Genomic DNA, 46149 nt, shown 5'->3' with positions numbered 1-46149 from the left:
TCCCCAAGAGTCCATATCGACGGGATGGTTTGGCACCTCGATGTCGGCTCGTCGCATCCTGGGGCTGTAGCAGGTCCCAAGGGTTGGGCTGTTCGCCCATTAAAGCGGTACGCGAGCTGGGTTTAGAACGTCGTGAGACAGTTCGGTCCCTATCCGCCGTGCGCGTTGGATACTTGAGAAGGGCTGTCCCTAGTACGAGAGGACCGGGACGGACGAACCTCTGGTGTGCCAGTTGTCCCGCCAGGGGCACGGCTGGTTAGCTACGTTCGGAAGGGATAACCGCTGAAAGCATCTAAGCGGGAAGCTCGCTTCGAGATGAGGTATCCCACCCCCTTGAGGGGGTAAGGCTCCCAGCCAGACGACTGGGTTGATAGGCCGGAAATGTAAGCCAGGTAACTGGTTCAGTTGACCGGTACTAATAAGCCGAGGGCTTAACCACACCTAAACTTTATGCTCAACGCGTCCACTGTGTGATTCACAGCAAACGAACAACCATTCACGGTTGACTCGTGCATGCTGGCAGCTGTTTCGGTGGTCATAGCGGAGGGGAAACGCCCGGTCTCATTCCGAACCCGGAAGCTAAGCCCTCCAGCGCCGATGGTACTGCACTCGGGAGGGTGTGGGAGAGTAGGACGCCGCCGGACTCAACGTGAAGAAAAGGCCCGCCCCGATGATCGGGGCGGGCCTTTTTGCGTCGGCTACGGTGCGTCAGAACTTGGCGACCAAGGCGCCGACGGCGCTGGTGATCTGGCTGCCGAACAAGGAGACGCCGGCGACGAACGCTACGGCGAGCAGCGAGACGAGCAGGCCGTACTCGACCGCCGTGACGCCGTCGTCGTTCCGGACCCGGGCACGCAAGTAGGCGGCGATCGCGTAGATGGTCGGCATGCGTGACTCCCCGGATGTCCCTCCCCGGCAGCCGCTTGTCGGCCACAGGACGTGCGCCCTAGGTATCGGGCGCGGAACCGGCGAGCCGATGTTTTCCCGGTTGCGATCGCCGGGCGTCCGGGTGCGGTCGCGTTGCGGTGCCGCGGCGGCAGCGAGCGCAGCGTCCCGGCAAGGACGTCGGTCGAGAACCGCCGGGAGGGCCGAGCAAGGCGCTACGGGCGGACGGGCGCCATCAACGTCAATTGTCCTCGGCCCGGCCGAGCCGCCAGTAACCCATGAACGCCACCGAGCGGCGGTCGACGCCGCACTCGGCGACCAGGTGGCGGCGCAGGGTCTTGATGACCGCGGCCTCGCCGGCCAGCCAGGCGTAGAACCGGCTGACGTCGGTCACCGGCTCCGGCACCTCCCAGAGGATGTCGTTGTCCACGTCCACGTCCTCGAGATCGGCCGCGGGGCCCGCCGCGACACGGCCGAGCAGCCGCCGGGTCGCGGAGCGCATCGCCGGGACGAGCAGCTCGCCGTGCGCCTTCGCGTCGCGGGGCAGCCAGGTGATCCGTACGCCGGGAGGCGCGACGAGATCAAGCCGGTCACCGGAGCAGGGCACCTCGAGCAGCGCCTCGCCGGACGCGTCCACGGGCAGGCAGGCGAGGATCGACGAGATCGCCGGCACCGCCGTCTCGTCGCCGCCCAGCAGCAGGCACTCGGTGCGGGCCGGCGGCCGGAAGTCGAGGCCGCCGTGCACGCCGTCGTGCTGCGCGTTCGGGCCCATGATGCAGGCGGTCGAACCCGGAACGGCCTGCGACGCCCACCGCGACGCCGGGCCGTGCACGCCGTGCAGAACCATGTCGACGTCGACCTCGCGCAGCTCGGCACGCACGGCGCGGACGGTGTAGGTACGGATGGGGTTGCGCCGCTCGTCGGGCAGGTTCCGCCACTCGGTGTACCAGTCGGCGCCGGTCGGCAGATGCTCGTGACCGCAGCCGGGCAGCGGCGGGATGAGCTTGATGCGCTGGTCGAACCCGTTGTCGGCGAAGTGGTGGAGATCGTCGCCGGTGAGCGTGACGCGCACGAAGCTAGGGCTGAGCCGCCGCACCTCCCGCACGGTGGTGGTGAAGAACCGCCAGGGCGGGGCAACTACGGTCTGGGTCACGAGCCCGGCTCCTTCCGTCTTATGTGAGGCTAACCTAACCTATGGCGATCTACTACGGCGGGGACTACAACCCCGAGCAGTGGCCCGAGGACGTCTGGCGCGAGGACGTCGAGCTGATGCGCCGGGCCGGGGTCAACCTGGCCACGGTCGGGGTCTTCTCCTGGGCCCGGATCCAGCGCGGCGAGGGCGAGTTCGACTACGCGTGGCTCGACCGGGTCCTCGACCTGCTGCACGAGGGCGGGATCGCGGTCGACCTGGCCACCGGCACCGCGTCGCCGCCGCCGTGGGCGACGGCGCGATATCCGGGGATCCTCCCCCGGACCCGGGAGGGCGCGACGCTGTGGCCGGGGAGCCGGCAGCACTATGCGCCCAGCTCGCCCGACTATCGGCGGCTCGCCTCCGAGCTGGTCCACGCCACCGTGCGGCGGTACCAGGACCACCCGGCCGTGGTGATGTGGCACATCAACAACGAGCTCGGCTGCCATGTCACGTACGACTACTCGGATGGTGCCGCCGTTGCCTTCCGTTCCTGGCTGCGGGACCGCTACCGGACGATCGACGCGCTGAACGACGCGTGGGGCACGATGTTCTGGTCGCAGCGCTACACCGAGTTCGACGAGATCGTGCCGCCGCGCCTCACCCCGACCAGCGTGAACCCGGCTGGGCTGCTCGACTTCCGGCGGTTCAGCTCCGACATGCTGCTCGAGCTGCTGCGGATGGAGAAACAGATCATCCGCTCGTACGGCGCCACGCAGCCGATCACCACGAACATGATGGGCGCGTTCCCGCCCGTCGACTACTGGTCGTTCGCGCCCGAGCTCGACGTGATCTCCGACGACAGCTATCCCGACCCGCGTGACCCGGGGTCGTTCCGGCCGGCGGCCTTCGCGCGGGACCTGATGCGGTCGCTGAAGCCGGGCACGCCCTGGATCCTCATGGAGCAGGCGGCGAACCAGGTCAACTGGCGGCCCAACAACGCGCGCAAGGCGCCGGGCCAGATGGCGGCGCTGAGCATGCAGGCGGTCGGGCGCGGGGCCGACGGGATCATGTTCTTCCAGTGGCGGCAGTCGTCACGGGGGTCGGAGAAGTTCCACTCGGCGATGCTGCCGCACGCGGGCCCGGAGACGCGTACGTTCCGGGAGGTGTCGGAGCTGGGGGCCGCGCTGAAGTCGCTGGGCACGCTGCCGCCGGCCGGGAGATCGAAGGTCGCGATCGTGCTCTCCTGGGACTGCCAGTGGGCGCTCGACCAGGCGAATCACCCGGCGCGCTTCGACTATCTGTCTCAGGTGAGGGGGTGGCACGCCGCCTTCCACGCGCTCAACATCCCGGCCGACCTCATAAATGCCGAAATTTCGGGCGCGGACGCGCCCGGAGGGGACGGCTACGACCTGATTGTCGCGCCAAGTCTCTACCTGATGCGGGACGCCACCCCGCTTGTCCGGTTCGTCGAGGAGGGCGGCTGCCTGTTCACCACCGCCTTCACGGACGTCGTCGACGAGTGCGACCGCTTCCTGCCCGGCGGCTTCACCCGGCGCCTCGGGCCGGTGCTCGGCCTGGCGGTGACCGACTTCGAGGGCGTGCAGGGCACCGAGGCCGCCGTCTCCTGGGGCTTCCCGGGCGAGCACCTGCGCGAGGTGCTGACCCTGGACGGCGCGCAGGTGGAGGCGACCTTCTCCGACGGCGAGCCGGCGCTCACCCGGCACGCGTACGGCGCCGGGGAGGCCTGGCATCTGGCCACCCTGGCCGGCGAGGCGGGCCGGACGGCGCTGGCCGCCCACCTCGCCGCCCGGCTCGGGCTCGAGCCGGTCGTGGCGGGCCTGCCGCCGGGCGTCGAGGCGTGCCGGCGCGGCGACATGATCACGATCATCAACCACAACCCGTCGCCGGTCGAGGCCGGTGGCGAGGTGCTGGGGCCCTACGAATATCGGGTGAGGAACTGAAGCAGCGGGCGCAGCGACGGCGGGATGTCCGGGTCGCCGACGGTGCCGTGCCAGCGGTGGCCGCCGCGCTCGACGGTCAGCTCGTAGCTCATCAGGTCGGCCCCCGCCGTGCTGACCGGCCTCTCCCGCAGAACGGACAGATCGGTCGACGCGACCAGCTGAACCAGGCGGGCGGCGTCGGCCGGGGGCAGGTCGGCCGAGTCCACCCGTACGTGCACCGGCCGCCCCGTGAAGCCGCCGGATCGCCGCAGCTCCGCTCGCACATGTTCGATCATGCCGGCCACCAGGGTAAGAGGGGGAGATGACGATTTCCGAGACGACGCCGGATCAGCGGGTCGTCGAGACCGACTGCTGGTCGTGCGGCGCGCGCCTGTCCAAGACGGTACCCCGCCGCCGCCGCGGCCCCGGGCATGTGCTCTGGGCCTGCGACGACTGCGAGGTGACCTGGACCGCCCCCGCCGGAGGATGACCCGGCCGGTCAGACGACGCCGACCTCGTGGAAGGCGGCCCGCACGGTCTGGGCGGCGTTGCGGCCGACCTTGCCGTCGCGGGCGAGGATGCGCGCCTGCTCGGCGCAGATGTAGGCGCAATCGGCGAACTGCGCGTTCGGCCACAGGTTGAGCAGCGTGTTGAACCAGACGCGGGCGGCCGGGAACGTGCCGAGCTCGATCGCGGTCAGGTAGAACGCCCGGTTGATGATGCCGGAGTTGACGTGCGGGTCGCCGCCCGGCACGTACCCGGACATGTCCGCGGCCTGCGGGTCGCGGCCCAGCACCGGGTTGTCGTACGCGGTGCCCGGGTGCGCCATCGAGCGGATCGCCTCGCCGTAGAGCTGGTCGGCCATGACCTCCTCGCCGATGAGCCAGTTGTGCTCGCCGGCGTCGACCTTGTGCACCATCTGGTCCACGCACGAACCGAAGATGTCGGAGAACGCCTCGTTCATCGCGCCCGGCTGGTCGGTGTAGTACAGCCCCGCCGTGTACTGGGTGACGCCGTGCGTGAGCTCGTGCGCGCACACGTCCACGTCCTTGGTGAAGTCGGTGAAGATGACCCCGTCACCGTTGCCGAACACCATCTCGGTGCCGTCCCAGAACGCGTTGTCGTACTGCACGCCGTAGTTGACATTGCCGAGCAGAGTGAGGCCGGCATTGTCGATCGAGTCGCGGCCGAGAATGTCGCGATAGAAGTCGCGGGTGGCGCCGAGTCCGTCATAGGCGGCGTTCGCATTGGCGCCGGCGACCGCGGCGTCCCCTTCGCCGCGGACGAGGGTGACGCCCACGTTCCACTGGTTCTCGTCGTCGAAGATCTGCCGGTCGCCCTTTCCCGGCCGCGGCGGCGTGAGGGCGGCGAAACCGGCGGCCGCGGCGCTGTCGTTCCTGCTCTGCCGCTGTGCCCGGTCGGCGACGGCGGTGCGCTGGGCCGGCTCCGGGTCGAGCCCGAGCTGCCGGGCGTTCTTCGCGATGTGATCGATGATGTGGGCCGGAACGTAGAAGCAAACGTGAGACATTTTTGAAGCCCCCTGCCGAATTGACCTGCGACAACATTGGTCCTCGGCGCGGTTTTCGGCAGTCAGTTCTTGAACAGTCGGCCGGCCCGGTCGGAGATCGAATCCGCATCGGACGAGAAGGAATTGTTACCGTCGATGGATGGCGGACAATGAGCTGGGGCTGTTCCTGCGCAGCCGCCGCGAGACGATCTCGCCGGCCGGGCGGCGTCGCACGCCCGGGCTGCCGCGCGCCGAGGTGGCGGCGCTGGCCGGGCTGACCGTCGACCGGCTGACCCGCCTCGAGCAGGGCGCCGACCGCTGCCCGCCGGCGCCGGTCCTGGCCGCGCTGGCCGGCGCCCTGCGGCTGAGCGCGAGCGAGCGGGTGCACCTGTACCGCCTGAGCCTCGGCTCCCGGCCGCCGCCCGGTCCCGCCCGCGAGGTCCGCGACCGGGTGCGTGCCATCCTCGTCCGTCTCGAGCCGTCGGCCGCCGTACTGGTCAGCCCGCTCGGCGACCTGCTCGCCTGGACCAGCGGCTTCGCCTGGCTGGCCGCCTCCTCGGGGCTGCTCGACGGCGACCCGCCCAACCTCAACCGGTACGTCTTCACCGACCGGCGCGCCCGCACGACGTTCCCCGACTGGGACCGGGAGGCCGACACCCGGGTGGCCGATCTCCGGCAGGGCCGGTTCGACGTCGACCGGCATCGGGCCGCGCTGGCCGACGAGCTCACGATCACCGCGGGGGAGCCCTTCGAGCGACGCCTCCGCTCGCTGCCGGAGCGGCCCCGGGGCGGCGGCGTCCAGCGCTGGAACCATCCGCGGGCCGGCGAGCTGCTCATGGCGTACGAAATCCTGATCCTGCCGGAGGACGACGGCCAGCGCCTGATGATCCACCTCCCGGCCGACGCCGCGACCGAGGCCGTGCTGGCCGCGCAGCGCCCCAAGACCTTGCGGCTGGTGGCAGGCTGAGCGTCGTGCGTGCCAACGACTGGACCTCTCCGCAGTGGCGCTCGTCCGCCCACGACTGGATCACCGCGCGGCTGACCGCCCTCGGCACCCCGCCGGCCGGACCCATCGAGGAGGTGCGCGTACGCCCCTGGTCGGTCACCCATCGCGTGTCCACCTCGGAGGGGGTGCGGTGGTTCAAGGCCAACACGCCCGCCTGCGCCTACGAAGCCGGCCTCGCGTCGGCGCTGGCGAGCTGGCTGCCCGGCCGGGTCCTCGCGCCCCTCGCGGCCGACACCACGCGCGGCTGGCTGCTCACCGCGGACGCCGGACCCACGATCCGCGATCGGATCAAGCCGGGCGATCAACTCACGGTCTGGACCGCCATGCTGCAGACGTACGCGTCGATGCAGCGCGCGCTCGAGCCGAGGTGCGACGCGATGCTGGCCCTCGGCACGCCCGATCTGCGCAAGCCGGCCGACGTCCTGGCTTCATTGCGGTATGAACCTGGGATCCGGGACCGGAACCGTTCGCCCGCGCCCGGCTTCGCCGACTGGTGCGCGGAGCTCGCCGCCGACACCGTGCCCGTGACCCTGCAGCACGACGACCTCACCGACGCCAACGTCTTCCCGGCCCCCGGCGGCGGCTTCGTCTTCTTCGACTGGGGCGATGCCAGTGTCGGCCACCCGTTCGGCTCCTTGCTGGTGGCCCTCGGCTTCGCGGCGGCCATGCTCGACCTGAAGCCGATGGCCCCCGAGCTGCTGCGCCTGCGGGACGCCTACCTCGAGCCCTGGACCGACGTGGCGCCACCCGCCACCCTGCGCCGCTCAGCGTCCCTGGCGTTCCGCGTGGCCCGCGTCTCGCGCGCCGCGGCCTGGCGGCGGGCGGTCGAGAACGCGGCGTTGCCGGTCGACGAGGACTTCCGCACGGCGTCCGCCTATTGGCTGTCGGAGATCCCGAAGCCGGCGTTGATCTGAGCGCCGGGCGGCGGCTTTGGGCGGCGGCTTCGGCCGGCGGCTTTAAGCGGCGGCTTCGGCCGGCGGCTTTGGGCGGCGGCTTTGGGCGGCACCAGTGTCACGGCTGCAGATATCCGGCGACCGGCCCCAGGGTCACCAGGCCGCTGCCGGCTCCGGCCCACTCGCCGGCGGCCGGCCGCAACGCTTCCCGGGCTCGCTCGACGATCATGCCGGGCGCAACCCCGCCGTCGTCGCCGGGTGCCATCGCGCTGCTCTTGGTCGGCACATCGTCACCGCTCTCGCCCAACGCCCGGGCAGCGTGTGCGACCAGCGCCCACATCGCCTCGCTGAGCAGGTCGTGCGGGGGCTCCGGCGCTTCCCGCAGCGCCCGCCGGGCCTCCTCGTCCCGGCCCGCACCGAGCAGCATCACCGGTCGCGCCCACGGCTCGTACGGCCCGAAGTCGCCGCCGTCCTCGGCGCCGGTCGGAAGCTCCCACCGCAGCCGGTGCGTGAGCAGCGCCAGATCGCGCAAGCCGCTCTCCAGCCCGGGCATCCCGGCCCCCTCGAGTGGCACCGTGCGATAGGCGCGCTCGCCGGCCTCCGGATCGGCCAGCGAGGCCCGCAGCGCCCGATGCCACCCGGTGAACACCGCCACCAGCGGCAACTCGTGGGCCGCGGCCAGCTCATCGGCGGCGTCCGCATGCCGCTCCGCCTCGCCCATGTCACCGAGCCCGCTGAGCGCCTGCATCCGGATCAAATGCCCCAGCACCTCGTACGTCACCAGGCCGTGCCGCCCCGCTAGCGCGACCAGCTCGGCGCCGATGCGGTCGCGTTCCGGGGCCAGTCCGGTCCGGTGGACGGTCTGCATGAACAGGCCGTTCAGCGCGAACGCCAGCAACCCCGGTTCGCCCCGCTCCCGCGCGATGCCGACCGCTTCCCGCGCGCAGCCGAGCGCGTGCGGCCCGCCGTCCGCCCCGCGGGACTCGATCGCGATCGTGGCCAGCAGCCGGGCCCGGGCCTCGCCCCGGGTGGCCGGCAGAGCCCGGCCGGCGGCCGCGACGATGGCCGCCGCCTGGGCCGGGTCGTCCGACCGGGTCCAGACCGCCGGCACGTCGTAGGCCCCGGCCACACGGGCGACGAGGCCGGGGTCGCCGAGCTCCTCGGCCGCGGCCACCGCCGCGGCCCGGTGCCGGCGCGCGGCGACGAGCCCGCTGCCGCCGGTGACCGCCAGTTCGCGCATCAGGTGGACCGTCGAGTCGAGCCGGGTCCGGGCCACCGTGATCCGCTCGAGGTCGGCGCCGGCCTCGGCCCAGACCCGGGCGACCGGATCCGGGGCTGGATCGTCGCGGAGGACGGCCGCCTCCAGACGCGCCAGCTCCGCACCGGGGTCGAGGCCGAGCTCACCGGCCAGGCGCGCCCGGGCGCGGCGCAGCACGGCCAGCGCGTCGGGACGGCGGCCGGCGCGGTGCAGGGCCAGGGCGAGCAGGCGCCAGGCGGGCTCACGCCACGGGTGGTCGGCCACGTGGGCGTCGAGGTCGGGGATCGCCTCGGCGGGGCGGCCGGCGGCGATGCGGGCCTCGGCGAGGAGCTCGGCGGCCTGCAGGCGGAGCTCGGCCAGGCGGGAGCGCTCGCCCGCGGTCCACGGCTCGCCGGCCAGCTCGGCGTAGGCGGGACCGCGCCACCAGGACAGCGCCTCGGTGAGGGCGGAGGCGGCGGAGGTGGCGCTCGCGGCAGAGGTGGCACCGGCGGTGAACGCTGCGCTGGCGGTGGAGGCGGCGCTGGCGGTGGAGGTGGTGCCCGCGGCGGAGGGCGGATGCCCGACGGCGGCGCGGGCGGTGCGGACGGCTGCCTCGAAGCGCCAGGCGTCGACGTTGTCGGGGGCGGTGCGCAGGGCGTACCCGGCGCCCTCGGTCGTCAGCGTGGCGGCCGGCGCCCGGCGGGGCCGATCCGGCTCGATTGCCTTGCGCAGGGCCGCGATGAACGTCCGTACGGCGGCAATCGACCCTGGGGGAGGGACCACCCACAGGTCCGCCACCAGGTCGCCGAGCGGGACCACCCGGCCGTTGGCGGCTATCAGCCGCGCGAGGACCGCGCGATGACGCGGACCTCGCAGCGCCAGCGGGGCGCCGGTCTCGTCCCAGGCCGCCACCGGGCCCAGCACACCGAACGTCACCCGCACCCGATCACGGTACTCAGTCGCCGCCCCTCGGCGGGGCGCGGGCGAAAGCTCACGACGCGCCGCTTTTCATTGCCCACAAATGCGGGTAAACCGGTCGAAAGCCGCTAGCTTAGCGGTGGCGGTCCGGCCGTATGGGGGTGGCGGATGTTCTGGCGAGGCGTGGGTGTTTCGATCATGGCCGGCGCGACGGTGGCGAGCCTGGCCGGGGCGGCGTCGCCGCGGGACGGTCTCGTGCAGCTCGGCCTGCAGCTGGCCAACCTGAACAGCCGCCAGTGCCTGACGGTCACCGGAGGCGGCCTCGACGACAACGCGATCGTGATCCAGCAGCCGTGCCGGCGGGACGCATCGTTCCGGTGGCGGTTCGTGGCGGTCGGGCGCGCGGGGACGTTCCTGATCGAGAACGTGCGCAGCGGCCGGTGCCTGACGGTCGCCGGCGACAGCGTCGAGGACAACGGGTTCGCCGTGCAGTTCCGGTGCGCGAACGCCGACCCGTCGCAGCAGTGGCGGGTGCGGAGGCCGGCGGGGGCGCTGCTGACCGTGCCGGCCGGTCAGGCGCTGCTGGAGAACGGCCGCAGTCACCGCTGTCTGACGATCGCGGGCGGGAGCGTGGCGGCCGGTGGGGTGGCCGTGCAGTACGCCTGCGATCAGCAGCGGTCGCGGCAGTGGTCGGTGCGGATCGTCGCGGGGCCGGCGCTGGAGTAATGGCTTTCGGTCGGCCGGTCGCTGTTCCCGAAGCGGTCGCTGTTCCCGAAGCGGTCACTGTTCCCGAGGCGGTCACTGTTCCCCACCCGGTCACTGGGTGGGGCGGACTCTAGGCGGCCGGTACGACAAATTCCGCCCGTCATCCACAGGGCCGGTATCGTCGCCGGGCATGAGTCAGCGGATGGTGATCACCGGGGCGAGCGGGCATTTCGGGCGGGTGACCGCGGTGCGGGCGGCGAAGGCCGGCTGGGACGTCGTCGGCACCTATCTCACGAACGCGACCGACGCGGCGGAGCGGCTCGACATCCGCGACCGGGACGCCGTCGACGAGCTGATCGCGCGGGTCCGGCCGGGCGTGGTCGTGCACACGGCGGCCGGCCGGGACGATTGGCAGGTCATCGCCGACGGCGCCGCGCACGTCGCGGTCGCCGCCGTCCGCCACGGCGCGCGGCTCGTGCACCTCTCCAGCGAGGCGGTCTTCTCCGGCAAGGAGATCACGTACGACGAGGACGCCCGGCCCGACCCGATCTATCGGTACGGCGCGGCGAAGGCGGCCGGCGAGACGGCGGTCCGGGCCGTCGACCCGCGGGCGGCCGTGGTGCGCACCTCGCTGATCGTCGGTCACGGCCTCGGCGGCCACGAGCGGCTCACCCACGATTTGGTCGCCGGGCGTGCCGGCGGCCTGCTGTTCACCGACCAGATCCGCAAGCCGATCCACGTCGACGACCTCGCCGACGCCGTCCTGGAGCTGGCGGTCAACGGCTACGCCGGGGTGCTCAACGTGGCCGGCGCCGACGTGATCAGCCGGTACGAGCTGGGCGTGCTGGTGGCGCGCCGGGACGGCCTCGACCCGGAGCGGATCCCGCACGGCCCGATCCCGGCCGGCCTGGCCGTCCCGGCCGACCTGCGCCTGACCATCGACCGGGCGGCCGCGCTGCTCGAGACCAGGCTGCGCGGCTGCCACGAGTTCATGCGGCTCTGAGAGCGGGCCATGCGGCCCGGAAACCGGTTCATGAACCTCTGAGGACCGAGGCCAGCCGGCGCATGCCCTCGGTGATCTCGGCCGGCGTGTGCGTGGTGAACGAGAGGCGCAGGGTCGCGGTGTCCGGGTGGCCGGCGAAGAAGGGCGCGCCCGGCACGAACGCCACGTCGCGGGCCAGCCCCGCCGGCAGCAACGCCGCGGTGTCGGTGTCGCCGGGCAGTCGCAGCCAGGTGAACATGCCGCCGTCGGGGTCGGTCCAGGTGCTGCCGGGCGGCGCGGTCTCCGGCATGGCCGCCATCATCGCGTCACGTCTCTGCGCGTACGCCCGCCGCAGCTGGAGGACATGGGCGTCGAGGTCGGTGTCCGCCAGATAGCCGGCCGCCGCGGCCTGGTCGATGGTGGAGGTATGCAGGTCGGCGGCCTGCTTGGCGACGGTAAGCGCGGGCCGGATCGCGGCCGGCGAGCGCACCCATCCCAGCCGCAGCCCGGGCGCGGCCACCTTGGAGAAGCTCCCGAGGTGCAGCACGTTCTCCCGGGCCGCCGGCTGAGCGGCGAGCGGCGGCACCGGGGCGCCGCGGTAGCGCAGCTCGCCGTACGGGTCGTCCTCCACCACCCACACCCCGTGCGCCGCGGCCAGCTCCGCCACCTCGGCCCGGCGGGAGAGGGAAAGCGTGCGCCCGGTCGGGTTGGCGAAGGTCGGCACCAGGTAGAGCAGCGCGGGCCGCTCCGTCGCGAAGACCGAGGCCAGCGCGGCCGGGTCGACGCCGTCGGGGTCGGAGGCGACCGGCACGATCCGGCACCCGGCCAGCTGGAAGCACTGCAGGGCGGCCAGGTAGGTCGGCTCCTCGACCGCCACCACCGCGCCCGGGTCGAGCAGCGCGGCCGCGATCAGCGTGAGCCCCTGCTGGGATCCGGTCGTGATCAGCAGGTCGCCGGCGCCGGTCGGCAGCCCCCGGGCGGTCATCCGGGCGGCGACCAGCGCTCGCAGATCCGCGTTGCCCTCGGTCGGCGCGTACTGCAGATGCCGCCGGCCGTCGGGCGTGGACAGCACCCGGTCGAACGCGGCCCGCAGGCCGTCGAGGTCGAACAGCTCGGGCGCGGGCAGGCCGCCGGCGAACGAGATGACGCCGGGGCGGTCGATCAGGGCGAGCAGGTCGCGTACGGGCGAGCTGGCGACGCCGGCCAACCGCCGGGCGGGCAGGGGCGTACGCAGGGTTGATGCGGTCACGGCGAGACTCCAGGGAAAGGACAGGCAAGGCGAGGCGCGAGGCGCGGGCACGGGTGGAGGCCGGCGCGGAAGGCGCGGGAAGGGCTGCCTGATCGAGGAGCCAGGAGAAACCTTAGCGCCTGTTAAGGACTTAATGAAGGTTAAGGCGGGCCGGTCCCGATGCGCGGGACGACCGGGCCGCGGAAACGCCCTAAGCTCATGACCATGCATGAAGCCCGGTCGATCCTCTCGTACAAGTCCGAGAACTCGGTGCTCAGCCTCTGGTCCAAGAACTCCGTGCTGTCGATCGCCTCCAACGGGTCGGGGCTGTCGATCGGGTCGATCGGCTCGTGGGCCTCGGTCGGGTCGATCGGCTCGTTCTGCAGCGTCGGCTCGATCCTCTCCGCCGTCTCGATCGGCGGCGTCATGGCCTGGCGCTACCGGCGTGCGCGGCGCTGACCCGATGGCCGGCATGGTCGACGACGCCGAACGGTGGCGGGACACCTGGGTGCCCGTCGAACGCCGATGGCTCGGCCTCGACAAGCGCACGCTGCTTCCGGCGGGCGTGGTGGTCGCGCTCTTCGCGATCGCGGTCTGGCTTCTGCCGTACGCGAACGAGTCGGTCAAGGTGGACGATCCGATCCGCCCCGGCGACGTCGTGCAGGTCGGCCCGGCGGTGCAGTTCGTGCCGGCGGTCGGCGCCAACCTCGTGCGCGGCCTGCGACAGGGCCAGGCGGGCGCCGCGGGGTACCCGGACACGGCCGTCGTGACGTACGAGGGAATCGGTCTGCAGGTCGTCGCGGACACCTATCAGGGCTCGCCCGAGCAGCTGCTCGAGCAGATCCGCCGCAACGACGAGGGCCTGCGCGACAACGGCGGCCTGCGGGTCACCAGCGAGCCGGCCACGATCACCAACGACGCCGGCGAGCAGGGCGTCATCGCCCGCTACGAGGGCAACGGGTCGATCGGCGCGATCGCGGCCTACGTCTTCGGCACCACCGGGGTCGAGATCGTCGTGCTGGGACCGCCCACGGTCGACGACGCGGTGCCGCCGGCAGTGCTCGCGATGATCCGATCCGTACGGGAGGTGCAGCCGTGACCGCCACCCGCGCGGAAGCCATCGCCGCCACCGGCTGGGGCAACCGTTTCCACCTCTGGCAGCCGCGCAACGCCTGCTTCTGGGTCTACCTGGGCATCGTCGGCTACGGGCTGTGGAACGCGTTCGGCATCGTCAACGGCGAGGTCCGGGTCTACGGCCCGGCGCTGGCCGCGGCCACCGTCATCTTCGTCGTCTACGGCGCGCTGTTCTGGTGGTTCACCACCCGCATCGACCGCTACTCGCGGCAGCCGCTCCCGCTGGTCGTCGCCGCCTTCGTCTGGGGCGCGTTCGGCGCGACCTGGACCATCGCGCTCTCCGGCAACACCGCGCTGATCGGCCTCTACACCAAGCTCGGCGGACAGGCCTTCGGCCTCGACTGGGGCGCCGCCCTGTCCGCGCCGATCTTCGAGGAGCTCGGCAAGGGCGCCGGCGTGCTGCTGCTGATGTACCTCGCCCCGCGGGTGATCCGCACCGCGTACGACGGCTTTATCGTCGGCGCCTTCGCCGGGCTCGGCTTCGAGATCCTCGAGGACATCTTCTACGCGCTCAACTCGGCGCCCGAGCAGTTCGGCTCGCACCAGCTGCAGACCAGCCTCAACACCGTGCTGCTGCGGCTGGCGACCGGCTTCACGGCGCACATCCTCTACTCGGCGATCTTCGGGGCGGGGCTGGTCTATCTGATCGGGACGGTCGCCCAGCGCCGCCGGCCCGTGCTCGGCATCGCGCTGATGCTGACCGCGATGCTGCTGCACGGGCTGTGGGACAGCGACGTCGCGATCGCGGGCGGGAACGGGCTGCTCACCATCCTGCTGATCGCCGGCATCACGCTGGCCGCGTTCGTGGCCGTCGTCGCCGTCTTCCACCTGACCGTCCGCCCCGAGCGCGCGGCCATGCGGGCGGTGATGGCGCCCGAGGTGGACGCCGGGGTGCTCACCGAGGCCGAGCTGGACGCCCTGGCCGGCGGTTGGAAGCAGCGCCGCCGCTACCGGCGGGCCGGCGGGCTGCGCGAGCGGCGGCTGCGCCGGCACCGGCTGGAGGCCGCGCACGACCTGGCCGACCAGATCGCGTACGCCGGGGGCGAGGAGACGCCGCGGGTCGCCTTCGCCCGCGCCGAGCTGGCCCGGCTCGGCCGGCCGGGCATGCTATGACTTCCTGATGCTGGTTGACTTCGCCGCGGGCGTCGCGGCCTCGCCGATGGACGTCGAGCGGGCCGCGGCCCGGGCCGAGCGGGACGGGTACGACGGCTTCGGCGCCGCCGAGAGCAGGCACGACGTGTTCTCGTCGCTGACCCTGGCGGCCCGGGCGACCGAGACGATCACGTTGCAGTCGGGCATCGCGGTCGCCTTCGCCCGCAACCCGATGAGCCTCGCGATCGCCGCCAACGACCTCCAGCTGGTCTCCGGCGGCCGGTTCCAGCTCGGCCTCGGCTCGCAGGTGCAGGCGCACATCGAGCGGCGGTTCGCGATGCCGTGGGGCCGGCCCGCGGCGCGGATGGCCGAGTTCGTGGCGGCCGTGCGGGCGATCTGGGAGGCCTGGCGCACGGGCGAGCGGCTGGCCTTCCGCGGCGAGTTCTACCGGCACACGCTGATGACCGACTTCTTCAACCCCGGACCCAACCCGTACGGCTATCCGCCGATCCTGCTCGCCGCCGTGGGGGAGCGGATGACCGCGGTGGCCGGCCGCGCCGCGGACGGGCTGCTCGTGCACCCGCTGACCAGCCCCGCCTACCTGCGCGAGCGCACCCTGCCGATCCTGCGCGAGGCGCGCGGCGACCGGGGCCTCGACGGGTTCACGCTCGGGCTGTCCGCCTTCGTGGTGCTCGGCGCCGACGAGAAGGCGCGGGCGCAGGCCGAGGCCGCGGTGCGCGGGCAGATCGCGTTCTACGCCTCGACGCCCGCCTACCGGCCCGTGCTCGAGCTGCACGGCTGGGGCGAGCTGGCCGACCGGCTCAACGGGCTCTCCCGCCGCCAGGCCTGGGCCGAGATGGCCGGCCTGATCACCGACGACGTGCTCGACACCTTCGCCGTCGGCGGCGACGTCGCGAAGGGCCTGCGGGAGCGCTTCGGCGACCTGATCGACCGGCTCTCCTTCTACACGCCGTACGGGGTGGACGCCGCCGAGCTGAATGCGCTGCGCGCCGCCGTTGCCGGATCGTGATTTCACGTTTGCCCGAATAGGGCGGTAAGCACCAGGTGCGGTGATTCGATGGCGTCGTGCCCACGGATCGACCGATCTTCGTGGTGGGCTGCCCGCGGTCGGGCACCACCATGCTCCAGCTCATGCTGCACGCCCACCCGCGCATCGCCATCCCGCCGGAGAACCGCTTCGTGCTGCCGGCCTACCGGCGCCGGCACGAGCTCGGCGACCTCCGCGTGGCCGGGAACCGGCGCGAGCTGGCCCGCTGGATGATCGGCACCCGGCAGTTCGCCGACCTCGGCCTCGACGCGCAGCGGGTGATCGACGCGGTGATCGGCGCGCCGCCCACGCTCGGCTCGGCGATCGGCACGGTCTTCCGGCTCTACGCCGAGCGGTTCGGCAAGCCGCGCTGGGGCGACAAACGGCCGGCGTACCTGCGGCACCTGCCCGAGCTGCTCCGGCTCTTCCCGGACGCGCAGATCGTGAACATCATGCGCGACGGGCGCGACTGCGTGGCCTCGCTCAAGGAGGCGGCGTGGTGCTCGGCCGGCCTCGACGACCTGATCGACCGGTGGGCACGGGCCGCCGACGCGTCGCTGCGGGCGGCCCGCCGCTACCGGCCGGACGTCTACCACATGGTGCGTTACGAGGATCTGGTGGCGGATCCGGCGACCCACCTGCGCGCGCTGTGCGACTTCCTCGGCGAGGAGTACGACGCGGCGATGGTGCGGCCCCAGGAGGTCGCGGCGGTCGCCGTTCCCGATTACAAGACCTGGCACACGCGTACGCGCGAGAGCGTGACGACCTCGCGGGTGCGCAGCTGGGAGCACCGCCTCACGCCGGCCGAGGTCGCGCGGTGCGAGGCGCTGTTCGGCGACCGGCTGGCCCGCTTCGGCTATCCGCCCGCCACCACCGGGGTGCCGACGCCCGCCGACCGGGTGGCGCGGGCCCGCCTGGCCGTCCGCGACCGGCTCGGCCCGATGCGCGGGGTCGTGCACGACGCCCGGGCCGTGGTGCGCTCCCGCCGTCTCGGCCCGGCCGTGGCCGCCCGCCTCACGAGCGGCCAGCGCCTTTAGCCGGTGCCCTTACTGGTGCGTGATCTCGATCGAGTCGACCCGGTTCGGGTAGAACGCGACGTGGTCCTTGATCTGCGCGACCGCCTCCCGCGGTTCCCGGTACTCCCAGATCGCGTCGACGGCCTTGGTCCCGCCGGCCGGGATCGAGTAGTAGTTCGCGTCCCCCTTGTACGGGCAGTAGGACTGCGTCCCGGTCGGCTCGAGCAGCGACTCGTCGACGTCGGCCAGCGGCACGTACTGCACGGCCGGGTAGGTCGACTCCTGCAGGGTCAGCGCGGCTCGGGTGTCGGCCACCACCTTGCCGGCCACCGTGACGACCACGCGTCCCTCGGTCGGGGTGATGGTGATCGGGTGGTCCGGACCGGGGTAGAGAACGGGCCTGTCGGCCATGACGCCTCCTCGATGATGTGCGGTCGCTTCCCAGGCTAATGTCGATCTCATGCCGGGACCCGCCGAGACAGCAGCCATCGACCTTGGCGTCGATCAAACGATCCTCCGCCACGGGCCGGTGAGCAGCGTGGCCGAGGCCGCCGCCGCCCAGGGCGTCGAGGTGCGCGACCTGGTGAAGACCATCGTCGTGCGCCGCGCCGCCGACGACTACGTCTTCGTGCTCGTGCCCGGCGACCGGCAGATCTCCTGGCCCAAGCTGCGGTCCCTGCTCGGCGTCAACCGGCTGTCGCTGCCGGACGCGGCCACGGCCAAGGAGGCAACCGGCTACGAGCGCGGCACGATCACCCCGTTCGGCTCCGCCCGCCCGTGGCCGGTGATCGCCGACGAGTCGGCCCGCGGCCGCACGATCAACCTCGGCGCCGGCGAGCGGGGCGTGGGCCTGCAGGTCGCGGCCGACCAGGCGGTCGCCGCGCTCGGCGGCAGCTTCGCCGACGTGACCGAGCCTGCGGTAGGTTTCGAGGCGTGACGAGCGACGATCCGATCCAGCCCTCCGTACCCCCGTCCGGCACCGGCTGCGCCGAGTGCCTCGAGGCCGGCGGCTGGTGGTTCCACCTGCGCCGGTGCGCCCAGTGCGGGCACATCGGCTGCTGCGACAGCTCGCCGGCCCAGCACGCGACCGCGCACTGGAAGGCCACCGGCCACCCGATCATCCAGTCCTTCGAGCCGGGGGAGGACTGGTTCTGGGACTTCTCGAGCGAAGAGGCCGGCGGCGGGCCTCGGCTCGCTCCGCCCGACAGTCACCCGCTCGACCAGCCGGCTCCGGGGCCGGCCGGCGCCGTTCCCGAGGACTGGCGGCAGCACCTGCACCGGTGAGCGGTCGTCGCGGCCGGTTTCTGACGACCGGTTTCCCGCGGCCGGTTTCCCGCGGCCGGTTTCCCGCCGCCGGTTTCCGGCGGCCGGTTTGTGGCGGCCCGCTTTCTCGCGGCCGGTTCTGACGGCCGGGTTCCCGCAGCCGGCCTGACTGCCGGCCGGCCGGTGGGTCGCGCTCGGGGTCGGGCGGTCGGCCGTCCCGGCGCGAGCATCCCGGCACCCCGCACGGTCAGCTCGTCGCGGTCGTTGTGGATAACGCGCGGAAAGTGTCGTACCCCGCTCGTAATCTCCACCCCACCCAGTGAACGGGGTGGGGTTCGGTTACGCCTGCGCCGCGGTTTTCGCTCGCGTCCGGCGTGCCGTGCGGCTGACATGGCTGAGCACATGACGGAACAGTCGAACGTCGCCCCCGATGGGATCCGGCAGCGCGACATCGGCGGCGAGGCGACTCACCGCTGGACGAGCGCCCTGATGGTGCAGATCGAGTGACTCCACCTGCGCAACGCGCGGAACTACTCGCCGGACAGCAGGCGCGGTGAGGGGCGCCTGTGGCGCGGCCGCCTGTGCGACGTGTCGGGCTGGACCGCGGGCGTCTCGGCCGCGGACTGAGGATCCGCGTCGGCCGGGCCTGCGTCGGCCGCGCCTGCGTCGACGGGGCCAGCGTCGAGGGGGCCAGCGTCGAGGGAGCCAGCGTCGAGGGGGCCAGCGTCGAGGGGGCCAGCGTCGACCGGGCGAGCGTCGACCGGGCGAGCGTCGACCGGGCGAGCGTCGACCGGGCCAGCGTCGAGGGGGCGAGCGTCGGCCGGGCGAGCGTCGGCCGGGCCTGCGTCGACCGGGCTTGCGTCGACCGGGCTTGCGCCAACGGGGCCCGCATCAACCGGGCTGCGGTCGAACGAGCGCTCGGGGCCCCGACCGGCGAAGAGGTCGACCGTGTCGCGTTCGACCGGCGGGAGGGGATCGAGGTCCGGCACGTCCAGCTTGATCTTGTCGGGCGACCAGGCGAAGGCCAGCGCGCTGCCGACGATGCCCAGCAGCAGGCCGACGACGAAGCCGCCCAGGTTGGACGTGAGCCAGCTGGCCAGGCACATCACGACGGCGACCAGTGAGTAGAAGACGTGCTGGGCGGGCTGGACGATCAGCAGCACGCCGAGCAGCGCGATCAGGATCGGCAGCAGGTAGCCGATGAAGCCCTGCATCCCGACGTGCACCACGACCGGCAGCGGCGCCTTGACGGTCAGGAACATCTCGAAGCCGCCGAGGAAGACCAGCAGCCCGCCCCAGAAGGGACGGGCGTGCCGCCAGTGCCAGAACTTGGAGCCGCGCGCCACGGTCAGCAGCCGTTGCTCGTGAACTGCATGCGCAGGTGCGGGAGCGTGAAGCGGGACGCCGTGGTGGCGTAGTTGTTCTGCCGCAGGTTGTCGATGTCGACGGTGTCGGCCTGCTGGCCGAAGACGCCCTCGCCGCCCTTGATCTGCTCGCCGGTCCTGGGGTCCTTGACCTTGTTGAACGTGCTCGCGTCCTGGCCGACGTTGATGCTCTGGAAGTCGGCGTCGCCGTTGATCTGGTCGGAGTCGACGACCAGGGCGGTGGCGGAGACCGGGGTGCCGTTGTCGCCGGCGGTGATCTTCAGGTTGACGCCGCCGAGGGAGACGCTCTGGCACAGCTTGGTCAGCTCGGCCTTGTTGATCGCCGACACGATCAGCACCATCTGGCCGCCGGTGTCGCCGGCGTTCGGGCTGTTCGGGATCATGTTGTCGAGCGTCGCGTACTGCTCGAAGCCGTCGCCGTGCAGATGGGTCGCGGTGACCGTGAACGGCATGCCGGAGATCGAGAAGTTCGCGGCGAGCACGCCGTTCGCCGTCAGGGCGACCAGTCCGGCCGTCACCGCGCCGGTGATGCCGAGCATCGCGCCCGCCCGCTTCCAGCGGATGCCCCCGGCGGTCTCAGGTGCGCTCATGCGATTTCTCTCCCTGTTTGTGCGTCGTCGACAAACGGCGGAATTGTCGTTGTCGCTCGGGAACAATGGAATTCAATTAGGCGTCAATCGATGCAGCAGACTGAAGTTACCGCTCGGTATCATGCAGGTCAAGGCCAATCCACAAGGGATTTCAGGACGCGTACGGTGGAGTTACCGACGGGTTGACTTAGGCTCCGAAGTCGGGCTATACATCGACGTCGTTCAGTGTTTTATCCCATTGTTGAATGGTGCCCGGCCGTCCGCCCGCATCCCCCCGCAGGTGGCGCCCCGGGTCCTGGATCGAGGGAGGAACGCCATGCGCGTTTCCAGAAGCGTCCCGATCGCCGCGCTCGCGGCCCTGGCGCTGGCCTTCTCGGCCTCGCCGGCCCGGGCCGACGACGACCCGCCGGCCGCCGACCCGGTGGCGGTGCTGACCACCGGCAGCGCGGGTGGCCCGAACGTGGCGGTCGGCGACGTGCTCAACGCCACCGTGGCCGCCGGCACCACCGCCAACTTCGCCACCGCCGCCGGCGGCTCGACCGGCGTCAAGTGCGCGGTCTCCGCCTTCACCGCGACGGTGGCCGACAACCCCGCGGCGCCCGGCGTGGCCACCGAGTCGACGACCGCGCACACGTTCTCGTCGTGCACCGCCAACATCTTCGGCGTGACCCGGGTCAACAGCGTGACGGTCAACAACCTGCCGTTCGGCACCACCGTGGACAGCGCCACCGGGGCGGTCACGGTCAGCGGCACCGAGGCGGCGCCCATCCAGACGACCCTGTCGCTCGGCACCATCCTCGGCTCGGTGACCTGCGTCTACCAGGCCACCAACGGGTCGATCACGGGCGTCTCGTCGAACACCGACAACTCGATCGCCTTCACCGACCAGGCGTTCACCAAGACCTCGGGGCCGATCACCTGCCCGGGCTCCGGGTTCTTCACCGCCACGTACGCCCCGGTGGTGGACACCACGGTCGAGGGAAGCCCGGTCGTCTTCACCAACTGAGCCGACCTGAGCGGCCGACCTGAGCGGCCGACCTGAGCGGCCGACCTGAGCGGCCGACCTGAGCGGCCGGCCGGGAGACCGGCCGGCCGTTAACGGGTGTTTGACAGCATGTGACGGCGACATCAATATGTCTGCATGCCTGTATGGGAGCGCTCCCGAAAGATCTCCGTCCTTGCCGCCGCCTCTCTGCTCACCCTCGGCGTGGCCGCCCCGGCCAGCGCCGACGAGGTCGAGCAGGTGAAGAACGGCGGCTTCGACGGCACCACCGATCCCTTCTGGTCCACCACCGGCATGCCCATGACGCTCACCGATGGGCAGGCCTGCGTCGACGTACCCGGCGGCACGGCCAACCGCTGGGACGTCGCGATCGGGCAGAACGACGTGCCCCTGGTCGCCGGCCAGTCCTACCGGTTCAGCTTCGACGCCTCGGGCGACGCCGGTCATGTGGTCCGGGCGATCACCGGGCTGGCCGTCGCGCCCTACGACACGTACTTCGAGCAGTCGCCGGTGCTCGGCGATCTCACCCACTACTCGTACACGTTCACCGCCTCCACCGACACCGCCCAGGGTCAGGTCGCCTTCCAGCTCGGCGGCAGCCCCGACCCCTGGCACTTCTGCCTCGACAACGTCTCCCTGGTCGGCGGGGTGCCGCCCGAGGTCTACGTCCCCGACACCGGTCCCCGCGTGCGGGTCAACCAGGTGGCGTACCTCCCGAACGGTCCGAAGACCGCGACGGTCGTGACCACCGCGACCACCGCGTTGCCCTGGACCTTGAACGACCGGACCGGCAAGATCGTCGCCCGCGGCTCGTCGGTGCCCCGCGGCGTCGACGTGTCCTCCGGGCAGAACGTGCAGACCATCGACTTCGGCCGGTACGCGAAGGCCGGAACCGGCTTCACGATCACGGCCGACGGCGAGACCAGCCGGCCCTTCGACATCGGCGCCGACGCGTACCGGGCGCTGCGGGCCGACGCGCTGAAGTTCTACTACACCCAGCGCAGCGGCATCGCGATCGACGGCGCGCTGCGGCCGGGCTACGCGCGTGCGGCCGGCCACGTCGACGTCGCGCCCAACCAGGGCGACGGGAACGTGCCCTGCCAGGCCGGCGTCTGCGACTACCGGCTGGACGTCCGCGGCGGCTGGTACGACGCCGGCGACCACGGCAAGTACGTGGTGAACGGCGGCATCACGACCTGGGAGCTGCTCAACGAGTACGAGCGCTCGCACGCGGTGCGCAAGGTGTCGCTGACCATCCCGGAGAGCGGCGACAAGACGCCGGACATTCTCGACGAGGTGCGGTGGGAGCTCGAGTTCCTGCTCAAGATGCAGGTCCCGGCCGGGGAGACGTACGCGGGAATGGTCCACCACAAGATCCACGACCAGGCCTGGACCGGGTTGCCGCTGCTGCCCGACCAGGACCCGCAACCGCGCGAGCTGCACCCGGTCTCGACCGCCGCGACGCTGAACCTGGCCGCCGTGGCCGCCCAGGCCGCGCGGATCTACCGCGCCTACGACCCGGCGTTCGCCAAGCGGGCGCTGGCCGCGGCGCGCACCGCCTACGCGGCAGCGAAGGCCAACCCGGCGTTGTACGCGCCGGAGTCGGACGGGGTGGGCGGCGGCGCCTACAACGACAGCACCGTGACCGACGAGTTCTACTGGGCGGCGGCCGAGCTCTACATCACGACGGGGGAGAAGCAGTTCGCCTCCGACGTGCTCGCGTCGCCGCTGCACACCGCCGACATCTTCGGGGCGGGCGCCTTCGACTGGGCGGCGACGGCGGCGGCCGGGCGGCTCGACCTGGCGCTGATCCCGAACCGTCTGCCCGGTCTCGCGGCCGTGCGCAAGTCGGTGGTCGCGGGAGCCGACAAGTACCTGGCCGTGCAGAAGGCGCAGGCCTACGGGATCCCGTACGCGCCGGCCAACAACATGTACGACTGGGGATCGAACAGCATCGTGCTCAACAACATGGTGGTGCTGGCCGGCGCGTACACCCTGACCGGCGCTCGTCAGTATCGCGACGGGGTGCTGACCGGTGTCGACTACGTCCTCGGCCGCAATGCGCTCAATCAGTCGTACGTGACCGGCTACGGCGAGGTGAGCTCGCAGAACGAGCACAGCCGCTGGTACGCGCACGAGCTCGACCCGGCGCTGCCGCACCCGCCGAACGGGACGCTCGCCGGCGGTGCGAACTCGTCCATCCAGGACCCGTACGCGCAGAGCAAGCTGACCGGCTGCGTCGCACAGTTCTGCTACATCGACGACATCCAGTCGTGGTCGACGAACGAGGAGGCCATCAACTGGAACTCGGCCCTCGCCTGGGTCTCGTCCTTCGTAGCCGATCAGGCATAGCCTCGTGCCTACGTCTTCCCCACCCCGTTCACTGGGTGGGGAAAACGTAGGCCCGGGGTACGACATTTTCCCGCCGTCGTCCACCGGCCCGCGCCCGTCCGGAAATCGGATGCGCGCGGGCCGCCGCCGTCTCTAGCGTGGACGCATGTCTGCCTCCGCGTCCGCCGACGCCGCCCGCGCCTCCGAGGTCCTCGCCCAGCTCGCCGTGCCGGCCCGCCTGGCCGCCTTCGCCGAGCTGGTCCGCCGGGGGGCGGAGGGCGCCACCCTGGCCGAGCTCGCCTACGCGCTCGACGTGCCGGTGCAGCAGGCCGGCGAGGCGTGCGCCCGGCTGACCGGCGCCGGCCTGGCCACCGGCTCGGGCAACGGCATCTACCGGGCTCAGATCGGCGCCGTCCGCGAGGCGGCGCTGGCCGTCGACCGGCTCCAGCCGGTGACCCCGCTCCTGGCCGAGTACCCGCAGTTGAAGAGCTTCTTCGCGCACGGGCGGCTGACCTCGTTGCCGCCCACGCTGAGCGACCGCTACCAGCTGATCGGCGAGATGCTGGCGCGCTTCCTGGCGCTGGAGGGCGTCCACGACGAGGACGAGATCAACCGCCGGCTGTCCGCCGTCGCCGACGACGTGGCCGGCGTGCGCCGCATGCTGGTCGAGACCGGTTGGCTGGAACGTGACCGGGCGGGCGCCAACTACGGACCCGGCCGCACCTTCACGTCCGCACCACCAGCTCGCTGACGTCGCGCACCCGGCGCAGCGGCGACAACACCACGAAGATCGGGGCGAGCGTCAGGCCGGCGCCGATCACCAGCATCGTCGGCCGTACGCCGATGAGCCCGCCCAGCGTGCCGCCCAGCAGGCCACCCACCGGCAGTGCGCCCATCACCAGGAACCGCATGGTGGCGTTGACCCGGCCCAGGATCGCCCGCGGCACGACCGCCTGGCGGTAGCTGAGCTGGGTGATCGCGTAGACGAGCTGGCCGCCACCGCCGACCGTGACGGCCAGCACGAAGAAGGCGATCCGCCAGCCGGGCTCGGTGAACGGGATGAGCAGGTTGAGCGGGCTGGTGACCGCCACCGACAGCCAGATGATCCGGGCCGAGCCGGCCCAGCGCGCGAGCCGGGTGGCGGCGACCGCGGCGACCAGGCCCGCCGCGGCGGCCGCCGAGAACATCAGCCCGGCCGTCCCGGCGCTCAGCCCGACGGTGTCCACCAGGAACAGCACGTTCAGGGCGCTCGCCGCGGTGAACAGCAGGTTCGACAGCGCGCTGGTGGCGGCGATGGCCCGCAGCACGGGGTCGGCCAGCACGAAGCGCACGCCCTCGCGGGCCATCCCGCGGCGTGCGGTGGTGGCGGCCGGCTTCTCCTCCTCGGCCGCCACGCGCCACAGGCAGAACGCGCTGACCAGGAAGCTGACCGCGTCGGCGAGCAGCGCGTTCGCGGCTCCGGCCAGCTGCACCAGCCAGCCGCCGACGCCCGGCCCGGCGATCTGGCCCCCGGCGCGGACGGCCTCGACCGCCGAGTTGCCGCGGACCAGGTCCGCACCGTCCACGACGGACGGCAGATACGTCTGGTAGCCGATCTCGAAGACGACCCGCATGACGCTCATCACCAGCGCGACCACGAACAGCAGCCCGAAGGTCAGCGTCCCGGCCCCGGCGGCCGCCGTGACCACGATCAGGGCGAGCGCCCGTACGAGGTCGGCGCCGATCAGCACCGGCCGCCGGCGCCGCCGGTCGAGCCAGACTCCCGCCGGCAGCCCGACCACGAGGAACGCCGAGGTCTGCGCCGCCACGAGCAGGCCCAGCTGGAACGGCGTCGCGCGCAGGACGAGGACGGCCGTCAGCGGGAACGCGACCGCCGTGATGTCGGTGCCGAACTGGGTGACGGCCTGCCCCGCGGTGACCAGCCGGAAGTCCCGCCTCCGCGTCATGCGCCGTTCAGCCGGCGTGCCGCCGCGCGATACGTGTCGTCCGGGGTCTCGTTGAAGGCGATCGCCGCGCCCGGCGCGTGCCGGCGCACGAGGTTGATGACATCCTCGAAAAGCTGTCCCTCGGCCCGCCGGATGCCGCCGCCGACCACGACGACCTCCCAGGGCCGCTCGGTGAGCGCGGCGGTCAAGACCGTCTCGATGTCGTCGCTGCCGTCGAGCCCGACGAGACAGCTCCGCGCCCCGACGCCGGCCGCCTCGAACTGCGCCATGCCCGCCTCGATCTTGTCCGCGACCGGCTGCGGATCCCACGGCCCCGGCACGCGGAAGGGATCGAGGCCGAGGACGAGTACGCGTGGCTCGCTCATCGCCTCAGCCTAAGGTTCCGGCGTGCGGCTCGCCCGCCACGGCCGGTTCGTGCGACCTCTCGACGCCGGCGCAAAGGAGGGACGCCCTCGCCGGGGAGAATGCGCCCGGCCGCGGGGACCAATGATGAAGTCGGGTCCGCCTTCCGCCGGTGGGAGACGACAATGTCGAGATGGCATGGGAATGGGTCACGCCGGTGTCGTCGTCGGTCGTCGCGCTGTCCGGTCTGGCGTCCGGCTACCTGATCGCCCGCCGGAGCGCGATCACTCAGGTCAGGGTGATCGAGCTGCAGGCGGAGCGCGCGAACCGCCTGGCCGAGCGGCAGGAAATCCGCGTCGCGATCGTCACCCTGCTGAACCGTCTCACCGAGTTCGAGCACTCCTGTTCACTCGTACAGCACCACGCGGAGCCGATCATGGTGATCTCGGAGGCGCGGGCGGCACAGCGCGACCTACTGCGCGCGATGGACGAGATGATGCTGCTCTGCGGCGACGAGACTGAGCACCAGATCCGGGAGGCCGAGTCGGAGATCGCTATGTTCTTCGCGCTCGTCCTGAAGCGGCCGGCCGACGCCGACCCGCTCCAGCTGAGCCGGGTCCGCGACCGGCTCGCACACGCGCTCAAGAACGAGTTCCGGGCCCTGGACGGGCGGCCGCCGCGTGACGGCGTCGTGCGCGCCCCGAGCCCGGAGGCGATGCTGCTCGCCGACCGTCTGCTGCACGGCGACACACCCTGACGCGGTCAGCGGTTCGTCACGCTGAAGTGCATGTAGTCCTTCAGGCTCCGCCAGGCGCCGCCCCAGAAGTAGCCGTTCTCGGTGAACGCGCGGCCCGCGCCCTCCGGGTGGATCATGCCGATCAGGTAGCGGTCGCGGTTCAGGTACGCGCGGCTCGCCGCCGGCACCGCGCCGTTGCGGACCATCGGGTTCTGCAGCGGGTTGATGTCGATGGCGGTGCCGAAGGCGTGCTCGGACCAGACGTCGGTGCCGCCGACCGGGCGGCAGTTGTAGCCGGCCGTCACGATGCCCATGTCGGTGGCGCCGGGCATGTTCACCGACATCGGCGCCATCGCCATGATGCGGTAGCGCCAGCGGAAGAGCGTGAAGAAGATCCGCTGGACGCGGGCGACCACGTCGCGGTGCACGATGATGCTGCCGTCGTGGTACGCGCCCTGCAGGTCGATGTACGACACCCACACCCTGCGCAGCGACGCCGGCGCCACCGGGCACCGCAGGGCCGGGTTCCAGTTGACCGCGGCCGGCGTGACCAGCTCGACGTGAGTGTGCCAGGGCGGCAGCGGCGACGCCGGCGGGGTCAGCCGCAGCGTCTCGTCGATGTGCACGGGGTAGGGCGCGACGATCTGGTTCCAGCGGCCGATGTCGGCGGCGCGCAGGCCGAAGCGGGCCGCGATGCTCGCCATCGTCTCGCCGGGGGCGACCACGTGCCAGACGGTGGCGGCCGCGGCGGGCCGTCCCGGGAGGACGGTCACCGGGACGACCAGCGCGAGCAGGAGGGCGAGGACTCTCTTCAGCACGGTTACCGACCGTACGAAGGGCCGTCGGCGTGTCGCAGCCAAACGCGAAAATGCTACGACTTTTCCCGTAGGTACAGATTCGGACGAACCTCGTGTCGTTCGATCGGGTGTTCCGGGGCCTCGCCGGTCGTGCCAGGCTGATTCCGCCCATCCGGTCGGACACTACGCATCGAGGACGCTACATGACGGATCACGCCGCCACGCTGGACTTCCTGGTCTCCGCCGCCGACGAGCCGGTGCCGGACAGCAAGAGCATCTTCAGCCGGGGCGACCACGACGTGGCTCGGTGCGAGATCAGCGTGGATGCCTTCCAGGCGAACCTGGAATCGACCATCGCCAAGCTCCGGCGGGCGTTCACCGGGCTGGCCACGGCGGGCGACGATCTGCCGCTGACCAAGGTCGAGGTCACGTTCGAGGTCACCGCCTCCGGCAAGATCTGCATCCTCGGCACCGGGGTGGAGACGAGCGGCACCGGAGGGTTCAAGCTGGTCTTCGAGCGCAAGTGAGCCGGCCGCCACGGAAGGCGCTGCTCATCGGCGTGACCGATTACGACGACACCAACATCGCCCCGCTCCCGTTCATCGCCGACGACCTCGACGACCTGGGCAAGGCGCTGAAGTCGGTCGGCTACGAGGTCGAGCAGCCGCCCGCGCACAACGGCGACCGCGACCGCATCGACACCGCGATCGAGCAGTTCTGCCGGCGCGCCCAGCCCGGGCAGCAGCTGCTTATCTTCCTGAGCGGGCACGGCATCCACTGGGACGGCAGCGACTACCTGGTGCCCTCGAGCGCCGACACGGCGAGCCGGAAGTTCGTCTCCCGCTGCCTGAGGATCGACTTCGACGGCCACATCGAGGACAGCCGGTGCGGTGACGTCCTCGTGGTGATCGACGCCTGCCGCGAGGGCGTGGTGCTGGGCGGCAAGTCCGGCTACAGCCACATGCGCGGCTGGGGCGTGCAGCAGAGCAGGCGGTCGGCCGAGCGGACGATCGCCTACCTCTACGCCTGCTCCAGCGGCGAGCTGGCCCGCTGGAAGAAGACCGCCGACGGCACCTTCAGCCTGTTCACGCGCGCCTTCAGCCGGGCACTGATCGACATCTCCGTCCCCGGCGCGCTGACCGAGGTGCGCGACGCGGTCCGGGTGCGTCTGGAGAATCTGAGCGCTGAGCTCGGCGTACCGCTGCAGAAGCCGCACCTCGACGGCGAGCTGGACCGATGTGCCCGGCTGATGCTGGTGGACCGCTCGGTGGCGGCGGTGACCTCGCGCGGGGCGCCCGGGTGGGCCGAGCGCGCCCGCAACCACGAGGTCTGGGATCTGGTACGCCCGGGGCCGAATGAGATGCCGGTGCTGGCGCGCGCCTTGCAGGACGCCGTCGTCGAGTGTGTCGAGGCATGGTCGCGGCGGTACCGGGAGCTGCGCGCCGGGCTGAGCGACGATCCGTGGTGGGACGACGAGCTGGCCATCCGCATGCACGACCGGCTGTCCTGGATCGTCAAGCACGTGCTCAACCCGGGCAAGCTGGCGGAGGGCGACCGGCCGCCGCTCAGCCCGGCTGAGGCGGCCGTCCTCGTCCTGGTGCCGTACGCGCAGCAGGTCCACCGCGCGCACTGTGCCGTCACGTCACGCGCGGTGCTCACGTCCGATGACGACGCCGCCGCCGAGTTCCGCCGCTTCGTCGGCGGCCGGCGCCGCATCCAGCGCCGCCTCGACCGCCTCGAGGCGTCGGGCGACAGTGTCCATGCCGCCGCCGTGCGATGGGGCGCCTACCACCGCTGGCTCGCTCAGCGCCCGCAGGCCTATCGACCGGCGGTGGTCGCCGGGTGCCTGCTCGGCGACCTCGAGCCGCCGCGCAACGACGCGGAGCGACTGCTCCGGGAGCTGATCTCGGAGGAGTCCCTCGCCCGGCACCTGCGCGCGCTGCGGAGCGACCCGGAGTCGTCCGGGCCGACCGGCGCCGCGAACGACGACCTCGACGGGGCCGCCATCCCGGCCGGCGCCCGGACGGTGGCCGGCGGAACACCGAACGAGCAGCAGGTCCGCGACCGGTTGATCGCCTTGATCCTGCTGGTGGCGGAGGAGTTCACCATCGACGCGTCGGCGCTGCCGGTGGTTATCACCGATCACGTCGGCCTGACCGGCGGCGTCGAGATCGGCGAGGTGCTGCGGGCGGTGCAGACCGCACGCTGGTCGGCGCGGGGACGGACCCGCGTGCTCGAGGCGGAGTGCCCGCACCAGGCCGTGCAGCTGGCCCTGGACGAACACACGCGCGGCATCGCGGAAGCCCTGCGGCGCATCGACGCCGCGGCCGAGGAGGACCGCACCCTCGGGGCGCTGCGCGACCTGCCGACCCACGTCGCGGCCGACGGTCTGCGGCCCCTGACCGGCCCGGACGGGAAACCGCGCTACGAGGACGTCGGGTTCCGCTTCCGCCTGGACGACGACCGGGTGCAGGAGCTGCTCATGGGCGAGCAGCTGTACGGCGATCCCGCGCTGGCGATCCGCGAGCTCTACCAGAACGCGCTCGACGCGTGCCGCTACCGCCGGGCGCGTACCCAGCACCTGCGCCGGACCAGGCCATGGCTGGCCGAGTGGGAAGGCCGCATAACCTTCAGCCAGGGCGTCGACTCCTCGGGCCGGGCGTGGCTGGAGTGCACGGACAACGGCATCGGCATGTCGGAGCGCGAGCTGAGCAGCGTGTTCTCGCACGCCGGCGCGCGCTTCGCCGACCTGCCCGAGTTCCTCGAGGAGCAGGCCGCCTGGGACCGCGAGGAGATCGAGTTCTACCCGAACAGCCGCTTCGGCATCGGCGTCCTGAGCTACTTCATGCTCGGCGACGAGATAACCGTGTCGACGGCCCGCTTCTCCCGCGAGGGCACCCTGAGGCCCCGCCTGCAGGTCAACATCGACGGACCGGGCTCCCTGTGCCGCATCCGCAACACCGATTCCACCGGGGAGTCCGGCACCACCGTACGCATCTACTTACGGCCGGACGTCTCGGTCTCGTGTGTGGACCTGCTGACGCGGTTGCTGTGGGTCGCGGAGTTCCCGGTCACGGCGACCGACGGCTCGGCGGAGGCCGGCTGGGCTCCGGACGTGTTGTCGTCGCAGGCCCCGATAGGAACGGGCGATCCTCTCGACGGCCGAGCCGCGAGCTCTGCCGCCGTCATGTTCGCCGACGGCAAGATCACCGTCCTCCGGTCCACCGTCCGCAACGTGTGGTGGTGCGACGGGCCCGGTGGGATCCTTGCCGACGGACTCTGGGTGGGTGAGGCTCCGTTCGGCCGCATCGTCAATCTGTCCGGGCCGGTCGCTCCGCGACTGAGCGTGGACCGGCGCCGTGTCATCGCGGTGGACGGTGACCGGGTCCGCCGCCTCCTGGAGGCGGCTGTTCCCGATCTGATCGCCGGGGTGGATCAGCTGGACATCCTCGACTGGCTGGGGATCCTTGCTGCGGACGACCTCCGGCTGGCCGACACGATAGCTCAGTCGGTGATCGATGCACGGGTCATCTGCGCGGCCTCGGGCGGCTCCACGGTGGACACCGGTCTCGTGGGTGTTTTTCCGTTGGACGCCATACTCTTTGCTACCAAGCGATCGGGCGCGCGGCAGTCCCGCCGGGTGGGCTCGGTGGCCCTCGGCGAATGGCGGCTGCGGTCCTACCTTCGCGCCAGGCTTGTCAAGGCTCTGCGACTCGATGCCGACAACTCGGCCGCGTACCTAGCCAAACCGTCCGACGGGGTCCTCGTGTCACGGAACCTCGACGGTAAGGAGCCTTGGCTCGATCCGTCGGAGCAAGTTTCCGCCGCCCACGTGCTGGTCGCCGGCGTGGTGCTGGAGTGGCCCCTGCCGCGGGTCGTCGACCGGCTACGGGAAATCGGCGTCCGAGTGCCGGATCACCCCTGGACCACTGCCGCGCTCGAGGGCGACGACCTCCGGCTCCTGGCCGAGGGCCGCGAGGGTCGCGGCCCGTGGCTCGATCTCACGAGCCCGGTTCCCGCTCAGCATGTGGTTCGCGCGGCGGCGTTGCTGGGCTGGTCGTTCGCGAAGGTGGCCGGCCGGCTCCGCGACCTGGGGGCGACAGTGACCGGCTCGTGGTCCTCTTCACCCGTCACCGCCGACGACCAACGTCTTCTCCGGATCGAGCCGGACGAAGGCCGGTCCATCGTCGGCCCCGACGACCTGGACCGGTGGCTCGATCCGGCGTCGCGGGTCGATCCGAGCCACGTGATCGGAGCCGCGGCCGCGCTGGGCTGGTCGCCGCGGCGTGTGGTGGACCGGCTGCGTCAGCTGGGTGCCGAGGTGCCGGAGCTCGCGTGGCCGGACAAGCCGTTCCTGGAGGACGACCGGCGGTTGATGTCGCGCAACGGGAACGGCAAGGCTCCATGGCTCGATCTGTCGGCGCCGATACCCTCCCGGCTCGTGCTGTCGACAGCGTCGTCATTGCGATGGTCACCGCGGAGAACGGCGGATCGCCTGCAGGAGCTGGGGGCACAAGTCGCAGCCCTCTCCTGGGCGGCCGACCCGCTCAGCGCCGAGGATCGGATCCTGCTCACCCATGCCGGCTTCGGCCCCGGCATGTGGCTCGATCTGTCGGATCCGGTTCCGGCCGGCCACGTCGTCGTGTGCGCGGCAGCCCTGCTGTGGTCGCCTCGTCAGGTGATCGATCGGTTGGAGGCGCTGGGCGCGCACGTCGCGGATTTCGTCTGGCCGGACATCACCATCTCCGCCGAAGATCGGCAGATCGTCTCCAGCCCGGATCGCCGACACAGGTCCTGGCTCGATCCCTTCCGGCCCGTGCCCGTCGAACATGTCTTCTGGGCCGCGGCGATGCTGGCGTGGTCGCCCCGGCGGGTGGCCGACCGGCTGCATCAGCTCGGGCTGACGGTGAGTGACTTCGCCTGGCCCGGCGTCCCGCTCGACGACCACGACCAGCGGCTTTTCCAAGCGGCGGTGTTGACGGCCGAGCAGCAGCTCTACCGCCGCGCTCTGGATGACCGTCCCGGTCCGGGGGAGTTGTTCCCTGCCACGAATGTGGTGGCGGCCGCCGTGGCGACGGGATGGCCGCCACGGCGCGTCGTGGATCGCCTGCGTGAGCTGGGCGGCCACGTCGTGGAGTTGACCTGGTCGGAAGAGGCGTTGACCGATGCAGATCAGCGGCTCCTGTCGTCGGGCCGTACTTTCTACGCGTCGTGGCTCGATCTGTCACAGCCGATCTCCGGCTCGCATGTGCTGGCCGCAGCGGCCGACCTGGGCTGGTCGCCACGGCGGGCGGCGGCTCGCCTGCGCGAGCTGGGCGCCCAGGTGCGGGAACTGGCTTGGCCGGATGCTCCGCTGAGCAGCGACGATCAGCGTCTTCTGCGGTGGGAGGAAGACTCTTCCCGTCCCACGTTCGGGCTGACGAAGAGCGACCGATGGCTCGATCTGTTCGAGCCGATTCCGGCCGAGCACGTCATCGCGGCCGCCGTGGCGCTGGGCTGGCCGCCGCGCCGGGTCGTCGATCGGCTCCGCGAAATGGGAGGCCAGGTGGCCGAGACCACGTGGCTGTGCACCCCCCTGACGTCGCAGGACCAGCGCATCTTCAGTCATAGTCCCGGAACCTCGGATCGGTGGCTCCGGCCCGGTGAATTGGTGAGCGCCGGACGGCTTCTGCCCGGCATCAACGGAACGTACCTCTCGATCGCCGGAGTGGCTCGGCGGCTGGAGGAGCTCGGAGCGGTCCTTCCGCCCGACATCGAGGTCGTCGAGGAGGACTCGCCGACGTGGGAGCGGCCATCCCGATGAAGGCGGCGCCGCACCGGCCGTTGCCGGCTGGTGCGGCGCCGCCGCGGGGGGTGAGTGAAGATCAGTACTTGAAGGCGCCCACCAGGTTGCGCAGCTCCTCGGCCGTCTTCGCGACCTCGTTCGCCGCCTGGCGGGTCTGCTCGACGCCCTCGGCCGACGTCGCGCTCGCCGACGACACGTCCGCGATGTTCGCCGCGATCCGGTTGGAGCCGCTCGCGACCTCGCCGATGCTGCGGCTCATCTCGCCGGTGGTGGCGGTCTGCTCCTCGATCGCCGACGCGATCGTGGTCTGGAAGTCGTTGATCTGGCCGATCACGTCGGAGATCCGGGAGATGACCTCGACCGCGCCGCTCGTGTCCTGCTGGATGGCGGCGACCCGGGCGCCGATGTCCTCGGTCGCCTTCGCCGTCTCCTGAGCCAGGTCCTTGACCTCGGAGGCGACCACGGCGAAGCCCTTGCCCATCTCGCCGGCGCGGGCCGCCTCGATGGTGGCGTTCAGCGCCAGCAGGTTGGTCTGCTCGGCGATCGCGGTGATCAGCTTGATCACGTTGCCGATCTCGGCCGAGGAGTCGCCGAGCTGGCGGATGGTCTCGGTGGCGCGGGCGGCCTCGGCCACCGCGACGTTCGCGACCTGGGCCGACTCGCTGGTGTTGCGGGAGATCTCGCGGATCGCCAGGCCCATCTCCTCGGAGCCGGCCGCCACCGACTGCACGTTGCGGGAGATCTCCTCGGCCTCGGCCGCGGCCGACGCGGTCTGCGTGTTGGTGTCCCCGGCGGCGTCGGCGATGGTGCCGGCCACCGCCGACAGCTCGGCCGACGCGCTGGCCAGCATGTCCGCGTCGCCGGCGATCGTGCGCATCGACTCGCGCAGGTCGTCGAGCGTGCGGTCGAGGTGGGCGGCCATCACGCCGAGCTCGTCCTGGCTGGTGATGCCGCTGCGCAGGGTCAGGTCGCCCTTGGCCAGGCCGTCGACGACCTCGGCGAGCCGGCGGACGGGCTTGAGGATCGAGCGGACCAGCGGCACGGCGAAGGCGATCATGAGGATCAGGCCGAGGACGGCGACGATCAGGGCCAGCATCCGGGAGAAGCGGACGGTCTCGTCCATCTTCGCCTGCTCGGCCTGCGCGGCGGCGGTCGCCCGGTCGGTGAGCGCGCCCAGCTCGTCGTCGGTCTTGTGGTTGCGGTCGGCGATCTCGCCGATCCGCTTCACCGCGGCCGACCGGTCGGACTTGGCGTCGTTCGCGAAGTCCTTGATGAACTGGCTGAAGTCGACGAAGTCGGGCCGGATCGCGGTGAAGGCGGCCAGCATGTCGGGGGAGAGGCCGGAGGCGGCGACGGCGTCGGCGGCCTCGGTCGAGGACTGGATGTCGTCGGCGACGTCCTGGGTGACGTCCTGGCCGAGCAGCGAGCGGTACGCGTCGACCTTCAGCTCGCTCTGCCGGGTGTCGAGGTGGTGCAGGGCGGCCAGGCCGTGCTCGAAGCCGGAAATGATCTTTCCTTGAGCGGCGAGCTTGCTCTGGCTGTAGAGGTTGATGCCGGCCAGCGAGGTGAGCAGCACGGCGCCGGTGCCGACGATGAGTCCGAGCCGGGAAGCGACTCCGATGTCTTGCAACTTCCGCATGGTCTCTGCCTCTGCCTCTGCTGACGTTGTCGTGGGTGGTTGCCACGACGATCGGCGGGAGAGGCAGGTCACATGAGGCGGGCAACCCTAAAGCAACCAGCCGGCCAGGATCTCGTCGACGGCCGCCTCGACCGGTGCCGACGGGGCATCGGGCGGGGTGCGGGCGAAGCGCGGGGCCGGTGCCGGCTGCGGGACGCCCCCGACCTCGACGAAGGTGTTCCGGGCGCGGTGGTGCGGGTGGGCCGGAGCCTCGCCGGGGGAGAGCACGGGGGCCACGCACGCATCGGTGCCGGCAAAGACCGAGACCCATTCCGCACGCGTACGGGTGGAGAACACCGCCTCGAAGCGGGCGCGCAGAACCGGCCAGCCGTCCCGGTCGTGCTGCGGCGGCAGGCCGGCGCCGGCGAGACCGAGGCCGTCGAGCAGCGCCGCGTAGAAGGCGGGCTCGAGGGCGCCGACCGCCACGAAGCCGCCGTCGGCCGTCGCGTACGTGTCGTAGAACGGCGCCCCGCCGTCGAGCAGGTTCTCGCCGCGCGGCCGCGGGAACAGCCCGGACCCGTGCAGGAACGCGGTGAGCAGCGCCGAGCCGTCCACCATCGCGGCATCGACCACCTGCCCGCACCCGGACCGCTCCCGTTCCAGCAGGGCGGCCAGCACCCCGACCGCCAGGAGCATGCCGCCGCCGGCGAAGTCGCCGATCAGGTTGAGCGGGGCGTGCGGCCGCTCCCCGGCCCGGCCGATCGGCTCCAGCGCCCCGGCGAGCGCGATGTAGTCGATGTCGTGCCCGGCGCGCGGGGCCAGCGGGCCGTCCTGACCCCAGCCGGTCATCCGCGCGTACACGAGCCGGGTGTTGATCTTCTCGCAGACACCGGGCCCGAAGCCCAGGCGCTCGGCGACGCCCGGCCGGAAGCCCTCGACCAGCACGTCGGCCCGCGCCGCCAGCCGCAGCAGATCGGCCACCCCGGCCTCGGTCTTGAGGTCGAGCGTGACCGTCCGCCGCCCGCGCCGCAGGGGGCTCGGCGGTGCGCCCGATCCCCCCGGCCGATCGACCTGCACCACCTCGGCCCCGAGGTCGGAAAGGATCATGCAACCGAACGGGGCCGGGGCCAGCCCGGCCAGCTCCACCACCCGGATGCCGGCCAGGGGACCGGTCATGCCGGCGCGAACCGCTCGCCGTAGCGAGCCGCCAGCTCGGTGGCCCGCCCCGGGAAGTCCGCGTGCTGGCGCGCGAACCGCAGCACACCGCCGGTCCAGGCCGGGTAGCCGATGCCGAGGATCGACCCGACGTTGCCGTCCTCCTCGGTCCGCAGCACCCCCTCGTCGAGACAGCGGCGCGCGTCCAGCGCCTCGGCGAACAGGAACCGGTCCTGGAGATCTTCGAACGGCACGGCGCGGCCCTCGTCGGTGGCGAGCTCGGCGAGGCCCTCCCACAGACCGGCGCGCTTTCCCTCCGCGTACGCGTAGAAGCCGCCCCCCGCGGCGCGGCCGGCCCGCTCGTGCTTGTCCACCATGGCGTCCACCAGGTCGTCCGAGGGCAGCCGGACGAACGAGTCACCGGCCGCCGCCTCGAACTGACGGCGGATCCGCTGCACGAGCGACAGGCTGACCTCGTCGGCCAGCGCGAGCGGCCCGGTCGGATAACCGGCCTGCAGCGCCGCCTGCTCGATCGACGGCGCCGGCACGCCCTCGGCCAGCATGCCGATCGCCTCGTCGATGAACTTGCCGATCACCCGGCTGGTGAAGAAGCCGCGCCCGTCGTTCACCACGATCGGCGTCTTGCCGATCCGCCGGCCGAGGTCGAAGGCGCGGGCCACCGCCTCGTCCCGGGTCCGCTCGCCGACCACGATCTCCAGCAGCGGCATCTTGCCGACCGGCGAGAAGAAGTGCATGCCGATGAAGTCGGCCGGGCGGCTCACCGACGACGCGAGGCCGGTGATCGGCAGCGTCGACGTGTTCGAGGCGAGCAGGGCGCCGGGCGCGAGCACGGGCTCGACCTCGGCGAACACCTTGGCCTTGAGCGCCGGGTCCTCGAAGACGGCCTCGATCACCACGTCGCAGCCGCGCAGGTCCTCGATGTCGGCGGTGGTGATGATCCCCGGGCCCGCCGCTCTCTCCGCGAGCGAAGGGGTCACATCCTTGACCACCACCGCCAGGCCGGCGCGGGCGCAGGCCTGGGCGATCCCGGCGCCCATCATGCCGGCGCCGAGCACCGCGATCCTGGTCGCCGGCAGCACGTCGACCCGGGGCCGGGCCAGGCCGCCGTTGACCGCGCGCAGGTCGAAGAAGAGCGCGCCCATCATGTTCTTGGCGATCGTCCCGGTGAGCAGCGTGATCAGGTGCCGGGTCTCGATCAGCTGGGCGGTCTCGAAGTCGACCTGAGCGCCCTCGACGGCGGTGGCCAGGATCGCCTCGGGCGCGGGCAGCCGGTTGCCCTTGAGCTGCTTGCGCAGGGTGGCGGCGAAGGCGGGCAGCTGGGCGGCGAGCTTGGGGGTGGCCGGGGTGCCGCCGGGCATCCGGTAGCCGGGCCGGTCCCAGGGCTGGGCCGCTTCCGGGTTGGCGGCGATCCACGCGCGGGCCTTGGCCATCATCTCGTCCGGCGTCGACGCGACCTCGTCGACCAGGCCGTTGGTGCGGGCGTCGGCCGGGCGCAGCCGCTTGCCGGTCAGCAGCCACGTCGTCAGAGCGGGAGCAAGACCGAGCAGGCGTACGGTACGGGTCACCCCGCCCGCACCCGGCAACAGTCCCAGGGTCACTTCCGGAAAACCGAGCCGGGTGCCGCGGGCGTCGAGGGCGATCCGGTGGTGGCAGGCGAGCGCGATCTCGAGGCCGCCGCCCAGGGCCGCACCGTTGACCGCGGCGACGACCGGGCGGCCGTACGTCTCCAGCCGTCGCAGGTCACGCTTGATCCGGCCGAGCAGGTCGAAGAGGGCGGGCGCGTCGTCCGGCGTGGCGGTGCTCATCATCGGCACGTCGCCGCCGGCGAAGAACGTCGTCTTGGCGCTGGTCACGATCACGCCGGTGACCTCGTCGCGCTCGGCCTCGAGCCGGTCCAGCGCCGCCGACATCGCCTCGACGTACGCGGTGTTCATCGTGTTCGCCGACTGGTCGGGGTCGTCCATGGTGAGCGTGACGACGCCGTCCGCGGCGCGCTCGTAGCGGATCATTCAACCGTCTTTCTGTGGAGTGCGGCGATGCCGCCTTGACTAGCCGAGCCTCTCGATGACGGTCGCGACGCCCATGCCGCCGCCGATGCACAGGGTGATCACGGCCCGGCGCTGGTCGCGCCGTTCGAGCTCGTCGAGGGCGGTGCCGAGCAGCATCGCGCCGGTCGCGCCGAGCGGATGGCCGAACGCGATGGCGCCGCCGTTGACGTTCACCTTCTCCGGGTCGAGGCCGAGGTCGCGCTCGTACTTGAGCACCACCGCCGCGAACGCCTCGTTGATCTCGAACAGGTCGATGTCGTCGACGGTGAGACCGGCGATCGCGAGGGCCTTGCGCGTCGCCGGGATCGGCCCGGTCAGCATGATCGTCGGCTCCTCGCCGGTGACCGCCGCCGAGACGATCCGGGCGCGGGGGACGAGTCCCGCTTTTTCGCCGGCGGAAGCCGAGCCGATCGCCACCAGGGCCGCGCCGTCCACGATCCCGGACGAGTTCCCGGCGTGGTGGACGTGCTCGATCCGCTCGATCCAGTGGTACTTCTGCAGGGCGACGGCGTCGAACCCGGCCGCCTCGCCGATGCCGGCGAACGACGGGTTGAGCTTGGCCAGCCCCTCGCGGGTGGTCTCCGGTCGCGGGTGCTCGTCCCTGGCCAGCACGACCAGGCCGCTCGGGTCGCGGACCGGGACGATCGAGCGGTCGAAGTGCCCGGCGGCGACCGCCTTGGCCGCCCGCTCCTGCGACCGCAGCGCGTACCCGTCGACGTCGTCGCGCCCGAAGCCCTCGACCGTCGCGATGAGGTCGGCGCTGATGCCCTGCGGCACGAACCCGGTCGCCAGGGCGGTCTCCGGGTCGAGGAACCAGGCGCCGCCGTCGGAGCCCATCGGGTTGCGCGACATCGACTCGACGCCGCCGGCCAGGATCAGGTGCTCCCAGCCCGAGCGGATGCGGGCCGCGGCCTGGTTGACCGCCTCGAGGCCGGAGCCGCAGAAGCGGTCGAGCTGGACCCCGGCGACCGTGTGCGGCAGGCCGGCCAGCAGCGCGGCGCTGCGGGGGAGCACGCCGCCCTGCTCGCCGATCGGGGTGACGATGCCGAGCACGATGTCGTCGACGGTGGCCGGGTCGAGGCCGGGGTTGCGCTCCCGGACGGCGTCGATCAGGCCGGTGACCAGCGAGATCGGCTTGACCCCGTGCAGCGCGCCGGTCTGCTTCCCGCGGCCGCGCGGCGTGCGAACCGCGTCGTAGACGAAAGCCTCAGAGGACACGCGCGATCAGCTCCTTCATGATCTCGTTGGTGCCACCGTAGATCTTCTGGACGCGGGCGTCGGCGTACATCCGGGCGATCGGGTACTCGGTGGTGTAGCCGTATCCCCCGAAGATCTGCAGGCACTTGTCGACCACCTCACACTGTCCCTCGGTGAGCCACAGCTTGGCCATGGCCGCGGTCGCCACGTCGAGCTCGCCGCGGGTGTGCCGGCCGATGCAGTCGTCGAGGAAGATCCGCGAGGCCCGGGTGCGGGTGGCGCAGTCGGCCAGCACCATCCGGGTGTTCTGGTGGCCGATCAGGGGCTTGCCGAAGGCGGTGCGCTCCTTGGCGTACGCGACGGCGAGCTCCACCGCCCGCTGCATCGCGGCGACCGCACCCACCCCGATCACCAGCCGCTCCTGCGGCAGTTGCTCCATCATCTGGAAGAACCCGCCGCCCTCCGATCCCAGGAGGTTGCCGGCGGGCACCCGCATCTCGTCGAAGAACAGCTCGGCGGTGTCGTTGGCGTGCAGGCCGATCTTCTCGATCAGCCGGCCGCGCTGGAAGCCCGGCGTGTCGTCGCTCAGCTCGCACACCAGCAGGCTGATCCCGGCCGCGCCCTGGCCGGTGTCGGTCTTGACCGCGAGGATGAGCAGGTCGGCGAGGCCGCCGTTGGTGATGAACGTCTTCGACCCGGTGACCACGTAGTCCTCGCCGTCGAGCACCGCCCGGGTCCGGATCGCCTGCAGGTCGGAGCCGCCGCCGGGCTCGGTCATGGCGATCGCGCCGACCAGCTCGCCGCGGCACAACCCGGGCAGCCAGCGCCGCTTCTGCTCCTCGGTGCCGTAGCGCGCCAGGTAGCCGGTGACGATGCCGCTGTGCACGGCCAGGCCGAGGCTGCCCTCGCCGCACCGGGTCTGCTCGTGGATCAGCACCGCCTCGTGGGTGAAGTCGCCGCCGCCCCCGCCGTACTGCTCGGGCACGCTCAGCCCGAGCAGGCCCAGCTCGCCGGCCCGCAGGTAGTGCTCGCGGTCGGGATGACCCTGCCGGTCCAGGCGGCCGGCGTGCGGCAGGACCTCCTTGGCGAAGAAGTCGCGGGCCAGCTCGGCCAGGTCGTCGTGCTCGGGCTTCAACCACGGCGGGGCGTAGCCGTCGAGTCCGGGAGTGGGCATGCTGTCACTCTCCCGGCATTGTTGGCAGTGTGTCAACAACGCCGTTGCCGTAAGGTCCACTTCGTGAGTGTGGACGCGGGCCAGCGCCGCCGGCTGGAGCCGGATGCCCGGCGGGAGCAGATCCTGGCGGTCGCGGTGCGGCTGTTCGGCGAGCGCGGCTACGCCGACGTCTCGACCGGCGACGTGGCGCGCGGCGCGGGGGTCGCGCGCGGTCTGGTCAACCACTACTTCGGTACGAAGAAGGAGCTCTACCTCGAGGTCATCCGCGTGATGCTGACCGTCCCCGAGGTCGCGCTCACCCGCTTGCCGGCGGCCGGCCTGCCGGCCCGGGTCGACGCGATCGTCGCCTGGTTCCTCGACGTCGTCTCCCGGCACAGCACGTCGTGGCTGGGCGCCATCACCGCCGGCGGCATGGCCGGCGACACCGATGTCGACCGGGTGATCGCCGAGGCAGTCGACGTGGCCGCCGACCGGGTGCTGACCGCCGTCGGCCTGCCGGTCACCGGGGGAGCGCTGCACGCGATGGCCCGCTCCTACGTCGGCCTGGCCACCTCGACCGCCCGCGAGTGGCTGCAGCGCGGCGAGCTGACCCGGGCCCAGGTCCACAAGCTGCTCACCGCGACCCTTCTCACCATGGTGGACCAGGTGTTCCCCGACGCGTGACCGTTCGGGTGACGGTGTGTGCGGGCCCGGACCGAGACGATGGGTATCTGCGCGCCCGGTCGGGCCACCTCTGCGGTGACCGACGCCCACGCCACGCCTGGAGGCGGACCCATGCGCATCAACTCCGACGACACACTCCTGTTCGTCCCGCCCACCGAAGCCCTTCTCGAGGATGCCGGCGAGGTCGAGTCCTTCGCCCCCATCGAGTCGATCAAGCCCTTCGGCCACGCCGTCGGCCACGACCTCATCAAGCCGTGGGGCCACCTTGCCGGCGCGGCGATCCAGCACGTCAACACCGTGCTCCGCCGGCACGGCAAGGCGGCCTCCCTCGACGAGGGCGTCTACCTCGGCGGCCCGGCCGGCGTCGTGCCGGTCACCGGGGTCGTCGACGCCGGTGAGGTGCTGGCCCTGCTCGAGCTGGAGGAGCGGGCGAACTGGGTGCGCGACCCGATCCACTTCGACGGCACGTTCGTGTCCGCCAGCAAACCCTTCGGCCACGGGCTCGCCTTCGCCGAGGTGACCACCGAGCAGCTGCCGACACCGCCGTGGGAGCCGCTGCCGGCGGGCCTGCGCCGCCCGGTCGTCGCGGTGCTCGACACCGGCGTGCGCGCCCACGCGTGGCTGCCGGCCGCGCCCACCACCCATCCGGTGCTGATCGATGCCGAGCAGCAGAGCCCGCCGTGGGCGCCGGAGCTGACCCCGGGCCAGGTCAGCGTCGACAGCGAGCCGGGACAGAGCAAGGCCGGGCACGCCACCTTCATCGCGGGCATCATCCGGCAGGCGGCGCCGAGCGCTCAGATCCTGTCCGTACGGGTGATGAACGACCGCGGCGAGGCCAACGAGTCCACGGTGTGCCGCGCCCTCGACTGGCTGATCGCGTACCGCCAGAACCACCCGGTCGACGTCGTCTGCATGGCGTTCGGCCGCCCGGCCGGCGACGACGCCGGCGGGCCGCTGGTCGACGTGATGAAGGCCAAGCTCAAGGCGCTCGCCGACGCCGGGGTGCAGCTCGTCGCGTCGGCCGGCAACGACCACAGCGACGGGCTGGTCTATCCCGCCTCGTTCGACACGGTCACCGCGGTCGGTGCCGGCTTCGGTGGCTACCACGCGAACTTCAGCAACTTCGGCGACTGGGTCGACCGCTACCGGGACGGCTCCGACGTGCTCGGCATCATGCCCGGCGGCAAGTGGGCGCGGTGGAACGGCACGTCGTTCGCGGCCGCCGCCTTCGCCGGCGACCTGGCCCGGCCCCAGGTGGACCACGCCCATGTCACCGGCTGACGTAGGCGGCCGGGTGCCGCCGCCGCGACCGCACCCGGGTGCTCGCCGTGTCGGCGCCTGACGCGGTCGACGCCGACGCCCATCTCGGCGCGCTGCTCGAACGGGCCCGCGACGGCGACCGGGAGTCGCTGCGCGAGCTGGTGCGGGTGCTCGACCCGGTCCTCTGGCGGGTCGCCCGCGGCCAGGGACTGAGCCCCGAGGACGCCGCCGACGCCGTCCAGACGTCCTGGCTGGAGCTGGTGCGCCGGCTCGGCGAGATCCGCACCCCGCGGGCCGTGACCGCGTGGCTCATCACGGCCACCCGCCGGGAGGCCTGGCGGCGCCGGGAGCGGACCCGCCGCGACGTGCCCGACGGCGCCGGCGTGCTGGACGCCGCCGTCGACCCGGCGCCGGCGCCGGGCGAGCGCCTGATCGCCGACGAGCGCGACCGGGTGCTGTGGACCCACTTCGAGCGTCTCTCCGAACGCTGCCGCAACCTGTTGCGCGTCGTCGCGCAGGTCGACCGCCCCGACTACACGGTCATCGCCGCCGCGTTCGGCATGCCCCACGGCAGCATCGGCCCCACCCGCGCCCGCTGCCTGGCCAAGCTGCGGGCGATGCTGCTGGACGACCCCGCCTGGAGCACCCCATGACCCCCGGCTTCGACGACCTCGACCGCGACATCCTCGCCCGCATCGCCCGCGACGACCCTCCGCCGCCCGACCTCGACGAGCGGGTGCTGTTCGCGCTGGCGCTGGCCGACCTCGAGGCGGAGGTGGCGACGCTGGCCGAGGCCACGCCCGCGCTGGCCCGGGCGGGGGAGCGGGCCCGGACGATAACCTTCGACTCCAGCAGCCGTACGGTGATGATCACCATCGTGGAGCGCACCGACAACCTGGTCCGCGTCGACGGCTGGCTCGCACCCGGGGCCGCGCTGCGGGTCGAGCTGCGCCTGCCCGAACCGGCCGCCCCGCGAGTGGTGACCGCCGACGAGACCGGCCGCTTCGTCTTCGACGAGGTGCCGCACGGCCTGGCCCAGCTGCTGATCCACCCCGCGGCGACCGAGGCCACCCGGGTGGTGACGCCATCGCTTCAGCTCTGACCCCGCCCGGGGAACTCCCACCCCGGGCCGAGGCGCGCGGTCTCCCGCCCCGGGCCGAGCGAAGTGTCCCGGCCCGGGCTGAGGCGCGCGGTGTCCCACCCCGGGCCGAGGCGCGCGGTCTCCCGGCCCGGGCCGCCCGGTGGTACTCCGCCGGGCTCGCCGCCAGCGACGACGGCCGTCCGGCGCTGGCCGTCCGCCGGATGCGGGCCGCCCTTCGCGCGGCCGACCGGGACGGGGCCGCCGACCCCGCCGCCCGCGGCCGGCTGCTGGTGAGCCTGGCCTGGTCCGAATCGGAGCGCGGCCGGGTGGCGCTCAGCTTCCGCCTGCTCGACGAGGCCGAGCCGCTGCTGCCACCCGGCCGCCGCCCCGTCCTGCACGCCCAGCGGGCCGCCCTCCTGTGGCGCAACGGCCGCCACGACGAGGCGATGGCCGAGTTCGACCGGGCGATCGGCGGCATCCCCGAGCGGGACAACCCCCTCGACCTGGTGAAGGCCCTCAACAACCGCGGCATCCTGCACCTGGACGCCGGCCGCGTCGGCGCCGCCCGCGACGACCTGACGCGGGCCCTGCGCCTGGCCCAGCGGCATGACCTGACCCTGGGCGCCGCCCTGCTGCGCATCAACCTGGGCTGCTTCGACGTGGTCTCCGGCGACCTGCCCGCGGCGCTGGGGGCGTTCGCCGAGGTCCGTCCGGTCTACGAACGGGTCGCGCCCGGCCGCCTGCCCGCGCTCGCCGTCGAGCGGGCCCGGGCCCTGATCGCCGCCGGCCTGTTCGGCGAGGCCGACCGCGAGCTGGCGGCCGCCGTCGCGCAGATGGCCACCCAGGGCCAGGACCACAACCGCGCCGAGGCCCTGATGACCCGGGCCGAGGCCGCCCTGCTCGCCGGCCGCCCCACCGCCGCCGCGTCCTGGGCGGCCGAGGCGCGTGCCGGTTTCGTGCGCCGCGGCAACCGCCGCAAGGCCGCCCTCGCCGACCTCCTGACGCTGCGCGCCGCCTTGCCCGCCGCCACCGACCTCCCTCGCGCGCCGGCCACGCCGGCGCCGGCCACGCCGGCGCCCGCGCCTGCCGCACAAGCGCCCCCGCTTGCCCCACAGGCGCCCGCTCCCGCGCCAGCCGCGCCTGCGCCTGCCGCGCCTGCGCCTGCCGCACCCGCGCCTGCCCCAGCCGAGCCTGCGGTGGGCGTCCCTCCCGCGCCCGCGTTGTCCGAGGTGGCGGAGCGGGCGCGCCGGCTCGCCGGCCGCCTGCGGCGCCTCGGGCTGTTCGAGGATGCGCGCGTTGCCCTTCTCGTTGCGGCGCGCGCGACGGTACCCCGGTCGCCGGCGACGGCCGGCCGGCTGATCGAGCGGGCCGGGCCGCCCGGTCGGCTCGATCGGCTCGACACGCGGCTGCTCTGGCGTCTGGCCCGGGCCGAGGTGGCGACGGCGCAAGGGCGCCCGGCCGCGGCCTCGCGGGAACTGGCGGCGGGGATGGCGACGCTGCACCGGTATCGGGGGCGCTTCGGGTGCCTCGACCTGCAGACCGGCGCGTCGGCACACGGGCGCGACCTCGCCCGGGCGGGACTGGCCGGGGCGATCGCCTCGGGGTCGGTGGCCGCGGTGTTCCGGTGGGCCGAGCGGGGACGGGCGCAGGCGTTGCGGCTGCCGCCGGTGCGCGCGCCGGAGGATCCCGAGGTGGCGGCGGCCCTCGAGGAGCTGCGGCAGACCCGGCAGAACCTGCGCGCGGCCGAGGTGGCGGGCCGGGCCACGGCGGGGCTGCGCGGGCGGGCCGAGGCGCTGCAACGCCGGATCCGGGAAAGCGCCTGGTCGGTGCCGGGCGCGAGCCGGGAAGCGGACGGCGGGGCGGAAGTGGCGTCCCTCGCCACGGTTCGGGAGGAGCTCGGGGACGCGGTGCTCATCGCGTACGTGGGCGACGGTTTTGATCTGCATGCTCTTGTCGTCGATCGCCGGAGGGTGACGCTGCGGGGTCTGGCGCCGATGGCCGCGGCCGAGGAGGCGGTGCTGCGGCTGCGCGCCGACCTGGACACGACCGCGGGGCGCGCGATGCCGGCCCGGCTGGCGACGGCGGTGGCGGAGGCCACCCGGCGGGACGCGGCGGCCCTGCAGGCGCGGGTGCTCGATCCGGTGCTCGGGCTGGTCGGCGACCGCGACCTGATCGTCGTGCCGACCGGCCTGCTGATGACGGCGCCGTGGGGGATGGTGCCGGCCTGTGCGGGGCGGGCGGTCACGGTGGCGCCCTCGGCCGCGGCCTGGCTTGCCGCTCGGCGCCGGCCCCGGCGGTTGTCGAGCACGCTGATGGTGGCCGGGCCGGACATTCTCCGCGCGGAGGAGGAGGTCGCGCTGATCGGGCAGATCCGGGAAGGGGTGACGCTGGCGGGGACGGCCGCCACCCCGGCGGCCACGCTGGCGGCGCTGGACGGGGTGGACGTCGCGCACCTCGCCGCCCACGGGCGGCATGAGGCGGAGAACCCGCTGTTCTCGGCGCTCGATCTGCACGGCGGGCCTCTTCTGGGGTACGACCTGCCGCGTCTCCGCCGGCCGCCGGCTCTCGTCGTGCTGGCCAGCTGCGAGCTCGGGCTCACCGAGGTGCGGCCCGGCGGCGAGGCCTTCGGGATGGCGTCGGCGCTGCTCGCGGCCGGGACGGCGACCGTGGTGGCGAGCGTGGGCCGGGTCGCCGACGAGGCCGCCACCGATGTGATGGTGGGCTTCCACCGCGCGCTGGCGAGCGGCGACTCCCCGGCCGCGGCGCTGGCCCGGGTCGGCGCCGGAACCGGCTTCGTCTGTTTAGGAGGTTAGGTTGCTCCGAGCCCCCACACACCCATCACGCCCCACATCGGCCCCGCGCCCTCGGTCAGCAGGCTGAAGCCACCGAGAACGGCGGCGGCGATGCCGAAGGCGATCAAATGCCGGATCCACTGCCTTCTCTCGTACGCGGCATGCTCGCGCCCGGTCCGCGGCGGCTTCACCGGCGGTCCGCCCGCGAACCGGTGCGCGAACCGCTGATCGGCCCACGC

At 72.6% G+C, this 46149-nt stretch carries 42 protein-coding genes and 2 rRNA genes (2 of these 44 only partly in view); 26 read left to right on the top strand and 18 right to left on the bottom strand.

The features are described 5' to 3' along the window. Both ACQP2F_RS24890 and rrf read left to right on the top strand, forming a co-directional pair. A 23S ribosomal RNA gene (locus ACQP2F_RS24890) occupies positions 1-439 on the top strand (it extends 2674 nt beyond the left edge of the window). Positions 440-527: 88 nt separating this feature from the next. After that, positions 528-644: ribosomal RNA gene (gene rrf, locus ACQP2F_RS24885) — 5S ribosomal RNA — on the top strand. 64 nt (positions 645-708) lie between these two features. On the opposite strand, the gene ACQP2F_RS24880 is transcribed toward rrf, so the two are convergent. Then, positions 709-888, bottom strand: a complete 180-nt coding sequence (locus ACQP2F_RS24880; RefSeq protein WP_433291207.1) for a Flp family type IVb pilin — start codon at positions 886-888, stop codon at positions 709-711. Positions 889-1126: 238 nt separating this feature from the next. After that, positions 1127-2038, bottom strand: a complete 912-nt coding sequence (locus tag ACQP2F_RS24875; RefSeq protein ID WP_433291205.1) for a siderophore-interacting protein — start codon at positions 2036-2038, stop codon at positions 1127-1129. Between the two features lie 41 nt (positions 2039-2079). On the opposite strand from ACQP2F_RS24875, the gene ACQP2F_RS24870 reads away from it, so the two are divergent. Beyond that, positions 2080-3978, top strand: coding sequence for a beta-galactosidase (locus ACQP2F_RS24870; RefSeq protein ID WP_433291203.1), 1899 nt, complete (start codon positions 2080-2082; stop codon positions 3976-3978). On the opposite strand, the gene ACQP2F_RS24865 is transcribed toward ACQP2F_RS24870, so the two are convergent. Next, positions 3954-4253, bottom strand: a complete 300-nt coding sequence (locus ACQP2F_RS24865) for a protealysin inhibitor emfourin (protein WP_433291201.1) — start codon at positions 4251-4253, stop codon at positions 3954-3956. The two genes, ACQP2F_RS24870 and ACQP2F_RS24865, sit on opposite strands and share 25 nt — an antisense overlap. A gap of 26 nt (positions 4254-4279) precedes the next feature. Between ACQP2F_RS24865 and ACQP2F_RS24860 the strand changes: the two genes are divergently transcribed. Beyond that, positions 4280-4447, top strand: a complete 168-nt coding sequence (locus ACQP2F_RS24860; RefSeq protein ID WP_433291199.1) for a hypothetical protein — start codon at positions 4280-4282, stop codon at positions 4445-4447. A 9-nt stretch (positions 4448-4456) separates the two neighbouring features. Here the strand turns inward: ACQP2F_RS24860 and ACQP2F_RS24855 are convergent, their stop codons facing one another. After that, on the bottom strand, positions 4457-5485 hold the full coding sequence (locus ACQP2F_RS24855) for a M4 family metallopeptidase (protein ID WP_433291197.1): 1029 nt from the start codon (positions 5483-5485) through the stop codon (positions 4457-4459). A gap of 139 nt (positions 5486-5624) precedes the next feature. On the opposite strand from ACQP2F_RS24855, the gene ACQP2F_RS24850 reads away from it, so the two are divergent. Further along, on the top strand, positions 5625-6431 hold the full coding sequence (locus ACQP2F_RS24850) for a helix-turn-helix domain-containing protein (RefSeq protein ID WP_433291195.1): 807 nt from the start codon (positions 5625-5627) through the stop codon (positions 6429-6431). A gap of 5 nt (positions 6432-6436) precedes the next feature. Then, entirely contained in the window at positions 6437-7384 is a 948-nt protein-coding gene (locus ACQP2F_RS24845; RefSeq protein WP_433291193.1) for a phosphotransferase, read from the top strand. Positions 7385-7481: 97 nt separating this feature from the next. On the opposite strand, the gene ACQP2F_RS24840 is transcribed toward ACQP2F_RS24845, so the two are convergent. Beyond that, complete coding sequence (locus tag ACQP2F_RS24840; RefSeq protein ID WP_433291191.1) at positions 7482-9542, bottom strand: BTAD domain-containing putative transcriptional regulator; 2061 nt, start codon at positions 9540-9542, stop codon at positions 7482-7484. A 159-nt stretch (positions 9543-9701) separates the two neighbouring features. Here ACQP2F_RS24840 and ACQP2F_RS24835 point away from each other — a divergent pair, with 159 nt between their 5' ends. Together ACQP2F_RS24835 and ACQP2F_RS24830 are read left to right on the top strand one after the other, a co-directional pair. After that, entirely contained in the window at positions 9702-10244 is a 543-nt protein-coding gene (locus ACQP2F_RS24835; protein ID WP_433291189.1) for an RICIN domain-containing protein, read from the top strand. Positions 10245-10413: 169 nt separating this feature from the next. Beyond that, positions 10414-11226 (top strand): SDR family oxidoreductase, encoded by an 813-nt coding sequence (locus ACQP2F_RS24830; RefSeq protein ID WP_433291187.1) that lies wholly within the window; start codon positions 10414-10416, stop codon positions 11224-11226. A 28-nt stretch (positions 11227-11254) separates the two neighbouring features. Here ACQP2F_RS24830 and ACQP2F_RS24825 read toward each other — a convergent pair whose 3' ends face one another. Further along, on the bottom strand, positions 11255-12454 hold the full coding sequence (locus tag ACQP2F_RS24825; RefSeq protein ID WP_433291185.1) for a PLP-dependent aminotransferase family protein: 1200 nt from the start codon (positions 12452-12454) through the stop codon (positions 11255-11257). A gap of 204 nt (positions 12455-12658) precedes the next feature. Between ACQP2F_RS24825 and ACQP2F_RS24820 the strand changes: the two genes are divergently transcribed. The 5 genes from ACQP2F_RS24820 to ACQP2F_RS24800 are packed head-to-tail and all read left to right on the top strand — an operon-like array spanning position 12659 to position 16744. Then, the gene (locus ACQP2F_RS24820; protein ID WP_433291183.1) at positions 12659-12892 is read left to right on the top strand and encodes a hypothetical protein; all 234 of its coding nucleotides are present in this window, start codon (positions 12659-12661) and stop codon (positions 12890-12892) included. Further along, on the top strand, positions 12879-13532 hold the full coding sequence (locus ACQP2F_RS24815) for a hypothetical protein (RefSeq protein WP_433291181.1): 654 nt from the start codon (positions 12879-12881) through the stop codon (positions 13530-13532). The genes ACQP2F_RS24820 and ACQP2F_RS24815 overlap by 14 nt, the downstream gene beginning before the upstream one ends. Next, entirely contained in the window at positions 13529-14680 is a 1152-nt protein-coding gene (locus tag ACQP2F_RS24810; protein ID WP_433291179.1) for a PrsW family intramembrane metalloprotease, read from the top strand. The genes ACQP2F_RS24815 and ACQP2F_RS24810 overlap by 4 nt, the downstream gene beginning before the upstream one ends. 7 nt (positions 14681-14687) lie before the next feature. Continuing rightward, positions 14688-15689 (top strand): TIGR03617 family F420-dependent LLM class oxidoreductase, encoded by a 1002-nt coding sequence (locus ACQP2F_RS24805; protein WP_433291177.1) that lies wholly within the window; start codon positions 14688-14690, stop codon positions 15687-15689. A gap of 56 nt (positions 15690-15745) precedes the next feature. Further along, positions 15746-16744: a sulfotransferase family protein gene (locus tag ACQP2F_RS24800; RefSeq protein ID WP_433291174.1), complete on the top strand. Its 999-nt coding sequence runs from the start codon at positions 15746-15748 to the stop codon at positions 16742-16744. A gap of 9 nt (positions 16745-16753) precedes the next feature. Here ACQP2F_RS24800 and ACQP2F_RS24795 read toward each other — a convergent pair whose 3' ends face one another. Then, positions 16754-17134, bottom strand: a complete 381-nt coding sequence (locus tag ACQP2F_RS24795) for a DUF427 domain-containing protein (protein ID WP_433291172.1) — start codon at positions 17132-17134, stop codon at positions 16754-16756. Positions 17135-17183: 49 nt separating this feature from the next. Here ACQP2F_RS24795 and ACQP2F_RS24790 point away from each other — a divergent pair, with 49 nt between their 5' ends. Beyond that, positions 17184-17660 carry an aminoacyl-tRNA deacylase gene (locus ACQP2F_RS24790; protein ID WP_433291169.1) on the top strand — a complete coding sequence of 159 codons (477 nt, stop codon included), beginning with the start codon at positions 17184-17186 and terminating at the stop codon, positions 17658-17660. Further along, the gene (locus ACQP2F_RS24785) at positions 17657-18007 is read left to right on the top strand and encodes a UBP-type zinc finger domain-containing protein (protein ID WP_433291166.1); all 351 of its coding nucleotides are present in this window, start codon (positions 17657-17659) and stop codon (positions 18005-18007) included. The genes ACQP2F_RS24790 and ACQP2F_RS24785 overlap by 4 nt, the downstream gene beginning before the upstream one ends. A 509-nt stretch (positions 18008-18516) precedes the next feature. Here the strand turns inward: ACQP2F_RS24785 and ACQP2F_RS24780 are convergent. Together ACQP2F_RS24780 and ACQP2F_RS24775 are read right to left on the bottom strand one after the other, a co-directional pair. Then, on the bottom strand, positions 18517-19332 hold the full coding sequence (locus tag ACQP2F_RS24780) for a DUF6114 domain-containing protein (RefSeq protein WP_433291164.1): 816 nt from the start codon (positions 19330-19332) through the stop codon (positions 18517-18519). 2 nt (positions 19333-19334) lie between these two features. Beyond that, positions 19335-19961: a DUF6230 family protein gene (locus ACQP2F_RS24775; protein WP_433291162.1), complete on the bottom strand. Its 627-nt coding sequence runs from the start codon at positions 19959-19961 to the stop codon at positions 19335-19337. 316 nt (positions 19962-20277) lie between these two features. On the opposite strand from ACQP2F_RS24775, the gene ACQP2F_RS24770 reads away from it, so the two are divergent. From ACQP2F_RS24770 to ACQP2F_RS24760, 3 genes are all read left to right on the top strand, one after another. Continuing rightward, positions 20278-20967 carry a Tat pathway signal sequence domain protein gene (locus tag ACQP2F_RS24770; protein ID WP_433291161.1) on the top strand — a complete coding sequence of 230 codons (690 nt, stop codon included), beginning with the start codon at positions 20278-20280 and terminating at the stop codon, positions 20965-20967. Between the two features lie 135 nt (positions 20968-21102). Further along, positions 21103-23316, top strand: coding sequence for a glycoside hydrolase family 9 protein (locus ACQP2F_RS24765; protein WP_433291159.1), 2214 nt, complete (start codon positions 21103-21105; stop codon positions 23314-23316). 145 nt (positions 23317-23461) lie between these two features. Continuing rightward, positions 23462-24046, top strand: a complete 585-nt coding sequence (locus ACQP2F_RS24760; protein WP_433291157.1) for a DUF2087 domain-containing protein — start codon at positions 23462-23464, stop codon at positions 24044-24046. Here the strand turns inward: ACQP2F_RS24760 and ACQP2F_RS24755 are convergent. Continuing rightward, positions 24021-25241, bottom strand: coding sequence for an MFS transporter (locus ACQP2F_RS24755; protein WP_433291155.1), 1221 nt, complete (start codon positions 25239-25241; stop codon positions 24021-24023). The two genes, ACQP2F_RS24760 and ACQP2F_RS24755, sit on opposite strands and share 26 nt — an antisense overlap. Beyond that, the gene (locus ACQP2F_RS24750; RefSeq protein WP_433291153.1) at positions 25238-25606 is read right to left on the bottom strand and encodes a hypothetical protein; all 369 of its coding nucleotides are present in this window, start codon (positions 25604-25606) and stop codon (positions 25238-25240) included. The genes ACQP2F_RS24755 and ACQP2F_RS24750 overlap by 4 nt, the downstream gene beginning before the upstream one ends. A gap of 170 nt (positions 25607-25776) precedes the next feature. On the opposite strand from ACQP2F_RS24750, the gene ACQP2F_RS24745 reads away from it, so the two are divergent. Next, positions 25777-26340 carry a hypothetical protein gene (locus ACQP2F_RS24745; protein WP_433291151.1) on the top strand — a complete coding sequence of 188 codons (564 nt, stop codon included), beginning with the start codon at positions 25777-25779 and terminating at the stop codon, positions 26338-26340. Positions 26341-26345: 5 nt separating this feature from the next. Here ACQP2F_RS24745 and ACQP2F_RS24740 read toward each other — a convergent pair whose 3' ends face one another. Continuing rightward, positions 26346-27137 carry a M15 family metallopeptidase gene (locus ACQP2F_RS24740; RefSeq protein WP_433291149.1) on the bottom strand — a complete coding sequence of 264 codons (792 nt, stop codon included), beginning with the start codon at positions 27135-27137 and terminating at the stop codon, positions 26346-26348. A gap of 182 nt (positions 27138-27319) precedes the next feature. On the opposite strand from ACQP2F_RS24740, the gene ACQP2F_RS24735 reads away from it, so the two are divergent. Both ACQP2F_RS24735 and ACQP2F_RS24730 read left to right on the top strand, forming a co-directional pair. Continuing rightward, entirely contained in the window at positions 27320-27643 is a 324-nt protein-coding gene (locus ACQP2F_RS24735; protein ID WP_433291147.1) for a Pepco domain-containing protein, read from the top strand. Then, positions 27640-32919, top strand: a complete 5280-nt coding sequence (locus ACQP2F_RS24730; RefSeq protein WP_433291145.1) for an HD domain-containing protein — start codon at positions 27640-27642, stop codon at positions 32917-32919. Before ACQP2F_RS24735 ends, ACQP2F_RS24730 begins: the two co-directional genes overlap by 4 nt. 61 nt (positions 32920-32980) lie before the next feature. Here the strand turns inward: ACQP2F_RS24730 and ACQP2F_RS24725 are convergent, their stop codons facing one another. From ACQP2F_RS24725 to ACQP2F_RS24705, 5 genes are all read right to left on the bottom strand, one after another. Then, on the bottom strand, positions 32981-34540 hold the full coding sequence (locus ACQP2F_RS24725) for a methyl-accepting chemotaxis protein (protein WP_433291143.1): 1560 nt from the start codon (positions 34538-34540) through the stop codon (positions 32981-32983). An 87-nt stretch (positions 34541-34627) separates the two neighbouring features. After that, a complete protein-coding gene (locus ACQP2F_RS24720) occupies positions 34628-35695 on the bottom strand; it encodes a CaiB/BaiF CoA transferase family protein (protein ID WP_433291141.1) in 1068 nt (355 codons plus the stop codon). After that, positions 35692-37704 (bottom strand): 3-hydroxyacyl-CoA dehydrogenase NAD-binding domain-containing protein, encoded by a 2013-nt coding sequence (locus ACQP2F_RS24715; RefSeq protein WP_433291139.1) that lies wholly within the window; start codon positions 37702-37704, stop codon positions 35692-35694. The genes ACQP2F_RS24720 and ACQP2F_RS24715 overlap by 4 nt, the downstream gene beginning before the upstream one ends. A 39-nt stretch (positions 37705-37743) precedes the next feature. Further along, positions 37744-38961 (bottom strand): acetyl-CoA C-acetyltransferase, encoded by a 1218-nt coding sequence (locus ACQP2F_RS24710; protein ID WP_433291137.1) that lies wholly within the window; start codon positions 38959-38961, stop codon positions 37744-37746. Further along, the gene (locus ACQP2F_RS24705) at positions 38951-40114 is read right to left on the bottom strand and encodes an acyl-CoA dehydrogenase family protein (protein ID WP_433291135.1); all 1164 of its coding nucleotides are present in this window, start codon (positions 40112-40114) and stop codon (positions 38951-38953) included. The genes ACQP2F_RS24710 and ACQP2F_RS24705 overlap by 11 nt, the downstream gene beginning before the upstream one ends. 63 nt (positions 40115-40177) lie before the next feature. Here ACQP2F_RS24705 and ACQP2F_RS24700 point away from each other — a divergent pair, with 63 nt between their 5' ends. The 5 genes from ACQP2F_RS24700 (at position 40178) to ACQP2F_RS24680 (ending at position 45931) form a co-directional block, all read left to right on the top strand. Beyond that, positions 40178-40777 carry a TetR/AcrR family transcriptional regulator gene (locus tag ACQP2F_RS24700; protein WP_433291133.1) on the top strand — a complete coding sequence of 200 codons (600 nt, stop codon included), beginning with the start codon at positions 40178-40180 and terminating at the stop codon, positions 40775-40777. 111 nt (positions 40778-40888) lie between these two features. Continuing rightward, on the top strand, positions 40889-42058 hold the full coding sequence (locus tag ACQP2F_RS24695) for a S8 family peptidase (RefSeq protein WP_433291131.1): 1170 nt from the start codon (positions 40889-40891) through the stop codon (positions 42056-42058). Positions 42059-42105: 47 nt separating this feature from the next. After that, entirely contained in the window at positions 42106-42690 is a 585-nt protein-coding gene (locus ACQP2F_RS24690; protein ID WP_433291129.1) for an RNA polymerase sigma factor, read from the top strand. Next, entirely contained in the window at positions 42687-43139 is a 453-nt protein-coding gene (locus ACQP2F_RS24685; RefSeq protein WP_433291127.1) for a hypothetical protein, read from the top strand. Before ACQP2F_RS24690 ends, ACQP2F_RS24685 begins: the two co-directional genes overlap by 4 nt. A gap of 200 nt (positions 43140-43339) precedes the next feature. After that, on the top strand, positions 43340-45931 hold the full coding sequence (locus ACQP2F_RS24680; protein ID WP_433291125.1) for a CHAT domain-containing protein: 2592 nt from the start codon (positions 43340-43342) through the stop codon (positions 45929-45931). Here the strand turns inward: ACQP2F_RS24680 and ACQP2F_RS24675 are convergent. Beyond that, positions 45928-46149, bottom strand: partial view of a hypothetical protein gene (locus ACQP2F_RS24675; protein ID WP_433291123.1) — the 3' portion only. 159 nt of this gene lie beyond the right edge of the window; 222 of the gene's 381 nt are visible here — the last part of the coding sequence; its start codon lies off the right edge, out of view — the gene reads right to left on this strand; it ends in the stop codon at positions 45928-45930. The genes ACQP2F_RS24680 and ACQP2F_RS24675 overlap by 4 nt on opposite strands.

Source organism: Actinoplanes sp. CA-030573, from assembly GCF_050951115.1.
Classification (GTDB): Bacteria; Actinomycetota; Actinomycetes; order Mycobacteriales; family Micromonosporaceae; genus Actinoplanes.
Note: the sequence above shows the minus strand (reverse complement) of the source record. Positions and strands in the feature narration are given on the sequence as shown.

Excerpts from the sequence above, each read along its gene's own strand:
- ACQP2F_RS24830 (WP_433291187.1), top strand. The coding sequence starts at position 10,414 with ATGAGTCAGCGGATGGTGATCACCGGGGCGAGCGGGCATTTCGGGCGG.
- ACQP2F_RS24860 (WP_433291199.1), top strand. The coding sequence starts at position 4,280 with ATGACGATTTCCGAGACGACGCCGGATCAGCGGGTCGTCGAGACCGAC.
- ACQP2F_RS24765 (WP_433291159.1), top strand. The coding sequence starts at position 21,103 with ATGCCTGTATGGGAGCGCTCCCGAAAGATCTCCGTCCTTGCCGCCGCC.
- ACQP2F_RS24735 (WP_433291147.1), top strand. The coding sequence starts at position 27,320 with ATGACGGATCACGCCGCCACGCTGGACTTCCTGGTCTCCGCCGCCGAC.
- ACQP2F_RS24850 (WP_433291195.1), top strand. The coding sequence starts at position 5,625 with ATGGCGGACAATGAGCTGGGGCTGTTCCTGCGCAGCCGCCGCGAGACG.
- ACQP2F_RS24705 (WP_433291135.1), bottom strand. The coding sequence starts at position 40,114 with ATGCCCACTCCCGGACTCGACGGCTACGCCCCGCCGTGGTTGAAGCCC.
- ACQP2F_RS24685 (WP_433291127.1), top strand. The coding sequence starts at position 42,687 with ATGACCCCCGGCTTCGACGACCTCGACCGCGACATCCTCGCCCGCATC.
- ACQP2F_RS24795 (WP_433291172.1), bottom strand. The coding sequence starts at position 17,134 with ATGGCCGACAGGCCCGTTCTCTACCCCGGTCCGGACCACCCGATCACC.
- ACQP2F_RS24865 (WP_433291201.1), bottom strand. The coding sequence starts at position 4,253 with ATGATCGAACATGTGCGAGCGGAGCTGCGGCGATCCGGCGGCTTCACG.
- ACQP2F_RS24680 (WP_433291125.1), top strand. The coding sequence starts at position 43,340 with ATGCGGGCCGCCCTTCGCGCGGCCGACCGGGACGGGGCCGCCGACCCC.
- ACQP2F_RS24820 (WP_433291183.1), top strand. The coding sequence starts at position 12,659 with ATGCATGAAGCCCGGTCGATCCTCTCGTACAAGTCCGAGAACTCGGTG.
- ACQP2F_RS24790 (WP_433291169.1), top strand. The coding sequence starts at position 17,184 with ATGCCGGGACCCGCCGAGACAGCAGCCATCGACCTTGGCGTCGATCAA.
- ACQP2F_RS24695 (WP_433291131.1), top strand. The coding sequence starts at position 40,889 with ATGCGCATCAACTCCGACGACACACTCCTGTTCGTCCCGCCCACCGAA.
- ACQP2F_RS24805 (WP_433291177.1), top strand. The coding sequence starts at position 14,688 with ATGCTGGTTGACTTCGCCGCGGGCGTCGCGGCCTCGCCGATGGACGTC.
- ACQP2F_RS24745 (WP_433291151.1), top strand. The coding sequence starts at position 25,777 with ATGGCATGGGAATGGGTCACGCCGGTGTCGTCGTCGGTCGTCGCGCTG.
- ACQP2F_RS24720 (WP_433291141.1), bottom strand. The coding sequence starts at position 35,695 with ATGACCGGTCCCCTGGCCGGCATCCGGGTGGTGGAGCTGGCCGGGCTG.
- ACQP2F_RS24715 (WP_433291139.1), bottom strand. The coding sequence starts at position 37,704 with ATGATCCGCTACGAGCGCGCCGCGGACGGCGTCGTCACGCTCACCATG.
- ACQP2F_RS24870 (WP_433291203.1), top strand. The coding sequence starts at position 2,080 with ATGGCGATCTACTACGGCGGGGACTACAACCCCGAGCAGTGGCCCGAG.
- ACQP2F_RS24880 (WP_433291207.1), bottom strand. The coding sequence starts at position 888 with ATGCCGACCATCTACGCGATCGCCGCCTACTTGCGTGCCCGGGTCCGG.
- ACQP2F_RS24770 (WP_433291161.1), top strand. The coding sequence starts at position 20,278 with ATGCGCGTTTCCAGAAGCGTCCCGATCGCCGCGCTCGCGGCCCTGGCG.
- ACQP2F_RS24725 (WP_433291143.1), bottom strand. The coding sequence starts at position 34,540 with ATGCGGAAGTTGCAAGACATCGGAGTCGCTTCCCGGCTCGGACTCATC.
- ACQP2F_RS24760 (WP_433291157.1), top strand. The coding sequence starts at position 23,462 with ATGTCTGCCTCCGCGTCCGCCGACGCCGCCCGCGCCTCCGAGGTCCTC.
- ACQP2F_RS24750 (WP_433291153.1), bottom strand. The coding sequence starts at position 25,606 with ATGAGCGAGCCACGCGTACTCGTCCTCGGCCTCGATCCCTTCCGCGTG.
- ACQP2F_RS24755 (WP_433291155.1), bottom strand. The coding sequence starts at position 25,241 with ATGACGCGGAGGCGGGACTTCCGGCTGGTCACCGCGGGGCAGGCCGTC.
- ACQP2F_RS24855 (WP_433291197.1), bottom strand. The coding sequence starts at position 5,485 with ATGTCTCACGTTTGCTTCTACGTTCCGGCCCACATCATCGATCACATC.
- ACQP2F_RS24775 (WP_433291162.1), bottom strand. The coding sequence starts at position 19,961 with ATGAGCGCACCTGAGACCGCCGGGGGCATCCGCTGGAAGCGGGCGGGC.